The sequence below is a fragment of the Erythrobacter sanguineus genome (genome assembly GCF_900143235.1).
GTDB lineage: Bacteria > Pseudomonadota > Alphaproteobacteria > Sphingomonadales > Sphingomonadaceae > Erythrobacter > Erythrobacter sanguineus.
The window spans coordinates 110,915-164,569 of record NZ_FRDF01000008.1; the positions used below are offsets into that span (position 1 = coordinate 110,915).

The 53,655-nt window shown below is 63.8% G+C and carries 51 protein-coding genes and 2 pseudogenes (1 of these 53 running past the window's edge); 36 read left to right on the forward strand and 17 right to left on the reverse strand.

The window, feature by feature from the left end:
- Positions 1–357, reverse strand: partial view of an NADP-dependent malic enzyme gene (locus BUA05_RS08110; RefSeq protein ID WP_072674158.1) — the beginning only. It extends 1,917 nt beyond the left edge of the window; the window shows 357 of its 2,274 coding nt (coding positions 1–357); its start codon is at positions 355–357; its stop codon lies off the left edge, out of view.
- Positions 358–507: 150 nt separating this feature from the next.
- Here BUA05_RS08110 and mutS point away from each other — a divergent pair, with 150 nt between their 5' ends.
- Both mutS and BUA05_RS08120 read left to right on the forward strand, forming a co-directional pair.
- A complete protein-coding gene (gene mutS / locus BUA05_RS08115; RefSeq protein WP_084662537.1) occupies positions 508–3,150 on the forward strand; it encodes a DNA mismatch repair protein MutS in 2,643 nt (880 codons plus the stop codon).
- 42 nt (positions 3,151–3,192) lie between these two features.
- A complete protein-coding gene (locus BUA05_RS08120; RefSeq protein ID WP_072674159.1) occupies positions 3,193–3,657 on the forward strand; it encodes a hypothetical protein in 465 nt (154 codons plus the stop codon).
- Between the two features lie 19 nt (positions 3,658–3,676).
- Here BUA05_RS08120 and BUA05_RS08125 read toward each other — a convergent pair whose 3' ends face one another.
- The 4 genes from BUA05_RS08125 to gluQRS form a co-directional block, all read right to left on the reverse strand.
- Positions 3,677–4,546 carry a 3-hydroxyacyl-CoA dehydrogenase NAD-binding domain-containing protein gene (locus BUA05_RS08125; RefSeq protein ID WP_072674160.1) on the reverse strand — a complete coding sequence of 290 codons (870 nt, stop codon included), beginning with the start codon at positions 4,544–4,546 and terminating at the stop codon, positions 3,677–3,679.
- Between the two features lie 74 nt (positions 4,547–4,620).
- Entirely contained in the window at positions 4,621–5,196 is a 576-nt protein-coding gene (locus BUA05_RS08130; protein ID WP_072674161.1) for a cob(I)yrinic acid a,c-diamide adenosyltransferase, read from the reverse strand.
- 18 nt (positions 5,197–5,214) lie between these two features.
- On the reverse strand, positions 5,215–5,445 hold the full coding sequence (locus tag BUA05_RS08135; protein WP_072674162.1) for a hypothetical protein: 231 nt from the start codon (positions 5,443–5,445) through the stop codon (positions 5,215–5,217).
- Between the two features lie 24 nt (positions 5,446–5,469).
- Positions 5,470–6,300 carry a tRNA glutamyl-Q(34) synthetase GluQRS gene (gluQRS, locus tag BUA05_RS08140; protein WP_072674163.1) on the reverse strand — a complete coding sequence of 277 codons (831 nt, stop codon included), beginning with the start codon at positions 6,298–6,300 and terminating at the stop codon, positions 5,470–5,472.
- 155 nt (positions 6,301–6,455) lie between these two features.
- Here gluQRS and BUA05_RS08145 point away from each other — a divergent pair, with 155 nt between their 5' ends.
- A complete protein-coding gene (locus BUA05_RS08145; protein WP_072674225.1) occupies positions 6,456–7,064 on the forward strand; it encodes an HNH endonuclease in 609 nt (202 codons plus the stop codon).
- Positions 7,065–7,253: 189 nt separating this feature from the next.
- On the opposite strand, the gene BUA05_RS08150 is transcribed toward BUA05_RS08145, so the two are convergent.
- The 4 genes from BUA05_RS08150 to BUA05_RS08165 all read right to left on the reverse strand — a co-directional run bounded on the left by BUA05_RS08150 (position 7,254) and on the right by BUA05_RS08165 (position 10,719).
- Positions 7,254–8,435: an acetyl-CoA C-acyltransferase gene (locus tag BUA05_RS08150; protein WP_072674164.1), complete on the reverse strand. Its 1,182-nt coding sequence runs from the start codon at positions 8,433–8,435 to the stop codon at positions 7,254–7,256.
- A gap of 110 nt (positions 8,436–8,545) precedes the next feature.
- The gene (locus tag BUA05_RS08155) at positions 8,546–8,995 is read right to left on the reverse strand and encodes a MaoC family dehydratase (RefSeq protein ID WP_072674165.1); all 450 of its coding nucleotides are present in this window, start codon (positions 8,993–8,995) and stop codon (positions 8,546–8,548) included.
- 111 nt (positions 8,996–9,106) lie between these two features.
- On the reverse strand, positions 9,107–10,489 hold the full coding sequence (locus tag BUA05_RS08160) for a DUF5935 domain-containing protein (protein WP_072674166.1): 1,383 nt from the start codon (positions 10,487–10,489) through the stop codon (positions 9,107–9,109).
- Positions 10,486–10,719: a hypothetical protein gene (locus BUA05_RS08165; protein ID WP_072674167.1), complete on the reverse strand. Its 234-nt coding sequence runs from the start codon at positions 10,717–10,719 to the stop codon at positions 10,486–10,488. The genes BUA05_RS08160 and BUA05_RS08165 overlap by 4 nt, the downstream gene beginning before the upstream one ends.
- 92 nt (positions 10,720–10,811) lie before the next feature.
- Between BUA05_RS08165 and BUA05_RS08170 the strand changes: the two genes are divergently transcribed.
- From BUA05_RS08170 to hisN, 9 genes are all read left to right on the forward strand, one after another.
- Complete coding sequence (locus BUA05_RS08170; RefSeq protein WP_072674168.1) at positions 10,812–12,080, forward strand: TIGR04063 family PEP-CTERM/XrtA system glycosyltransferase; 1,269 nt, start codon at positions 10,812–10,814, stop codon at positions 12,078–12,080.
- 7 nt (positions 12,081–12,087) lie between these two features.
- Positions 12,088–13,053: a hypothetical protein gene (locus BUA05_RS08175; RefSeq protein ID WP_072674169.1), complete on the forward strand. Its 966-nt coding sequence runs from the start codon at positions 12,088–12,090 to the stop codon at positions 13,051–13,053.
- 275 nt (positions 13,054–13,328) lie between these two features.
- Complete coding sequence (gltB, locus tag BUA05_RS08180; protein WP_072674170.1) at positions 13,329–17,969, forward strand: glutamate synthase large subunit; 4,641 nt, start codon at positions 13,329–13,331, stop codon at positions 17,967–17,969.
- Between the two features lie 24 nt (positions 17,970–17,993).
- Complete coding sequence (locus BUA05_RS08185) at positions 17,994–19,442, forward strand: glutamate synthase subunit beta (protein ID WP_072674171.1); 1,449 nt, start codon at positions 17,994–17,996, stop codon at positions 19,440–19,442.
- A 202-nt stretch (positions 19,443–19,644) separates the two neighbouring features.
- Positions 19,645–20,694 carry an aminoglycoside phosphotransferase family protein gene (locus tag BUA05_RS08190; RefSeq protein ID WP_072674172.1) on the forward strand — a complete coding sequence of 350 codons (1,050 nt, stop codon included), beginning with the start codon at positions 19,645–19,647 and terminating at the stop codon, positions 20,692–20,694.
- Between the two features lie 4 nt (positions 20,695–20,698).
- Entirely contained in the window at positions 20,699–21,769 is a 1,071-nt protein-coding gene (locus tag BUA05_RS08195) for an Rv3169 family protein (RefSeq protein WP_072674173.1), read from the forward strand.
- 261 nt (positions 21,770–22,030) lie between these two features.
- On the forward strand, positions 22,031–23,095 hold the full coding sequence (locus BUA05_RS08200; RefSeq protein WP_072674174.1) for a phosphatase PAP2 family protein: 1,065 nt from the start codon (positions 22,031–22,033) through the stop codon (positions 23,093–23,095).
- Positions 23,096–23,221: 126 nt separating this feature from the next.
- Positions 23,222–24,157: a ribose-phosphate pyrophosphokinase gene (locus BUA05_RS08205; RefSeq protein WP_072674175.1), complete on the forward strand. Its 936-nt coding sequence runs from the start codon at positions 23,222–23,224 to the stop codon at positions 24,155–24,157.
- A 147-nt stretch (positions 24,158–24,304) separates the two neighbouring features.
- The gene (gene hisN, locus BUA05_RS08210; protein ID WP_072674176.1) at positions 24,305–25,075 is read left to right on the forward strand and encodes a histidinol-phosphatase; all 771 of its coding nucleotides are present in this window, start codon (positions 24,305–24,307) and stop codon (positions 25,073–25,075) included.
- Between the two features lie 424 nt (positions 25,076–25,499).
- Here hisN and BUA05_RS08220 read toward each other — a convergent pair whose 3' ends face one another.
- Complete coding sequence (locus BUA05_RS08220) at positions 25,500–25,949, reverse strand: transposase (RefSeq protein WP_072674177.1); 450 nt, start codon at positions 25,947–25,949, stop codon at positions 25,500–25,502.
- A 271-nt stretch (positions 25,950–26,220) separates the two neighbouring features.
- On the opposite strand from BUA05_RS08220, the gene BUA05_RS15100 reads away from it, so the two are divergent.
- Both BUA05_RS15100 and BUA05_RS08230 read left to right on the forward strand, forming a co-directional pair.
- A complete protein-coding gene (locus BUA05_RS15100; RefSeq protein ID WP_425429518.1) occupies positions 26,221–26,340 on the forward strand; it encodes a PucC family protein in 120 nt (39 codons plus the stop codon).
- Entirely contained in the window at positions 26,340–27,227 is an 888-nt protein-coding gene (locus BUA05_RS08230) for a PucC family protein (protein WP_072674178.1), read from the forward strand. The genes BUA05_RS15100 and BUA05_RS08230 overlap by 1 nt, the downstream gene beginning before the upstream one ends.
- A gap of 116 nt (positions 27,228–27,343) precedes the next feature.
- Here the strand turns inward: BUA05_RS08230 and BUA05_RS08240 are convergent, their stop codons facing one another.
- A complete protein-coding gene (locus BUA05_RS08240) occupies positions 27,344–27,499 on the reverse strand; it encodes a light-harvesting protein (protein WP_072674180.1) in 156 nt (51 codons plus the stop codon).
- 486 nt (positions 27,500–27,985) lie between these two features.
- Between BUA05_RS08240 and BUA05_RS08250 the strand changes: the two are divergent.
- The 7 genes and pseudogenes from BUA05_RS08250 to BUA05_RS08280 form a co-directional block, all read left to right on the forward strand.
- Positions 27,986–28,141 (forward strand): annotated as a pseudogene (locus BUA05_RS08250) (transposase); the annotation flags it as partial.
- A 117-nt stretch (positions 28,142–28,258) separates the two neighbouring features.
- Positions 28,259–28,780, forward strand: coding sequence for a DUF2853 family protein (locus BUA05_RS08255; protein WP_072674182.1), 522 nt, complete (start codon positions 28,259–28,261; stop codon positions 28,778–28,780).
- Between the two features lie 256 nt (positions 28,781–29,036).
- Positions 29,037–29,279, forward strand: coding sequence for a DUF1963 domain-containing protein (locus BUA05_RS08260; RefSeq protein WP_084662539.1), 243 nt, complete (start codon positions 29,037–29,039; stop codon positions 29,277–29,279).
- Between the two features lie 201 nt (positions 29,280–29,480).
- A pseudogene (locus BUA05_RS08265) lies at positions 29,481–29,699 on the forward strand (GIY-YIG nuclease family protein); the annotation flags it as partial.
- A 546-nt stretch (positions 29,700–30,245) separates the two neighbouring features.
- On the forward strand, positions 30,246–30,449 hold the full coding sequence (rpmI, locus tag BUA05_RS08270; RefSeq protein ID WP_054119415.1) for a 50S ribosomal protein L35: 204 nt from the start codon (positions 30,246–30,248) through the stop codon (positions 30,447–30,449).
- A gap of 47 nt (positions 30,450–30,496) precedes the next feature.
- Positions 30,497–30,856 (forward strand): 50S ribosomal protein L20, encoded by a 360-nt coding sequence (rplT, locus tag BUA05_RS08275; RefSeq protein ID WP_072674184.1) that lies wholly within the window; start codon positions 30,497–30,499, stop codon positions 30,854–30,856.
- A gap of 220 nt (positions 30,857–31,076) precedes the next feature.
- Complete coding sequence (locus tag BUA05_RS08280; RefSeq protein WP_245790136.1) at positions 31,077–31,910, forward strand: helix-turn-helix domain-containing protein; 834 nt, start codon at positions 31,077–31,079, stop codon at positions 31,908–31,910.
- 39 nt (positions 31,911–31,949) lie between these two features.
- Here BUA05_RS08280 and BUA05_RS08285 read toward each other — a convergent pair whose 3' ends face one another.
- A complete protein-coding gene (locus tag BUA05_RS08285; protein WP_072674186.1) occupies positions 31,950–32,831 on the reverse strand; it encodes an SH3 domain-containing protein in 882 nt (293 codons plus the stop codon).
- Positions 32,832–33,158: 327 nt separating this feature from the next.
- Between BUA05_RS08285 and BUA05_RS08290 the strand changes: the two genes are divergently transcribed.
- The 8 genes from BUA05_RS08290 to BUA05_RS08325 all read left to right on the forward strand — a co-directional run bounded on the left by BUA05_RS08290 (position 33,159) and on the right by BUA05_RS08325 (position 42,171).
- A complete protein-coding gene (locus BUA05_RS08290; RefSeq protein WP_072674187.1) occupies positions 33,159–33,659 on the forward strand; it encodes a helix-turn-helix domain-containing protein in 501 nt (166 codons plus the stop codon).
- A 99-nt stretch (positions 33,660–33,758) separates the two neighbouring features.
- Positions 33,759–34,859: a phenylalanine--tRNA ligase subunit alpha gene (pheS, locus tag BUA05_RS08295; protein WP_072674188.1), complete on the forward strand. Its 1,101-nt coding sequence runs from the start codon at positions 33,759–33,761 to the stop codon at positions 34,857–34,859.
- Entirely contained in the window at positions 34,856–37,243 is a 2,388-nt protein-coding gene (gene pheT, locus BUA05_RS08300; protein WP_072674189.1) for a phenylalanine--tRNA ligase subunit beta, read from the forward strand. The genes pheS and pheT overlap by 4 nt, the downstream gene beginning before the upstream one ends.
- A 20-nt stretch (positions 37,244–37,263) precedes the next feature.
- Complete coding sequence (locus tag BUA05_RS08305; protein ID WP_072674190.1) at positions 37,264–38,784, forward strand: peptide chain release factor 3; 1,521 nt, start codon at positions 37,264–37,266, stop codon at positions 38,782–38,784.
- 52 nt (positions 38,785–38,836) lie between these two features.
- Positions 38,837–39,706, forward strand: a complete 870-nt coding sequence (locus tag BUA05_RS08310; RefSeq protein WP_072674227.1) for an alpha/beta fold hydrolase — start codon at positions 38,837–38,839, stop codon at positions 39,704–39,706.
- Positions 39,707–39,715: 9 nt separating this feature from the next.
- Positions 39,716–40,279 (forward strand): pyridoxamine 5'-phosphate oxidase family protein, encoded by a 564-nt coding sequence (locus tag BUA05_RS08315; RefSeq protein WP_072674191.1) that lies wholly within the window; start codon positions 39,716–39,718, stop codon positions 40,277–40,279.
- Positions 40,280–40,461: 182 nt separating this feature from the next.
- On the forward strand, positions 40,462–40,800 hold the full coding sequence (locus BUA05_RS08320; protein WP_072674192.1) for a P-II family nitrogen regulator: 339 nt from the start codon (positions 40,462–40,464) through the stop codon (positions 40,798–40,800).
- Positions 40,801–40,812: 12 nt separating this feature from the next.
- A complete protein-coding gene (locus BUA05_RS08325; protein WP_086616531.1) occupies positions 40,813–42,171 on the forward strand; it encodes an ammonium transporter in 1,359 nt (452 codons plus the stop codon).
- Positions 42,172–42,535: 364 nt separating this feature from the next.
- Here the strand turns inward: BUA05_RS08325 and BUA05_RS08330 are convergent, their stop codons facing one another.
- The 4 genes from BUA05_RS08330 to BUA05_RS08345 are packed head-to-tail and all read right to left on the reverse strand — an operon-like array spanning position 42,536 to position 45,984.
- Complete coding sequence (locus BUA05_RS08330; protein WP_072674193.1) at positions 42,536–44,125, reverse strand: GMC family oxidoreductase; 1,590 nt, start codon at positions 44,123–44,125, stop codon at positions 42,536–42,538.
- Positions 44,126–44,147: 22 nt separating this feature from the next.
- Positions 44,148–45,122: a sterol desaturase family protein gene (locus BUA05_RS08335; protein ID WP_072674194.1), complete on the reverse strand. Its 975-nt coding sequence runs from the start codon at positions 45,120–45,122 to the stop codon at positions 44,148–44,150.
- Complete coding sequence (locus BUA05_RS08340; protein ID WP_072674195.1) at positions 45,115–45,543, reverse strand: hypothetical protein; 429 nt, start codon at positions 45,541–45,543, stop codon at positions 45,115–45,117. Before BUA05_RS08340 ends, BUA05_RS08335 begins: the two co-directional genes overlap by 8 nt.
- A gap of 9 nt (positions 45,544–45,552) precedes the next feature.
- Positions 45,553–45,984 (reverse strand): TIGR01244 family sulfur transferase, encoded by a 432-nt coding sequence (locus tag BUA05_RS08345; RefSeq protein WP_072674196.1) that lies wholly within the window; start codon positions 45,982–45,984, stop codon positions 45,553–45,555.
- A 277-nt stretch (positions 45,985–46,261) separates the two neighbouring features.
- On the opposite strand from BUA05_RS08345, the gene BUA05_RS15025 reads away from it, so the two are divergent.
- From BUA05_RS15025 to BUA05_RS08380, 7 genes are all read left to right on the forward strand, one after another.
- Positions 46,262–47,008 carry a cold-shock protein gene (locus BUA05_RS15025; protein WP_072674197.1) on the forward strand — a complete coding sequence of 249 codons (747 nt, stop codon included), beginning with the start codon at positions 46,262–46,264 and terminating at the stop codon, positions 47,006–47,008.
- A 127-nt stretch (positions 47,009–47,135) separates the two neighbouring features.
- Entirely contained in the window at positions 47,136–48,335 is a 1,200-nt protein-coding gene (locus BUA05_RS08355; RefSeq protein WP_072674198.1) for an aspartate aminotransferase family protein, read from the forward strand.
- Positions 48,332–49,282 (forward strand): ornithine carbamoyltransferase, encoded by a 951-nt coding sequence (gene argF, locus BUA05_RS08360; RefSeq protein ID WP_072674199.1) that lies wholly within the window; start codon positions 48,332–48,334, stop codon positions 49,280–49,282. Before BUA05_RS08355 ends, argF begins: the two co-directional genes overlap by 4 nt.
- A 66-nt stretch (positions 49,283–49,348) precedes the next feature.
- Positions 49,349–50,239, forward strand: a complete 891-nt coding sequence (hslO, locus tag BUA05_RS08365; RefSeq protein ID WP_072674200.1) for an Hsp33 family molecular chaperone HslO — start codon at positions 49,349–49,351, stop codon at positions 50,237–50,239.
- Positions 50,240–50,313: 74 nt separating this feature from the next.
- Entirely contained in the window at positions 50,314–50,745 is a 432-nt protein-coding gene (locus BUA05_RS08370; RefSeq protein ID WP_245790137.1) for a hypothetical protein, read from the forward strand.
- A gap of 44 nt (positions 50,746–50,789) precedes the next feature.
- Positions 50,790–51,488, forward strand: coding sequence for a 7-cyano-7-deazaguanine synthase QueC (gene queC, locus BUA05_RS08375; protein WP_072674201.1), 699 nt, complete (start codon positions 50,790–50,792; stop codon positions 51,486–51,488).
- A 51-nt stretch (positions 51,489–51,539) separates the two neighbouring features.
- A complete protein-coding gene (locus BUA05_RS08380; RefSeq protein WP_072674230.1) occupies positions 51,540–53,180 on the forward strand; it encodes an MFS transporter in 1,641 nt (546 codons plus the stop codon).
- 208 nt (positions 53,181–53,388) lie between these two features.
- Here the strand turns inward: BUA05_RS08380 and BUA05_RS08385 are convergent.
- Positions 53,389–53,655, reverse strand: a 267-nt coding sequence (locus tag BUA05_RS08385) for a transposase domain-containing protein (protein WP_143150279.1), incomplete at its 5' end; no start/stop codon positions are given.

Sequence of the window (53,655 nt, forward strand, 5' to 3'; positions counted from 1 at the left end):
TTCGATGTCGATCGAATCCACATCGGCAAAGCGTTTGAACAGCACCGCCTTGCCTTCCATCACCGGCTTCGATGCCAGCGCGCCGAGATTGCCCAGCCCGAGGATCGCGGTGCCGTTGGAAATCACCGCGACCAGATTCGCCTTGGCTGTGTAACGGGCCGCCAGCGAGGCATCGGCAGCAATCGCTTCAACCGGGGCGGCAACGCCGGGGGAATAGGCCAGGCTGAGATCGCGCTGCGAGGTCATCGGCTTGGTCGCGACGATTTCCAGCTTACCCGGACGGATCGTCTCGTGATAGAACAATGCCTCGCGGGTGGTGAAGCCGCCCCTGTTCTGATTGGCGTTTTCCTCGGCCATTATGCCTGTTCCCTTTTGCCTTGATCCGGTCGTCAGCGGCTGGTCTTAGACGCGCCGATGGCCAAGCGATAGGCCACAAATGGCCCGAGTCGGGGGAAAGCCGTAAGGGCAGTCATTCCGAATCGCTCAAGGTGTGGCTAGTCCGGCAGGATGGCCGCGCGCGACGATCCCAAACCCACCCCGATGATGGCGCAATATCTCGCGCTGCGGGCCGAGGCGGGCGATGCCTTGCTGTTCTACCGGATGGGCGATTTCTTCGAGCTGTTCTTCGACGATGCGCGGGCCGCCGCGCAGATCCTCGATATCGCGCTGACAACGCGCGGAGAACATAATGGTGAGCCGATCCCGATGTGCGGGGTGCCGGTGCATTCGGCGGAAGGCTATCTCGCGCGGCTGATAAAGGCCGGATGCCGGGTGGCGATTGCCGAGCAGATCGAAACGCCCGACGAGGCGAAGGCGCGCGCCAAGCGTGAAGGCACGCCATCGTCCAAGGCATTGGTGGCGCGTGCGATTGTGCGGCTGGTGACGGCCGGCACGCTGACCGAGGAAGCCCTGCTGAACCCGCGCCGCGCCAATGTGCTGGTGGCGCTGGCCGAACTGCGCGGCAGCATCGGGATCGCTGCCTGCGATGTTTCGACCGGCGCGATGGTGCTGGAGGAATGCGAGGCCGGGATGCTGGGCGCGGTGCTGGCGCGGATCACCCCCAGCGAAGTGGTGGTGCCCGAAGACTGGGCAGATGGCCCGGAAGGGGCGATTTCCCGCCCGCGAAGCACCTTTGCCAGCGATGGCGGGGCCGACCGGCTGCGCGCCATCCATGGTGTGGCGACGCTCGACGCCTTCGGCGATTTCTCCCGCGCGATGCTCAGCGCAGCCGGGGGCCTGATCGCCTATCTCGACCATGTCGGGCGCGGTTCGCTCCCGCTGCTGCTGCCCCCGGTGCTGCGCGAGGCGCGCAGCGGCATGGCGATGGACGAGGCGACGCGGGCAAGCCTCGAAATCCTCGAATCATCGCAAGGCGGGCGCGCAGGCAGCCTGATCGGCGCGGTGGACCGCTGCGTCACAGGTGCCGGATCGCGGCTGCTGGCAGAAGACCTGTCCGCGCCGCTGCTCGATGCCGGGCAGATCGAGCGACGGCTCGCGCTGGTGCAGTTCTGGCAGGGCCGTCCGATTGAACGCGCGCAATTGCGCGATGCCTTGCGCGCCATCCCCGATCTGGGCCGTGCGCTGGGACGGGTGGTGGCAGGCAGAGGCTCGCCGCGCGATCTCGGCCAGTTGCGCGATGGCCTGAACGAAGCGATGCGGCTGCACCAGTGGCTCAGCGGTGCGCCCGATCGGCCCGATCTGCTCGATGATGTGCTGGCCCGCCTGACCGGCCACGGTGCGCTGACCGATCTGCTTGCCCGCGCGCTGGTGCCCTCGCCCCCGACCGAACGCGCGGGCGGCGGCTATATTGCCGATGGATATGACGCCGCGCTTGATGAACTGCGCGTCACATCGGGCGATGCCCGCCGCGCGATTGCGGCGATGGAGGCGCGCTATCGTGACGAAACCGGGATCGCGACGCTCAAGATCCGGCACAATGGCGTGCTCGGCTATTTCATCGAGGTGCCCGCGCGCCATGCCGACCGGCTGATGGTGCCCGAAAGCAGTTTCACCCATCGCCAGACGATGAAGGACGCGGTGCGGTTCAACTCGCTGAAGCTGCACGGGGAAGCCGCCCGTATCGCCGAGGCAGGAGGCCATGCACTCGCCGCCGAGGAAGCCCATTTCGAGGAGTTGGTGGGCGAAGTCGTCGCGGCGAGGGAAACCATTGCCGCGACCGCCGCCGCGCTTGCCCGGATCGATGTCGCCGCCGCCAATGCCGAACGGGCGGCCGAAGGCGACTGGTGCCGCCCGGAGATCGCCGAGGATGCGGGCCTTGCCATCACCGGCGGGCGGCATCCGGTGGTCGAGGCAGCGCTGGCCAAGGCGGGCGAGCGGTTTGTGGCCAATGATTGCACACTTGGCCCGGATAACCGGTTGTGGCTGATCGGCGGCCCGAACATGGGCGGCAAATCGACCTTCCTGCGCCAGAACGCATTGGTCGTGCTGCTGGCGCAGGCGGGGTGTTTCGTCCCGGCCCAAGCGGCGCGGATCGGGCTGGTCGATCGCCTGTTCAGCCGGGTCGGCGCGGCGGATAATCTGGCGCGCGGGCGTTCGACCTTCATGGTCGAAATGGTCGAAACCGCCGCAATCCTTGCCCAGGCCAGCAATCGCAGCTTCGTGATTCTCGATGAAGTCGGGCGCGGAACCTCGACCTATGACGGCTTGGCGCTCGCCTGGGCCGTGGCCGAGGCGGTGCATGGCGCTATTCGCTGCCGCTGCCTGTTCGCCACCCATTATCATGAACTCGCGCGGCTGGCGGAGACCTGCGAGGCCTTGTCGCTGCACCATGTCCGCGCGCGCGAATGGCAGGGCGATCTGGTGCTGCTGCACGAACTGGCCGAAGGGCCGGCGGATCGTTCCTATGGCCTCGCGGTCGCGCGGCTGGCCGGGGTGCCCGCGCCCGTGGTCGAACGGGCGAAGGCGGTGCTTGAAAAGCTTGAGGCGACCCGCGAGGCAACCGGCGGGATTGCCGCCGGGCTGGGCGATCTGCCGCTGTTCGCCGCCCTGCGCCCCGAGCCTGCGCCGCCCTCCCCCGAGCAGCAATTGGCACAGGCCCTGCACGCCGCCGATCTTGATGCGCTGACCCCGCGAGAGGCGCTGGACCTGCTGTATGAATGGAAGCGCGCCCTGCCCACCAAGCCGCGCTGATTTCCACCAAAGTTTAACCAGATCCGCGCTATCCCTCGGCGCATGTCGAAAACCCTGTTCGCAAACAGCAAGACCGCAATCGCCTTTGCCGGAATAACCATCATCGGCGCGGTGGTGATGATCGGTCCGCAGGATGGCGGCGGCGTGCTTGACCGCGCGATCGATACCTATGGAACGCAGCGCGAAACCATTGTCGAGGAGGCGCGCAGCGTCTCCGAGGAACGCAGCGAGGACGTCACGCTTGCGCCGCTTGATCCCGACAGCGGCTGGGGCGGCACGCCAGCCCCGGTGTTCGGCGAGTTTGCGCCCGAGGTTGACCCTGACGAGCCGCCCGTCGCGGCCCAGCCTTCGCAAGGTCCGCCTGCGGACACGCGCGGGCCCACGCCCGGCATCCGGATCGGCGGCCCGGTTGTCGCCCATTCGCCGGGGATTCTCGTCCCGCGTGAACAGGCTGAGCAAGCCGTCCCGGTCATCACGTCGCGGGCGCTGATGGTAGAGCCGGAATAAGCCGCGGCCCGCCCCCGCCTCAGCGGGTCGGCACCGGCGCTTCGCCCGTGTAATCGTAGAAACCGCGCCCGGTCTTGCGCCCCAGCCACCCGGCCTCGACATATTTCACCAGCAGCGGTGCGGGGCGATACTTGCTGTCACGGGTGGTCCGGTAAAGCACCGTGATAATGTCGAGACAGGTATCCAGCCCGACGAAATCAGCGAGCTGCAACGGCCCCATCGGGTGATTGAGGCCGAGCCGGCAGCCCTTGTCGATATCCTCGATCCCCGCGGTCGATTGCCCCAGCACGAACACGGCTTCGTTGATCATCGGCAGGAGGATGCGGTTGACCACAAAGCCGGGTTCGTCCTGACTCAGCACCACTTCCTTGCCCAGCCCGCGCGCAAATTCTGTGACGCTGTCGGTGGTTGTCTGCGCGGTCGCGAGGCCGGGGATGACTTCGATCAGGCCCATGACAGGCACCGGATTGAAGAAATGCAGGCCAATGAAGCGCGCCGGATCAGGCGAATGATTGGCCATGCGGGTGATCGGGATCGATGAAGTGTTCGACGCCATGATCGCGCCTGCGTTCAGCACCTTGCCTGCGCTTTCGAAGATCGCGTTCTTGATTTCCTCGCGCTCGGTCGCGGCTTCGACGATCAGGTCGGCTTCGGCGAAAGGCGCATAATCGGCCACCGGAGTGATGCGGGCGAGCAGGGCTTCGGCCTCCCCCGCCTCGATCTTGCCGCGCCCCATCAGCTTGACCAGCGCCTTTTCGACATTGGCCTTGCCCGCTTCGGCCCGGGCCAGATCAACATCGGCGAGCATTACGGTCATGCCATGGGCGGCAACTGTCTGGGCAATGCCGGTTCCCATCTGACCGGCGCCAATTACGGCGATGTTGCGCATCAGGTATTCCTTCGCAAGTGCAGCAAGAGCGCCGCCCTAGCGGGGAAGATCACGCCTGACTAGCGGGCATCTTGTTACCGGTTGGCGCCCGGAACCCACTTCACATCGGTGCGGCCATCATCATTGGCGACGCGGGCAAGCACGAACAGCAGATCGGACAGGCGATTGATATAGGCAAGCGCCGCCGGATTGACGGGGACTTCGGCGGCCAGCATCACCATCGCGCGTTCCGCCGCGCGGGTGGTGGCGCGGGCCACATGGACGCGCGCCGCAGCCTCGCTGCCGCCGGGCAGGACAAAACTGGTGAGCGGTTCAAGCCGTTCGTTGAGCGCATCGATCTGCGCTTCGATCCATCCGGCCTGCGCAGCAACGATCCGCAGCACCATTTCGGACGGGGTGAAATCATCATCCTGCGCCGGGGTGGCAAGATCCGCGCCCAGATCGAACAGATCATTCTGCACCCGGGTCAGCAGCGCGCGCTGGCCTGCATCGCCGATGGCGCAGATAGCGAGGCCGATGGCGCTGTTGGCCTCGTCAACCAGCCCCATCGCATCGATGCGGGCCGAATGTTTCGGGCAGCGCGAGCCATCGACAAGGCCCGTCGTACCGTCATCGCCGGTGCGGGTGTAGATCCTGTTGAGCTTGACCATCAGGGAAGACGCAGGGCTTCAGCGGGCAACGGCAAGGATGATCGCCACGACCACGATTGCCATCGCCTGATACTTGATGCGCGCAAACATCGCCTTGTTCTGGGCAAGCTGCATGTCGGTCGCGGTTTCAGCCTCGCCCGTTTCAAGGTCGATCCGGGTCGTCTTGAGAAAGGCGACGATCCCCTTGATCAACGAGAACGCGACAAGGCCCATCAGGACCAGCAGAACGGCGATGAGGAAATAGGTCATGGCCCCTAAATGGATGGTCAGCCGTCAAGTTCCAAGCCGCAAATGCTGCAAGCGCAATTGTTCGGCAAGCATCCGGCCATTTTCGCCTGCCAGCCGCCGCTCTGCCAGCGCAGGCGAACTGCGCCGCTTGGCGAGTTTCTGGCCGGTATCATCCATCAGCAGCGCATGATGGTGCCAGCGCGGCACGGGCAGATCGAGCAGCGCCTGCAAGGTGCGATGGACGTGGGAGGCGGCGAACAGATCGGCTCCGCGCGTCACCAGTGTCACACCATCGGCGGCATCATCAAGCGTGACCGCGAGGTGATAGCTGGCGGGCAGGTCTTTCCGCACCAGCACCACATCGCCCAGCCCCGACAGGTCGACCGGGATGGGTCCGGCAAGGTCATCCTCCCACACCAGCGGCCCGGTTGCCGCCAGCGCCCTGCCCGCATCGAGCCGCCATGCCGCTGGCAGCGCGGGATCGGGCGGGATGCGTTTGCAGGTGCCGGGGTAGATCAGGCGCTCTGCCCCGGATGCCGCCCCCGCAGCTTCAATCTGCTTGCGGGTGCAGGTGCATGGATACAGCAATCCGCGCGCCTTCAGCGCTGCGGCGGCGGCAACATAGGTGGCAAGACGGGTCGATTGCGCGGCGGTCTCTTCCCATTCCAGCCCCAGCCATGCCAGATCGCGGCGGAATTCATCGGCCAGTTCGCGGCGTGACCGCGGGCCGTCGATATCCTCGATCCGCAGCAGGAACCGCCCGCCGCCGGCCTTCGCCAGATCATGCGCGATGATCGCCGACAGCGCATGGCCAAGATGCAACGGCCCGTTGGGGCTCGGCGCGAAGCGGGTGACGAGCGGGCGGTCTTCCGTCATGGCGGGAGGCCATGCCACAGGACTTATCCTCGCGCTATCCACAGCCGCTCCACAGGCCCCCAACAGCTTGGCCCTGTGGATAGCCAGGTTGTAACGGGTTTGACTCTTTGCCCTGCCACGTCAGGATGGCAGCAATCAGGGAGGAACGCAGCACGGTGTTCAAAGCCGAACTGATCGAGAAAGCAGCCCGGTTCCGCGGCGTCGATGAAGATCCGACGCGCAACCTTTCGGCCTGTCCGGCGCTGGTGCTCAACGCCGATTATACCCCGCTGTCCTATTACCCGCTCAGCCTGTGGCCGTGGCAGACCGCGATCAAGGCGGTGTTCCTCGACCGGGTGGATATCGTCGCCAGTTATGATCGCGAGGTGCATTCGCCCAGCCTCGACATGAAAATCCCCAGCGTGATCGCGCTCAGGCAATATGTGAAGCAGAGCGAATTTCCCGCCTTCACCCGTTTCAACCTGTTCCTGCGCGACCGTTTCCAGTGCCAATATTGCGGCAGCGGCGAACACCTGACCTTCGATCACGTGATCCCGCGCCGGCTGGGCGGGCGCACCACGTGGGAAAACATCATCACCGCCTGCGCGCCGTGCAACATGAAAAAGGGCGGGCGGACACCGAAACAGGCCGGGATGCCGGTGCACCAGTCCCCGATCCGCCCGACCAGCTGGCAGTTGCAGCAGTACGGCAAGCTGTTCCCGCCGGGCTACCTGCACGAGACATGGCGCGACTGGCTGTATTGGGACATCGAGCTGGAGGCCTGACCGCTTCGGCTGGACGAAAACGGCGCAGGAGTTGCCCCCCGCGCCGCCCGTGTTTCAGTGGTGGTCTACCGGCTTCAGGTAACGCAAGCGCAGGCTGGCGACCCCGCCTCAAGCAGCGAAGCGGTAGGCAGCCAATCCCGCCTCAAGCAGCGCAGCGGTAGGCCTCCCAAGACTCCCTCCGCTCCCCGCTCAGAACACCTCGAACAGGCCTGCTGCGCCCATGCCGCCGCCGACGCACATGGTCACGACGACATATTTCGCGCCGCGACGCTTGCCTTCGATCAGCGCGTGGCCGGTGCAACGTGCGCCGGTCATGCCATAGGGGTGGCCGATCGAGATCGAGCCGCCGTTGACGTTGAGGATGTCGTTATCGATGCCCAGCTTGTCGCGGCAGTACAGCACCTGCACCGCGAAGGCCTCGTTGAGTTCCCACAAGCCGATGTCGTCCATCTTGAGGCCGGTTGCTTTAAGCAGCTTGGGGATGGCGAAGACCGGGCCAATGCCCATTTCGTCAGGCTCGGTGCCCGCCACCGCCATGCCGACATAGCGGCCGAGCGGCTGAAGGCCCTTCTGTTCGGCGAGCTTGGCTTCCATCAGCACGCTGGCCGAGGAACCATCCGACAACTGTGAGGCGTTGCCAGCGGTGATGCACATCCCCGGGCCCATGACGGGCTGGAGCGATTGCAGGCCTTCGAGTGTGGTCGAGGGGCGGTTGCCTTCATCCTTGGCAAGCGTGATTTCCTGATGGCTGACTTCGCCGGTTGCCTTGTCCTTCACCGCCATGGTGGTGGTGACCGGGACGATTTCGGCATCGAAACGCCCGGCTTCCTGCGCGGCCGCTGTGCGCATCTGCGATTGCAGGGCGTATTCGTCCTGCGCCTCGCGGCCGATATTGTAACGCTTGGCCACGGTTTCTGCCGTGCCGAGCATCGGCATGTACACGTCCTTGTGCATCGCGATCAGCGAACGATCGGGCGCAACGCGCATTTCCGGCGTCTGCACCATCGAGATCGAATCCTGACCCCCGCCGACGACGATATCCATATTGTCGACGATGATCTGCTTGGCCGCGGTGGCGATGGCCATCAGGCCGGACGAACACTGGCGGTCGATGGTCTGGCCCGAAACGCCCACCGGACAACCGGCGCGCAGCGCGACCTGGCGGGCGATGTTGCCCGCCTGCGTGCCCTGGGTGAGGACTGCGCCCCACACCACATCGTCGATGGTGCCGGCATCGATGCCCGCACGCTCAATGGCGGGGGCAAGGCTGTAGGCGCCGAGCGTGGCGCCCGGCGTGGCGTTGAAGGCGCCCTTGTAAGCGCGCCCGATCGGCGTGCGGGCGGTGGAGACGATAACGGCGTCACGTGCCATGGGGGTATCCTTAATTAAGAGGGAGCGAGCCTCCGTGCAGGCGGGGGCCTCGTTAGGGGGGGCGCTGACCCGATTGCGGTTCCCGCCTTCGCGGGAACTCACCGATCAGTTTAGACGAAGAACAGCGTCATCCATTCGCAGATCAGGGCGGGCTTGTCCTCGCCTTCGATCTCGATCGTGATCTCGACCGTCTGCTGCCACTGGCCGGGGCGCTTTTCCGCCATTTCCAGCAGCTTCCAGTGGCCGCGGATACGCTTGCCGGAACGGACTGGGGCGATGAAGCGGGTCTTGTTGCCGCCGTAGTTGACCGCCATCTTGATCCCGTCAACGCGCGGCATATCGCTGTTGGCGCTGAGGTAGGGGATCATCGACAGGGTGAGAAAGCCGTGGGCGATGGTGCCGCCGAACGGGGTCATCTTCGCGGCTTCTTCGTTGACGTGGATGAACTGGTGGTCACCGGTCGCCTCGGCGAACTGGTTGATGCGTTCCTGGCTCATTTCGGCCCATTCGCTGGTGCCGATATTCTCGCCGACCTTGGCGGCCAATTCCTGCGGGGTCATGGGTTTCCTCCTCTGATTCGCGCCGGCGCAATCCCATGCCGCCGCGCGCATTTTCCGGAGGCTTCATGGCGCATCATCGGAGGCAGCGCAACGCCCCTGCCTGCCGGGCCGTCATGCCGCTACGGCACCGCGCATCTTGCCGCCGATGGCCGCGCGCCGCCTTTCATTGCGCTCGTGCTGGCGCTGCGCCGAATCGATCCGCGCGCAATAGGAATTGAGTCCGATCTGCAGCCCCACCAGCATCAGCATCACCGGCTGGTAGCCAATCCCCTGGAACAGCGCGCCGACAAGATAGATCAGCGCGCCCATCTGCAGCGCGGCGGCAAAGGGCGCAATCCATACCTCATCTTCGCCCTGCGCCCCCTTCCAGCGGCGATAGATCCGCTCCATCTGCCACAGGCCCAGCGCGTGCAGCGAGAGCCAGATCGCAAGCCCCGGCCAGCCCTGTTCGCCGAGCAACTCGAACACCGATGAATGGAACGCACGGCCTTCGTCGACCACTTGCTTGTATGTCACGCTGGTGCTGTTGCCGGACACTTCCTTGACCTGCATGACATAGGCAAAGCGATTGGCGCGAAAGGAATCGAACCCGCCGCCCAGCGGCTTTTCGGCGACGTAATCAAGCGTCCATTGCCACACGGCCATCCTGGTCGAGGCGCTTTCGTCGCCGCCCGGTTCTGCAATCGTCGCCATGCGATCATAATAGCTCTGCGGCAGGAACGGCAGCGCCACGAGGCCCAGCATTCCAGCCCCGGCGATGAACAGCAACCGCTTGCGGGTGTAGCGCAGCAGCAGCACGCCGAGCGCGGCGATGCAGAGCAGGCCGGTCCGCGCCTCGGTGCCGATCGGCACCAGCAGGCAGGCGAAGGTCAGCGCTGCGGCAAAGGCGGTCACCATCCAGTGCGGCTTTAAGATCGTCCCGTGGCGGGTGAACCACCAGATCATCGGGATCAACCCGATCGCGACCGTCGCCAAAGTCGAACTTTCATAGATCCCGCTATTGTCATCGACGAAGAAGTTGAGGCTATCATACCCGCCCCCGCCCAGCACGGTTTTCATCCCGGCACCGATCACGATGGTGGCAATCGCCAGAACCAGCATCAGCGCCAGAGCCTCGATCCGGACGCGGGTGGTGAGGGTGAAGGGCAGGAAAATCGCGAACAGCAGCGCCTTCCACACCCATTCCCACTTGGTCGCGGCGTCCTCGGGAAAATCGGCATTCCCGGTGCTCCACCAGCAATAGACCAGCAGCGCCAGCAGCAAGCCCTGCCGGATCGAAAAGCGCCCGCCTTCCTTGCGGTCGAGCACCAGCCAGCCGCCGAAGGCAGCGGCAAAGGCGATCAGCGAAACCGGCAGGGTGGTGATCAGCGAATAGCCGATGCGCTGGGGCGCGAGGATATCGATATAGACATAGAGCAGCACCCACAGAAACGGGCGCTTCAGCCCGAGCAGCAGGACGTAGAAGATAAAGGCGAGGAAGATCAGATCCATCATCCGGGATGGGTGTCCCCGATGTCAGCTGTGCCTTGCGCGTCCCTGTCCTTGCCGAGTGCCTGCCGCGCTGCACTTCGCCGTGCTTCGATGGCGGCCAGACGGTTGCGTTCCTGCTCGGATTTCATCCCCTCCAGCAGCGGATCGGCATCCAGATCATCGCGCAGCACGAGCCGCAGCAGCGCGATGGCCATGAGGGCATGGCCGAGAGCAAGCGCGAAATAATCGATCATCGAAAGCGAAGCTCCAAAACGGGCCGTAAAGGCAGCTTTACCGTGCGCCGGTTGACGCCACGTTAAGCACACCTGCGTTAGGCGCCTGCCCCATGACCCGCGTGCTCCACGTCCTCGACCACTCGCTGCCGCTCCACAGCGGCTACACCTTTCGCACCCGCGCCATTCTGAAGGCGCAAGCGGGGCTGGGTCTGGAGGTGCGCGGGATCACCGGGCAGCGCCACAATCTGGAAGCGGCGGATGGCGGCTCACCCGAAGAAGCCGACGGGCTGATCTTCCACCGCACGCCCGGCCTGCCCGAAGGCCCGCCGCCGTTTCGCGAGCTGGGCGAGATTTCCGCGCTGGACAGCGCCATTCACGCGCTCGCGCAGGAATGGCGGCCCGATATCATCCACGCCCATTCGCCCGCGCTGTGCGGCGCGGCGGCGCAGCGGGCTGCGCGCGCGCTCGGTGTGCCCTTCGTCTATGAAATCCGCGCCTTCTGGGAAGATGCCGCAGTCGGCAACCTCACCGGCACCGAGGGCAGCCTCAAATACCGCCTGACCCGCGCGCTGGAAACGCGGGTGGCGCGGGCGGCGGATGCGTTGTTCACCATCTGCCACGGGCTCAAGAATGATCTGATCGCGCGCAGCATTGCCCCTGACCGGATCGGAATCATGCCCAACGGGGTCGATCTCGACCTGTTCGGCGAACCCGGGCTGCGCGACGATGCGCTGGCGGCAGAACTGGGACTGGCGCCGGATGGGCCGGTAATCGGCTATATCGGCAGCTTCTACGCCTATGAAGGCGTCGATGATCTGATCGCCGCCATGCCGATCCTACGGCAATCGCACCCCGATGCGCGGCTGCTGCTGGTCGGTGCTGGCCCGATGGCCGATGCATGGCGCGCGGCGGCTGCCGCTCTGCCCGAACCTGACGCGGTGATCTTCACCGGCCGCGTGCCGCACACCGAGGTCGAACGGTATTATTCGCTGGTCGATGTGCTCGCCTATCCACGCAAAGGGCAGCGCCTCACCGACCTCGTCACCCCGCTGAAGCCGCTGGAAGCCATGGCCCAGCGCCGGCTGGTCGCGGCATCGAGTGTCGGCGGCCACCGCGAACTCATCACCGACGGCGAAACCGGCACGCTGTTCGCGCCCGACGATCCCGCCGCCTGCGCCGCGGCGCTCGCCCGGATGCTCGATGCGCGCGGGGCATGGGAAGCGATCAAGGATCGCGCTGTCGCCCATGTCCGCACCCGCCACGACTGGGCCGCGAATGCGCGCCATTATCTGTCTGTTTACCATCTTTTGCTAGCCGGAGATCGCCCCAATCCCGCCGCTGATCGCGCGGGGTCAGGGTTTGAACGAAAGGCGGGATAACAGGCGCATGATGGGCCGGAGGAACCACAAGACGGATCGCCGCACGCAGGGCAAGCCGCAGCGCCGGACGCGAACGCCACTGGTCGCCCACCGCGCGTTCGCACCGCTGCTGGGTGTTTGGGGTGCAGCGCTGGGCGGACTGGTGACAGTGGTTCTGCCACAAGCCACGGTGCTGGCTGGCGCGGCGAACCTCGGTCTGGGTGCGCTCGGCGGACTCGGTCGGTTTGCGCTTGCAGGCGCAGCCGCGCTGGTGCTGGGCGGCACCTTGTTCGTGGGCGCCCGCACGCTGACCCGCAAGGCCCGACGCACGGATGATACGCCTTCGATCGCGGCAATGGCGATGCGCCATGTGCGCATGATCGATCCGATGAAGGAACTGGGCAGCAGCAGTCTCGACGAACCGGTCGAATGCATGCCCTTTGCCCTCGGAGGCAAAGCGCCCGAACCAGAGGCCGAACCGCAGGCGGGCACGATCCCCGCGCATCAGGCCGACGATATGCCCCCGCCGCGCGAGCTCGACCTCGCGCAGTTCGCTGTCATGCCCGGCCGCAATGCCGTGTGGGTCGTGGACGAGACCACCCCTGCGGCGCCGGCCCGTCCCACGCCCGAACCGGTGCCCGAACCCCTATCTGCATCGGCACCCTCCCCGGTCGCCATCCCTGCCGCATCCCGTCCCGCCGGTCGTCCTGCCAGCCGCCCCGCCAGTCACTCGGCCATCGAACACCTGCGTGCGGTGCCGCCGGGCGAACTCAGCCTGATCCAGATGGTCGAACGCTTTGCCGCCGCACTGCACGAACATCAGGCCGCCGCCGAGCGGCGCGCGGATCATAATGGCCCCGCCGATCGCGACGCGGCCCTCGCACAGGCGCTCAAGGCGCTTGCCTCGTTCAGCCCCGAGGGGCACGGCGAGCCTGAAACCGCGCCGCTGCGCGATGCTCTGGCACGTTTGCAGGAACTGCGCGGCGCGGCCTGAAACCCGCGCCAATCACGCAAATCCTGCAACCCGCACAGGCAATTGATGCCTTGCACGCAATCTAACGATAGTCAGGCTAGGCCGCCGAGAAATATTGCTTCGCGCAAACCCATTGCCAAATCCGCTTCCTGTCGGCATGAGGGGGCCGAAACCGGGCATGATCGGCCGCCCGCGGCCAGACGTGCCCTATTGACCTGCCGGTAAGCGCGCGTCGCCTGTGAGCATCAATGCCCGCAAAGCGCGCCTGTCGGCATCTGACAGATCGGACTTTTGCCATGGGATACCCCGTCTCCCAGGGTCTTTATGACCCCCGTAACGAACATGACGCCTGCGGTGTGGGCATGGTTGCGCACATCAAGGGCGCAAAAAGCCATGGAATCGTGCGCCAGGCGCTCGAGATTCTCGAAAAGCTCGATCATCGCGGCGCGGTGGGCGCGGATCCGTTGCTGGGCGATGGCGCAGGGCTGCTGATCCAGATTCCCGATCCGCTGATCCGCCGCTGGGCGGAGGGGCGCGGCCATGATCTGCCCGATTCCGGCGATTATGCGGTGGCGATGTGTTTCCTGCCGCAGGACGAGGCCGCGCGCCAGTTCGTCAAGGCGCGGATGGAAACCTTCACCGCCAAGGAAGGCCAGCGCTTCGTCGGCTGGCGCGACGTGCCGACCACGCAGATCGGATTGGGGGCCGCCGTGATCGCCTCGATGCCGGTGATCGAAATGGCGGTGATCGCCCGCGGCGCGAATTGCGCCGATCAGGACGCCTTCGAACGCAAGCTGCTGGTGATCCGCAAGCAGGTGCAGAACCCGCTGGCGCAACTTGCCGAACGGCACGACCTGCCCGGCCTTGTCGAAACCTACCTGCCAAGCTTTTCGAGCCGCACGATCGTGTACAAGGGCCTGCTGCTGGCGACGCAGGTGGACAGTTTCTACGATGATCTGCGCGATCCCGAATGCGTTTCGGCGCTGGGCCTGGTCCATCAGCGGTTTTCGACCAACACCTTCCCCAGCTGGCGGCTGGCCCACCCGTTCCGCCTGATCGCGCATAATGGCGAGATCAACACGGTGCGCGGCAACGTCAACTGGATGAACGCCCGCCGCCGCACGATGGAAAGCGAGTTGCTCGGCCCCGATCTCGACAAGATGTGGCCGATCATCCCGCACGGCCAATCGGACACGGCGTGCCTCGACAACGCTTTGGAACTGCTGATCGCGGGCGGATACAGCCTTGCCCATGCGATGATGATCCTGATCCCCGAAGCCTGGGCGGGCAATCCGCTGATGGATCCCGACCGGCGCGCCTTTTACGAATATTACGCCGCGCTGATGGAGCCGTGGGACGGTCCGGCGGCGGTGTGCTTTACCGATGGCCGCCAGATCGGCGCCACGCTGGATCGCAACGGGCTCAGGCCTGCGCGCTACTGCGTCACCAAGGATGATATCGTCTGTCTCGCTTCGGAAAGCGGTGTGCTGCCGTTTGCCGAGGAAGACATCGTGCGCAAGTGGCGGCTGCAACCGGGCAAGATGCTACTGATCGACCTCGAACAGGGCCGCATCATCGAGGATGACGAGCTGAAGGCCGATCTCGCCAAGGCCGAGCCCTATGCCCAGTGGCTCGAACAGGCGCAGTACAAGCTTGAAGACATCACCGACATCATCCCCGAACTCAGCGCGATCCCGGCTGAGGAAAGCACGCTGCTCGAACGCCAGCAGGCATTCGGCTACACGCAGGAAGATATCGGCCGCTTCCTTGAGCCGATGGCGGTGCAGGGGGATGATCCGATCGGTTCGATGGGCACCGATACGCCGATTGCGGTGCTATCCGACCGTTCGCGCCTGCTCTACGACTATTTCAAGCAGAACTTCGCGCAGGTCACCAACCCGCCGATCGATCCGATCCGCGAAGAACTGGTGATGAGCCTGACCAGCATGATCGGCCCGCGCCCCAACCTGCTGGGCCATGATGCCGGCACGCACAAGCGGCTGGAGGTCGATCAGCCGATCCTCACCAACGAGGATCTCGCCAAGATCCGTTCCGTGCAGGAAGCGCTGGACGGCGCGTTCCGCTGCGCCACCATCGACATCACCTGGGATGCCGCCACCGGCGCGGAAGGCATCGCGCTGGCGATCAAGGAAATGTGCTGGGCCGCGACCGAGGCGGTGCTGCAGGATCACAACATTCTGATCCTGTCAGACCGTGCGCAAAGCGAAACCCGCGTGCCGATGCCCGCGCTGCTGGCGACGGCGGCGGTGCATCACCATCTGGTGCGGCAAGGTCTGCGAATGCAGACCGGCCTTGTGGTCGAAACCGGCGAAGCGCGCGAAGTGCACCATTTCTGCGTGCTCGCAGGCTATGGCGCGGAAGCGATCAACCCCTATCTGGCGTTCGAGACGCTGGAAGCGCTGCGCGCCAAGCGCCACACGGATCTGACGCCGGAAAAGGTGCAGCAGAACTATATCAAGGGCGTGGGCAAGGGCATCCGCAAGGTCATGTCCAAGATGGGCATTTCGACCTACCAGTCCTATTGCGGCGCGCAGATCTTCGACGCGGTTGGCCTCTCCAGCGCCTTTGTCGACAAGTTCTTCACCGGCACCGCCACCACCATCGAAGGCATCGATCTGGCCGAAGTCGCCGAGGAAGCCTTGCTCCGCCACGGCCAGGCTTACGGCGACAACCCGATCTATGACGGGATGCTGGATGTTGGCGGGATCTACCAGTATCGCCTGCGCGGCGAGCAACACGCCTGGACCCCGCAGAACGTGGCGCAATTGCAGCACGCGGTGCGCGGCAATGATCCCAAGAACTATGCCGAATTTGCCGCCAGCATCAACGAACAGTCCGAACGGCTGCTGACCATCCGCGGCCTGCTCGAATTCCGCAAGGCCGACCAGCCGATCCCGCTGGAAGAGGTCGAACCGGCGGCGGAAATCGTCAAGCGGTTCTCGACCGGCGCGATGAGCCTCGGTTCGATCAGCCACGAAGCCCATTCGACCATGGCGATCGCGATGAACCGCATCGGCGGGCGTTCGAACACCGGCGAAGGCGGGGAGGAGCCGTTCCGCTTCACCCCGATGGACAATGGCGATTCGATGCGCAGCCGGATCAAGCAGGTGGCGTCGGGCCGGTTCGGGGTGACCACCGAATATCTGGTCAATTCGGACGACATCCAGATCAAGATGGCGCAAGGCGCCAAGCCCGGCGAAGGGGGGCAGTTGCCCGGCCACAAGGTCGACAAGCGCATCGGCGCGGTGCGGCATTCGACGCCCGGCGTCGGCCTGATTTCACCACCCCCGCACCACGACATTTACTCCATCGAAGACTTGGCGCAGCTGATCCACGATCTCAAGAACGTGAACCGGCAGGCGCGGATTTCGGTCAAGCTGGTGTCGGAAGTCGGCGTCGGCACGGTCGCGGCGGGCGTGTCGAAGGCACGCGCGGATCACGTGACGATTGCAGGCTATGACGGCGGTACGGGCGCATCGCCGCTGACCAGCCTGACGCACGCGGGCAGCCCGTGGGAAATCGGGCTGGCGGAAACGCAGCAGACGCTGCTGCTCAACGATCTGCGTTCGCGGATCGCAGTGCAGGTCGATGGCGGCTTGCGCACCGGACGCGATGTCGCGATCGGCGCGCTGCTGGGCGCAGACGAGTTCGGCTTTGCCACCGCGCCGCTGATCGCTGCCGGCTGCATCATGATGCGCAAGTGCCACCTCAACACCTGCCCCGTCGGCGTTGCGACGCAGGACCCGGTGCTGCGCGCGCGCTTTACCGGACAGCCCGAACACGTGGTCAACTACATGTTCTTCGTCGCCGAGGAACTGCGCCAGATCATGGCCGAAATGGGCTTCCGCAGCGTCGAGGAAATGGTCGGCCGCGTCGACCGGCTCGACACCCGGCGGATGGAGCGGCACTGGAAGGCGCGCGGCATTGACCTGTCGCGCATTCTCCACCGGGTCGAGCTGAAGGACGGCGCAGCGCTCCACAATACCGCCACGCAGGATCACGGGCTGGAAGCGGCGATGGATAATGGCCTGATCGCCGAGTGTCGCGGCGCGATCGACACCGGGCAGCCGGTGCAGATTGCCCTGCCGATCCGCAATGTCCACCGCACCGTGGGCGCGATGCTGTCGGGCGAAATCGCCAAGGTGCACGGCCATGAAGGCCTGCCGACCGATTGCATCCGCATCAACCTCACGGGCGTGGCCGGGCAGAGCTTCGGCGCGTGGCTGGCCCACGGGGTGACGCTTGATCTGGTCGGCGATGCCAATGACTATGTCGGCAAGGGGCTTTCGGGCGGCCGCATCATCGTGCGCCAGCCCGAAGGTGCGCCGCGCGATGCGCAGGACAACATCATCGTCGGCAACACCGTGCTGTATGGGGCCATCGCGGGCGAGGCGTACTTCAATGGCGTTGCGGGCGAACGGTTCGCGGTGCGCAATTCGGGCGCCATTGCGGTGGTCGAAGGCACCGGCGATCACGGCTGCGAATACATGACCGGCGGTGTTGTGGTGGTGCTGGGCAAGACCGGGCGCAACTTTGCCGCCGGGATGAGCGGCGGGGTCGCCTATGTCTATGATCCCGATGGCACGTTCTCCAACCTCGTCAATCACGCGCAAGTCGATCTGCTGCCGATTGCGGCGGGTGCGGACGCCGATGAAGGCACTGGACGACCCAGCCAGCGTCCGCGTTCGGTCAATGATTTCGGCATGGGCGACATGCTGCGGCATGATGCCGAACGGCTGCGCATTCTGGTCGAACGCCACCAGCTCCACACCGGCAGCACGCTGGCAGGGTCACTGCTGGCCGACTGGGACGCGGCGCTGACCCGCTTCGTCAAGGTGATGCCGCGCGATTACGCTGCCGCGCTGAAACGGCTGGAAGCGGAACGGATCGAAGCGGCAAGCGTCGCAGCGGAATAAGCATTCAGGAACGAGACGAACACCATGGGCAAGGATACCGGATTTCTCGAGCTGGACCGCCGCGAGCGGGACTATCTCGATCCGAAAGAGCGGCTGCAGAACTACCGCGAATTCGTCATCCAGCCGGATGATGCGACGCTGGGCGCGCAGGCTTCGCGCTGCATGGATTGCGGCATTCCCTATTGTCACAACGGCTGCCCGGTGAACAACCTGATCCCGGACTGGAATCACCTCGTCTACGAGGCGGACTGGAAGCGTGCGCTCGACATGCTCCATTCCACCAACAACTTCCCCGAATTCACCGGCCGCATCTGCCCCGCCCCGTGCGAGGCGGCGTGCACATTGAACATCATCGATCAGCCGGTGACCATCAAGTCGATCGAATGCGCCATCATTGATCGCGGGTGGAAGGAAGGCTGGGTAACGCCGCAGGTGCCCGCAAGGAAGTCCGGCAAGTCGGTCGCCATCATCGGCTCGGGCCCGGCGGGGCTGGCCTGCGCGCAGCAGCTCGCGCGCGCCGGACACAGCGTGACCGTGTTCGAGAAGTCCGACCGCATCGGCGGGTTGCTGCGTTACGGCATCCCCGACTTCAAGATGGAAAAGCACCTCATCAACCGCCGCGCCCAGCAGATGGAAGCCGAAGGGGTGACGTTCAAGACGTCCAAGGAAGTGGGCGTCGATGTCTCGTTCAAGTCCTTGCAGGAAAACTTCGATGCAGTGGTGCTCGCCGGCGGCGCGGAAGACGCGCGCCCGCTGGCAATCCCCGGCGCGGAGATGACCGGTGTGCGCATGGCGATGGAATTCCTGACCCAGCAGAACAAGCGCGTTGCGGGCGACGAGGAATTGCGCGCCGCCCCGCGCGGGAGCCTGCTCGCCACTGGCAAGCATGTGGTGGTGCTGGGCGGCGGCGATACCGGCAGCGACTGTGTCGGCACCTCGAACCGGCAGGGCGCGAAAAGCGTCACCCAGCTCGAAATCATGCCCAAGCCGCCGGAAAAGGAAGACAAGGCGCTGACCTGGCCCGAATGGCCGATGAAGCTGCGCACCTCGTCCAGCCACCAGGAAGGCGTGGAGCGCGACTGGGCGGTGCTGGCCAAGCGCGTGATCGGCGATGGCGAAGCGGTGACAGGCCTCGAATGCGTTCGGGTCGAATGGGTCGCCGGAGAAAACGGGCGCCAGATGCAGGAAGTCGAAGGCAGCACCTTCACGATTCCCGCCGATCTGATCCTGCTGGCGATGGGCTTTGTCGGGCCGAAAAAGGCCGGGCTGCTCGAACAGGCCGGGGTCGATCTGACGGCACGCGGCAATGTCGATGCCGACACTGAAAGCTATGCCACCAACGTTCCGGGCGTGTTTGCCTGCGGCGATATGCGGCGCGGGCAGAGCCTTGTCGTCTGGGCGATCCGCGAAGGCCGTCAGGCCGCACGCGCGGTGGACGAGGCACTGATGGGGGCAAGCGAACTGCCGCGTTGAACACGGGGGCAGGCTTTACCGCCGCGCCCCGACAAGCGGAGATTCGTCCGGCGATCCCATTCCAGCCGCTGATCTTGCCGGTTCGCGCCCGGCACAAGCTCAGTCTTGCCCTGCGCTCGTGTCGCGGCGCTCTGCATGCCGGGCCAAAAGGCCATTGCCGCCTGCCGCCGGGCTGCCTATCGCAGGCATGGGAGAGAACAGAATGAGCGCATTTCCAGCGCATCCCGACGATATCACCGCCGATTGGTGGAACGCCACGCTTGGCCGTGTGCCGGACCGGTGGCGGTGGGAGCCGATTGGCACCGGGCAGGTGGGCGACAGCGTGCGCTTCACGCTCGATTTTGCGGGTGAGGCCAGGCCAGTAACGCTGGCGGGCAAGTTTGCTGCTGCTGATCCGAACAGCCGCGGCACGGCGGCAATGCTGGGCCTCTACACCAAGGAAGTGCGCTTCTACCGCGAACTCGCGCCGCAATTGCCAATCCGCACACCCAATACGCTGTTCGCCGAGATCGCCGAGGACGGGGCAAGCTTTTTCCTGCTGTTCGAGGATCTGGGGCCGGCGCGGGGCGGCAATCAGATCGCCGGATGTTCGCTCGGTGATGCGCGCGCTGTGGTGCAGCAGGCGGCCGCCTTGCACGGCCCCAGCTGGCACAATCCCGCCATGCTCGATCAGGACTGGCTCCAGCCCGATCCCGCCGCCGCGGCCAAGGTCAGGACGCTGTACCCGCAGGCCCAGGCAATCTTCCGTGAACGCTATCGCGATGTGCTTGAGCCAGAATACATGGCGCTGTGCGAGGCGCTGGCAGAAATCACCGCAACCACCGACCGCGCAGTGCAGCGGACCAGCCTCGTCCACGGTGATTTCCGCCTCGATAATGTGCTGTTCGATATCAAGGGCGGGGCAGAACCGGTCGCGGTGCTGGACTGGCAGACGCTGACGATCGGCAACGGGCTGACCGATATCGGCTATTTCCTCGGTTGCGGGATCGGCGATGCGCTGCGCCGCGAACACGAACGCGAACTGCTCGATCTTTACTGCGCCGAAATGACCCTGCGCGGCGTTCCGATCAGCCGAGACACGATCTGGCAGGACTATGTGCTGGGGGCGCTGCACGGCGTTTCCACCGCGGTGTTCAGCAGCGCCTTCGTTGTGCGGACGCCCCGCGGCGACGCCAATTTCCTGTCAATGGCGCGCGGGGCCTGCGCGCTGTGCCTTGCGCATGGCAGCCTCGAACTGATGAAGAAGGGATGATGCGATGGTCTTGAGCCGGGGGGATGATTACCCGATCCACCAGACGCCCGATCCGGTTGCCTTTTCGGGCACTGATCGCAATTTCTACGATCGCTATTTCTTCAACGGCTATGCGCCGGACGGGAGCAGCTTCTTTGCCGCTGCTTTCGGCGTCTACCCCCATCTGGATGTCGCAGACGCGCATTTTTGCATAGTGCGGGACGGGGTGCAGCACTGCCTGCACGCCAGCCGCAAGCTGGGGATGGAGCGGATGGAGCTGGCCTGCGGGCCAATCCGGATCGAAGTGGTCGAACCCTTGCAAAGCCTGCGCCTGATCATCGATGGCGAAGGGATCGCCGCCGACATCACCTTCACCGGCCGCGCCTTCCCCATTGCCGAGCCGCGCTTCATCTGGCGCGTTGGCCCGCGTACGGTGATGGATTACACCCGGATGACCCAGAACGGGCATTATCAGGGCTGGATCGCGGTTGACGGCGTGCGCGAGACGCTTGGCGAAGGCAGCATGGGCACACGCGACCGGAGCTGGGGTGTCCGCCCGATCGGTGCGGCAGACCCGCAGTCTGGCAAGGCCGTGCCGCAGTTCTTCTGGCAATGGACCCCGATCAACCTGCCGCAGCGCAGCGTTTTCTATCACCTGAACGCCCATGCCGATGGCACCGCGTGGAACACCCGAGCGGTGATCGCACCTGTTGGCAGCGGGGCGGTGGATTTCACCGAAAGCCACCAGCCGCGCATGACCACCAACCTTGCGCCCAGCACGCGCTGGCCTGCTGCCAGCGAGCTTGCCATCGGCGATGAGCGGTTCCGGATCGAACCGATCAGCCGGTTCCAGATGCGCGGCCTGGGCTACACCTCCCCGCGCTGGGGCCATGGTCTCGATCACGGCGAGCTTGAGGTCGAGCGCGAGACGATTGACCTTGCCCGGATCGATCCGGCACGCCCCGATAATCTGCACGTGCAGATGCTGTGCCGCGTGGAGGGGCCGAACAGCGAGACCGGCATGGGCGTGTTCGAACAGCTTGCCATTGGTGATTATGCACCGCTGGGCCTGACGGGGCTGGCAGGCCGCGACTGAGACGCATCGGGCGGGAGCGCCTTGCCGGGCCGAAGGCATGGGAATTTCCTTTGGCAGATGGTCATTTCTCCGCCATGGAAGTGTCATAGGCAGGCCTGATTCCGCACCCGCAGACATCAGTAAAATTGCTGTAGCAGCGCTGAAGCGGTTCATCCGATGGCACCGGGTAAACCGCTCAAGGCTTCTGATTTGACGCGCTTTGCGAGTCGCCGGGTGATTCCATTCGGCTCGAAAGCGGCTTGGTAGAAAACACTCTGCGCGATGGATCTTCAGCCCCTGACGAAATCGAAAGAGGCAAAGCCGCTCATCGCTTCGCCACGCGTTGACTTGCTCTTTATCGCCCCATTTCCGGAATTGATGCTGGCGCTTGGCTTCCTGTTGACAGCAACGCTGCTGGCGTGGGGCCTCAATCTGGATTTTCTGATCCCCTCGGGCAGCGCGCTTGAATTTACCGGGATGAGCTATGCCGTGCCGCTATCGCTTATCTGTGTGCTCGGCCTGTTTCTGATGATGACGAAGCAGACCATGCTGCTGGTCTATTATTCCACAGCGGGGCTGGCTTACGGCATCATATTGATAACGCACTTCAACATTAAAATGTGGATGAGCCTGATCAATCCCGCTTTGTGGGACAATTTTTACTGGAACACTGATCAAATGGTCCGGCCTTTGATTGATGTGTCATTTGCCGTGCACAACCTGATCGAGATCATCTTGCCGGTAGGGGAACATCTCTACCTGTTTGCCTTTCTGGCAATGTTCGCAGGCAGCATCATCGTGCATTCGATGCAGCGGCTGATCGTGTTTCGCAAAGTCATCTTTACCGCGATGCTGGTCCATGTGCTCGGCGCGCTAAGCTATCTTGTGATGCCTGCTGTCGGGCCGTTCCTGTACGAACCGGGCGTCAACCTGCTCGAATCCGCGCGGCAGGAACACATGTATAATGGTTACAAGGCGCTGATTGCAGGCGGCCGGCCGTGGATCGCAAGCCACGGAAGCCAGTTCATGTTCGCCGCGGTGGCCGCCATGCCTTCGCTGCATGTCGCCTCGTCTGCTGTTTTCGTCTACTATGCTTGGAAGCATGCGCGCTGGCTCGCGGTGCTGTACCTGCCCCTGTTCACTTTTATCATTTTCGCCGCCGTGGCGACGCGCTGGCACTATTGGATCGATGTGGTCGCGGGGCTGGCGCTGACGGCGCTGGCGATCGCCGTGACCGAAGCGCTGTTCCGTCCGATAGAGGCATATGACACGACGCGGCGCGACAGACGCGACGCCGAGGCGGATAGAGCGGCTTGTGATCCGATGACATCGGAACATCCGCTCTGACGGCCGACCTGCCGCGATCATCTGCTTTTGCCGAGAGCTGACGACAACCACGCCACTGTCTGTTGCATTCCCATGACGCTGGGCTAGGCGGGGAGCGTCACGCGCCAACCGGGGATTCGCGAAGTCATGAAGATCATGTCCGGCAATTCGAACCTGCCGCTCGCCCGGGCCATTGCGGCCTATCTTGAAATCCCGCTGACCGATGCCAGCGTGCGCCGGTTCGCCGACGAGGAAGTGTTCGTCGAAATCCACGAGAACGTGCGCGGCGAAGACGTGTTCGTTGTCCAGCCGACCAGCTTTCCGGCCAATGACAACCTGATGGAACTGCTGATCTGCATCGATGCGCTGCGCCGCGCCTCGGCCAAGCGGATTACCGCGGTGGTGCCCTATTTCGGCTATGCGCGGCAGGATCGCAAACCCGGCCCGCGCACGCCGATCTCGGCCAAGCTGGTGGCGAACCTTATCACCGAGGCCGGGGCCGACCGGATGCTGGCGGTGGATCTGCACGCCGGACAGATTCAGGGATTTTTCGATATCCCGACCGATAATCTTTATGCGGCCCCCGTCATGGCCGCGGATATTCAGGCGCGGTATGGCGATCAGGATCTGATGGTCGTCTCGCCCGATGTCGGCGGCGTCGTGCGCGCCCGCGCGCTGGCCAAGCGGCTCGATAATGCGCCGCTCGCCATCGTCGACAAGCGCCGTGACCGGCCCGGCGAAAGCGAAGTCATGAACATCATCGGTGATGTGTCGGGGCGCCACTGCATCCTGATCGATGACATCATCGATTCGGGCGGCACCCTGTGCAACGCGGCCGAAGCGCTGCTGGCGAACGGCGCGAAGTCGGTTGCCGCCTATATCACCCACGGCGTGTTGTCGGGCGGCGCGGTGGCGCGCATCAACGGCTCTGCGCTCAAGGAACTGGTGATCACCGATTCGATCCGCCCGACCGAGGCCGCCGAACAGTCCGACCGCATCCGCGTGCTGACCATGGCGCCGCTGGTGGGCGAGGCGATCCGGCGGATTGCGGATGAAAGCAGCGTGAGCAGCCTGTTTGATTGATTCCTTGTTTTCCGCACGCCCTCCGGCGTGCGAAATCCTCGCTCACGCGACCTGCGGTCGCATCGCTGCGGGCGCCCATGCAGGTGTGCTTTGCACGCCTTCGGCTCCGGGCTTGCGGCCCTGCGGGCCGTTTTCTAGTGCCAGACCATGACTGATTCTGACCTCGCCCTTGCTCTGCGCCTTGCCGATCTCGCCGGAGCCGCGATACGCCCCTTGTTCCGGGGCCAATGGAACCATGAACGCAAGGCCGATCGCAGCTTCGTTACCGAGGCCGACCGTGCCGCCGAAGCCGCAATGCGCCGCCTGATCGAGGCCGAATTCCCGCGCGACGGCATCATCGGCGAGGAATATGGCACCCGCAACGAAGGCGCAGGCCGCCAATGGGTAATCGATCCGATAGACGGCACCACCAGCTTCATCGCCGGACGCCCGATCTTCGGCACGCTGATCGCGCTGCTGCAGGATGGCTGGCCGGTGCTGGGCATCATCGACCAACCGATTGCGGGCGAACGCTGGGTGGGCCGCATCGGCGAGCCGACGCTGTTCAACGGCAAGCCCGCCACGGCGCGGCCCTTGAAGGAGCTCACCGACGCGGTTCTCGCCACCACCAGCCCGCACCTGTTCACCAATGAAGAAGCCGACGCCTTCATGAGCGTCGCCAAACAGGTCGCGGAAAAAAAGATCATCTACGGCGGCGACTGCTACAATTACGGCCTTGTCGCATCGGGCCATATCGACGTGGTGATCGAGGCCGGGCTGAAGCTGTATGACTACGCCGCACTGGTCCCCGTGGTCGAAGGCGCAGGCGGCATGATGGCCGACTGGCAGGGCAATCCGCTGGATGCAGGCAGCGACGGCACAGTGATCGCACTGGGCGATCCGGCGCGGCTGGAGGATGTGCTGGAGGCGATGGGGTAGCGGAGCGGTCAGCTATCGGCTTTTTTCTGCCGGAAGCTGCCGTTCGGCTAGCGACCCTGTGTGGACGGCCTGTTTGCGCGGCTCTGCATGGCCGCTGGCCCTGATGCCATTCGCGCGGGTCAGGTCCCTCCCAATTGCACGCACTCGAAGTGCCGGGGTCGAACGGGTTCTCCTGCTCCGGCGGTTTCAACCGGCTTGTTGCGTCAGTTCAGTCTGCCCTCTCCAACTGGTGTAGCGCCCTCGGGCGCGATCTCTCAGGCGGCCGCCGACTTCGGTTCCCGGTAAGGCTCGCCGGTTGTCAACATCGCCCAGATGATCCGGGCGTTCTTGTTTGCGAGCGCAACAGCGGCAACCTTGGGCTTCTTGCGCTCCGGAAGCTGCGGCACCCATGGCCGCTTGGTGCTGCCCTGCCTCGCTCGCCGCACTACTGCCATGGCACCGACCACGAGCAGCGCGCGCAGGTAAGGGTGCCAGCCTTGGTAATGCTGCCAAGCCGCTCCTTGCCGCCGCTCGAGTTCTGGCGGGGTGTGAGACCGATCCATGCCGACAGGCTTCGCCCGCCCCCGAAGGTCGAAGGGTCGGGCACGCAGGCAACGATCGCGCTGGCCAGCAACGTGCCGATGCCGGGGATCTTCATGAGCCGGCGGTCCGCCTCGGTCTTGCGGGCATCGGCGAGAGTGCGCCGGTCATTGTCGAGGATCTGCTCCTTCACCATCTCGAGCTGGGTGCACAGCACCCCAAGGCAGGCCCGGGCCTCGTCGGGCAAGCGCGCATCATCCTGATCGGCGATGACCGCGATCAGCCGGTCCAGTCCCCCGCGCCCGATGGCTGCGGTGATGCCGAACTCGGCCATGTGCGCGCGCAGGGCATTCATGCTGCCGTTGGCTGACGCTAGGTGCAAATTATTCAAGGTCGGAAGCCCGGTAGTGAATCAGTTCGACAAAAAGCTGATGTCGCTCTGGATGGGCTGAGGCAAGCGGCTGCTGCCGTTTGCCGATGCGGCCAGTGACGATCTGCCGCTGTCTCGCCTGCTCAGGCTTTCGCTCATCCAGTTTTCGGTCGGAATATCGCTGACCCTTCTGGTCGGCACGCTCAACCGCGTGATGATCGTCGAGCTTGAAGTGGCCTCGACGATTGTTGGCGTAATGCTCGCCCTCCCGCTGTTGGTTGCCCCGTTTCGTGCGCTTATCGGCTTCCGTTCCGACACGCATCGTTCGGCGCTGGGCTGGCGCGCGAGGACCAGCAGGCCAATGTTGTCGGGCTGATGTATGTCAGCCTGCTGCTGGGATCGATTGTCTCCGCGCTGGTGTTCGGCGTCTTTCTCACCGATTTCTCCCCCGGGCGACTGATTCAGGTGATCCAGGGTTGCGCCGTGGTCACCGTGTTCCTGAACCTTGTCGCCACATGGAAGCAGGAGGCACTCAATTCGAGCCCGCCGCCAACCGATCCGGCGGCCATGGCCGGTACGTTCCGCCAGAGCTGGGACAACTTCATCGTCCAGCGTCAGGCGCTGCGCCGCATGATCGTGATCGGGATCGGGACGCTGGCCTTCACCATGTCGGATGCGCTGCTCGAGCCCTATGGCGCTCAGGCGCTCGGCCTCGGGGTGGGCATGACAACGCGGCTGACCGCGATTCTGGCGGGAGGCAGCCTGGTGGGCTTCACGATCGCATCGCAGATCCTCAGCCGCGGCAGCGATCCGGTCAGGCTTGCGGGGGCGGGCGCACTGATGGGCCTGCCCGGCTTTGCGATGATCATTGCCGCAGCGCCGATACAATCAGCCTCGCTGTTTTCGGTCGGCGTCCTGCTGATCGGATCATGGTGCCGCTGGTCCAGCGTGCGCAGGAACGGGCCGGGTTGCTGCGGCGCGTCTGAGCAATTGTGCCAATGCGCCTGCGGGCGCGCCGGTTGCGCGTTTTCTGGTCGGCTTCGGCTTCCGGCTGAGCCCGTGTCTGCGGCACATAAAGAAAGACCCGGCGCTTGCGGCCGGGTCTTCCGTGTTGGGTGGTCCACACCGCCCTTGCGGGCTGGATGGAATGTGCAAGCCTCAGGCCCCTGCGGGCCTGACGTCCTTATTCAACCGGTGCTGCAGCAGCCTCGGCAGGAGCAGCGGCACCCTGGAAGAAGTCGCTCATCCAGGTGGTGTTGGTGAGAACGGAGTAATGGACGCCGAGCGACGTCAGCACCAGAACGAGGAACATGATCGGAATGATCACATTCGGGCTGACATAGAGGAAAATCCGACCTTCTTTCATCGTCTGGCCTCCCTTACTTGAGCCACGGCGTCAAAATGAACGCCAGTATGTGAGCTGCGACGGCGATGCCGAAGTAAATCCGCGTCCCCCATTTCAGCCCGTCGTTGATTTCTAGGGCCTGCGCTTCCGTCAGCCCGGTGGGGTAAACTTTTGTGTCATCACCTGCCATGTGGCGAACCTCCTTGATCGGTTACGGCATTCGCGGAAACTCGGTAATGACCCCAGCCTTGTTCCCTTGGGATGCAATTAGCGTGGTTGTGGAATTCTCCATGAACCGCATCAAGAAATTGCGAATACGGCCATAGGCATCGAGTCGGGTGAGCGGCCTGATGCAAATTGAATGTTGCATTTTACAGCACAAACGTCAACGTTGTTTAACATATTTTAATGTCAAGAAAAGTTGCCAACGATCATGCTCTCCCAAGGGGTGCTGGTCGAACCGGCGATGGTCTCACGGGACGACCGGGAGTGGACGAGCGCCTGTCGGCGTTACGTTTTCATCAATCATCATGCGCTGCGCCAGACTAAGGCCGATGCTGTCGGCCCGCGGCGTGAAACAAAGGCAGATCTCCACCCGATTGTGTTGGAAAACTCGGCCTTGCAATGGCACTAAAGTATCGATTCAGTGTCTCTGCCAGCAAGCGGAGATGATCGGATGATGGGCGAACGGACGGTGGCGCAGGAGGCGCCGTTCTACAGCTTCAACCTGGAGCGGCATGTGCCGGCGGATCACCTGCTGCGCTCGGTCGACCGGTTCGTTGACCTGTCGGACATTCGCGAACATCTGCGCCCTTTCTACAGTTCGACCGGATGGCGATACAGAAGCAAGGTGGAGGTGCGAGAAAAATTTGGGCTTGCACCCAACCTCTGTTAGAACAGCGCCGGGATCGGCAACAATAGGCTCCTGACCGGAGCAAGGAAGGTCTATATGTCCAATGAAGCCCCTGCCATCGACTGGGCGGATGACGTCAAGCGGTATGTTCCCAGTGCCGATAACGGCGCGATCGCCGGGATCGTGCACCATTCTATGGTAGCGCTCAAAACCCGCGACGCGTCGCTCGTGTCGTTCGGCAATCCGGCCGAGACGCGCCGCGTGCGCGAAAGTTTCTGCAAGAAGACGCTCGGCCTGACCGATCCTGACGCCGCGCTCGACTCCGCCATCGCCGCAGTTGGCCAGCGGATGAGCGACTCCACCTCGCCCCACCGGGTGACGGCATATTACCTTCTTGCCGACCATTTCGACAGGCTGGGACAGTTCCGCGCGGCAGCGACGCCATCGGCCGAAGCGGCCCGGCCTCTGGCGCCATGGGCGGCGACCATGTTTGACGGTCCCCCCCCGGGCACGGCCATCGGCGGCCCCAGCACCGATCTCAGGTTTTGGACCTTGGTTGGTCTGGGCGGCGGGGCGCTGGCGCTGTTTGCAGCGATTGCCAGTACTGCTGGTGGCTGACGCTTTGATCGCAAATCGTCGTCGGCTCCGACAGCGGCCGCAACGGCAGAACGGCCGCACCGGCCGCTCCTGACCTCATGGCTCTAAGAGAGTGCCAACCCACGGGCCGCGTTGTGTTTGCCCGGCCTGCGGCGCCGCTCGCGAACCCGCAGACCAGGCGGAGCGTGGGTAGCCGCGCGCCCTGACCGGCCCGGGCGAGGATGCGGCGGCGCCGTGCGGGTGGCAGTCCTGCTCACGCGCGGCCAAGCGCTGAACGGTGGCCAATCTCGAGCCACGGTTGCGAAATCTCGGATGCGACAAGCCCCACAAGCTCGGCGGGCAAATCGACACGGTCTATGGCGATCCGCTGAAAAAAGGGCACATCCTGCTGTTCCAGCTTGCCTCAGACGCAGCGACTGGGTGGATCTGTGGCGACCTTGGGCCAGTCTATGTCTCGATCGATGCTGCAGACATGGAAGCTGGGAACTTTGACAGGGTCAGAGCTTGGCTGGAGGCGTGACGGGCGGTTCGCTAAGCAGACATTCCGGAATCCACCCACGAGCGGCCATAAACGACGCCCCGGCTCGATCCCGGAAGCGGCTTGGCAGCTTTGCCCCGGTCCTGAAAAATTGCTGCCGTTCAGCAATCGACCCCGGAACGGACTTTACCGTCATCCCAGCGAAAGCTGGGATCGCTCTCGCCCTCGTGCTAGCTCACGGCAATCGGCGGCTGGGTCTACATCATGACCAACAAACGCGGCGGCGTTCTGTATATCGGCGTCACCGCCGACCTGCCCGCCCGGATCTTGCAACACAAGCAAGGCAAGGGTTCCGCCTTCTGCCGTCGTTATGGCCTTGACCGACTGCTCTACGCGGAGCCTCATGCCGAGATCGCGGACGCCATCGCCCGAGAAAAAGCGATGAAGGCATGGAAGCGCGCATGAAAGATCGAGCAGATTGAAAAGAGCAACCCTGAATGGGGTGACCTTTTCGAGCAGATCAACTGACCGCCAGCGATCCTAGCTTTCGCTGGGATGACGAAAAGGGCAGGTCACCACCCGATCCCGGCCATTGGTCCCGTTCGGGACGTTTCCCGTTAGCTGCCACCCGTCAGCCCGGTGCGGCCCTGCCGCCGCTACGCTGCGCCCACGCGGGGCTTTCCTACTAGGGCAGGCGCTGCCAGTCTGGTGCGATGACGATGCGTCTTCATCTCCATGGCGCGAACCTGCGGCCCTTGCTGCCCGCCGGGCCGGCGAGTGGGCTGGCGGGGGCCACTTTTCTGTTTCTGGACAGTGTAACATGTGTCTCCAACAGACAGGAAACGGGCGCGCTTTGTGAATATGCGGGGCGGGGCGCGGCGCAGCCTTTGCTTGCAAAGCGGGCGGATTTCGTTATTCGCGCGCACTTCACTGACACGAATCAATCAGCCAGCCTGGCGACAAGGGCTGCCATGGCCGGTTCCGACGTGTCTCACCCAGGAGATGAAAATGCCCAAGCTGAAGACCAAGAGCGGTGTGAAGAAACGCTTCAAAATCACCGCCACCGGCAAGGTCAAGCACGGCGTCGCTGGCAAGCGTCACCGCCTGATCAGCCACAATGCGAAGTATATCCGCCAGAATCGCGGCACTTCTGTGCTGTCGGCCCATGATACGCCGACGATCAAGAAGTGGGCGCCTTACGGCCTCGATTGATGCGGGCGGCCATCGGCCCCGCGATCTCAAGATAAGGATATACTGATATGCCACGCATCAAACGCGGTGTTACCACCCGCGCCAAGCACAAGCGGTTGCTCGAACAAGCCAAGGGCTATCGCGGCCGCCGCAAGAACACCATCCGCGTCGCCCGTCAGGCGGTCGAAAAGGCCGGCCAGTACGCCTACCGCGACCGCAAGATCAAAAAGCGCACCTTCCGCGGATTGTGGATCCAGCGCATCAACGCCGCCGTTCGCACGGAAGGCCTGACCTATTCGCAGTTCATGCACGGCATCAAGCTGGCGGGCATCGAGCTCGACCGCAAGGCCATGGCCGATCTCGCCATGAATGAAGGCGGCGCCTTCAAGGCGGTGATCCAGCAGGCGAAAGCGGCCCTGCCGGCATAAGCCTTGGGCCACGCCGAGGCCGGAAACACGAAACAAGGCGGGCCCTGCGGGGCTCGCCTTGTTTCGTCGGATTTGTAGGAATTCGTCAGAAAACTTGTAGAATCGCGCCACTTGCGCCAGAGTGACAAGCATGGGGGATGAGCGACATCACAGCGCTGTGGGCGCCGCTTCTGCGCCTTTGCCATACCGGCTTGCCGCGGAATTCCGCGAACCGCCCATCATGTTCGAAGGCTGCTTCACGAGCTTCTATCACGTCTCGCTCGATATGGACCAGCCGGGCATGGTGGTGCACGATCAGCTTCAGCCCGAATGGGCCAATATCCGCTTCTTCTGCGGCGGCACCCCGGAGGCCGCGATCGGCGAGCAACGCGTTACAGGTGCGCAATTCGTCGGCACCGGGCCAAGCTCGCTGCCCTGCCACTTTACCATCGGCCCGGTGCGCATGTGGGGGATAGGATTCCTGCCGCTCGGCTGGACGCGCTTCTTTGGCGAGGACGCCGGTGCCTGCGCCAATCTCGTGTGTGACGGCGCGGCGCATCCCGCCTTCGCGCGCTTTGCCGGGCTGAGCGACACCCTGTGCGATCCCGAAGCCGGGATCGAGGAGCAATATGCCGCGCTGGTCGCCGCCATGGCCCGGCTGATGCGCCCGACCCGCGACGATGCGCGCATCCAGCGCGTTCACGGCGCGCTGGTGGCGTCGGAGCATGCCTCGGTGCATGATCTGGCCGATGCCTGCGCGATGAGCATCCGCACGCTGGAGCGGGTGTGCATGCGGTATTTCGGGTTCTCGCCCAAGCTGCTGATGCGGCGCCAGCGGTTCATGCGCAGCCTGACCAGCTTCATGCTCCACCGCGGCAGCCGCTGGACCGAGGCGATGGATGATCACTATCACGATCAGGCCCAGTTCACCCGCGAGTTCCGCGAGTTCATGACCATGAACCCGAGTGAATATGCCGCGCTCGACCACCCCATCCTTGCTTCCTTTATGGAGGCGCGCGCGCGGGTGTGGGGGAGCGCAGCCCAGACCCTTGACCCGCCACTGGATCACAGCTGACCAGGGCGGATCAGGCCATCCGACCCGCAGTTGCCGGCGCTATTGCAGATCCTCGACCGAGACCCAGCCGGTCGTCCCGAAATTGTCCTGCACTTCGATAAACAGGCCATCGCGCTTGCCGGTGGGGGATAATTGCGTGCCAGCCCTGAGATTGCGCACCGCCTTGCCCGCCGCCGAAGGCGCATCGCGCATCACCGTGGCGACGGCGGCGACAGCATCGGGCTCGTCACCGGCGACGCCTGCCGCCTCGGCCGCACCGAGCATCAGTTCACGCTGGCCGACGATCTGGTTGAAGGCGAGGACAAAGGCCTCGGTCAGCATCTTGCCGTTCTCGCTGCCCTGATAGCCCGAGGCATCGGCAGCGGCCCCGGCCCAGCCATAGGAGGCATTGCCAAAATCGATCGACGACTTCTTGACCACGCCCTGCCCGGCCGCAACGGTCAGACCATTGGCCGGGCTGATCACGCGCAGCCCCGCCGCCACGGTCTTGTTCTTGCCGCCCAGCCCGCCGAACATCCCCAGCAGTGCGCCGCCGCCCGGCACCCCGCCAAGCAGCGAGCCTGCCGCGCCGCTCCGCAGCAGGGCCTCGGTCGCCGCGCCCTTGGCCAGTTCAAGGCTCTGGTCGACCTCTTCGGCAGTTCCGGCCAGCGCGGTCACCAGAAAGCGAGCGGGAACCTGATCATTGGGGTTGTCGACCGTAAAGCAGCCCGATTCCACCGCCAGCGTATTGATCAGCGCGCGCGGTGAGCCAAGCCCCCACTCGGCCCATCCCGCCTGTTCGCCATCGACCAGTGCGATCGAACCGATAGTTTGCTCGCAGCGGACAAGCTCGGGCTCATTATCGTCCTTCGCGGCGTGAGCCGGGTTGGCTGCCATCATCAGAACCGCGACGGCAGTGGCGGCTTTTGCACGACGAAACATGAAATTCTCCCCCCATCACCTGAACGGGGGATTGTAAGCGGGCCGGTAAACGGGGCATTGTAAGGAAACGACCGCGTTTCAGGGGGGGGGGGGGGAACCAGCGGCCCATGCACGCCGCTTCAGGCAGTTCGGTGAATTTGCGCTTTGCCCTGCCGGCAGAGCCGCTGCGGCCGTTTGTCACGACCTATTACTGCACCGATGCGGTCTGCTCCCCGCGCGAGTTGTGGCTGGAGGACTATCTCCACCCGGAATGGGGCAACTTGCGGTTTCTTTCACAGACCGAGGCGCATTCGGTGATCGGGCCGGGCGAATTGCAGCGCTGCCCCATTGTTCCGCGCGCTGGTAGCCAGCGACAGCGACTATGCCAGCGAACTTGCGCTGATCGAGACCCACATGGCCGCCGTGTTTGCCGCGGCCCAGCCCGTCGATCCGGCGATCACGGCATTGACAGCAGCGCTGCTCGATCCCCAGCTGGTCTCGGTCGCCGAACTGGTCGACCGGCTGGGAATGAATATCCGTTCGCTTGAACGGCTGTCGCGCCGCGCCTTCGGTTTCTCGCCCAAGCTGCTAATCCGCCGCCAGCGGTTCCTGCGCAGCCTTGCGCGCTTCATGCTCGATCCGTCGCTCAAATGGCTCGGCACGCTCGATTATCACTATCATGACCAGTCGCATTTCGTGCGCGACTTCCGGCGCTTCATGGGGATGGCGCCGTCCGCCTATGCGAGGCTCGACAAGCCCTTCATGATCGCTGCTGCGCGCGCGCGGATGACGATCGCCGGGGAAGCGATGCAGGGCCTTCATCGTCCGGCGGGCGGCAAGCCTGCCTAGGCTGCCATCTGGCACACCGCGCCACAGGTGCTTTGCAAAAGCCGCGATTTGCCGCTAGCGGACGCGCGCGCACAATTCGCCAGCCCGATACGACAGGTCATGACCGAACTTGATACCCAGAAACAGGCCGCGCTCGCCGCGATTGCCGATGCCGCCAGCCTCGACGCGCTTGAGGAGCAGCGGCTTGCCGCGCTCGGCAAGAAGGGGTGGGTCAGCCTTGCCCTGAAGACGCTTGGGCAAATGAACCCGGAGGAACGCACTGCCGCCGCGCCCGCGATCCAGAGCGCGCGCGCCGAGATTGCCGATGCGATCGAGACGAAGAAGGCGGCGCTCGAAACCGCCGCGCTCGAAGCGCAGCTGGCGCGCGAGACGATCGACCTGACCCTGCCCACGCAAGCAGCGCCAAGGGGATCGGTGCATCCGGTGAGCCAGGTGATGGATGAACTGGCGGAAATCTTCGCCGACCTCGGCTTTGCAGTCGCCACCGGGCCGGAGATCGATGACGACTGGCACAATTTCACCGCGCTCAACATGGATGAAACCCACCCCGCGCGGGCGATGCACGATACGTTCTATTTCCCCGATCAGACCTCTGAGGGTCGTGAAATATTGCTGCGCACGCACACCTCGCCGGTGCAGATCCGTTCGATGCTGGCGCAAGGCGCGCCGATCAGGCTGATCGCGCCGGGCCGGGTCTACCGGTCGGACAGCGATGCCACCCACACGCCGATGTTCCATCAGGTCGAAGGGCTGGTGGTCGACAAGGATATCCACCTCGGCCACCTGAAATGGACGCTCGAAACCTTTTTCAAGGCCTTCTTCGAGCGCGAGGATATCGTGCTGCGCCTGCGGCCGTCCTATTTCCCGTTCACCGAACCCAGCGTCGAGGTCGATGTGGGTTACTCCACCGAAGGGGGCCGCAGGGTCGTCGGCGGGCATGGCGATGCGCCGGGTCATGCGTGGATGGAACTGGGCGGCAGCGGGATGGTGAACTGCCGCGTGCTCGAATTCGCCGGGATCGATCCGGACGAATATCAGGGCTTTGCCTTCGGCCTCGGGATCGACCGGATCGCGATGCTCAAATACGGGATGAATGATCTGCGCGCCTTCTTCGATGGCGACCCGCGCTGGCTGGCGCATTACGGGTTCAGCCCGTTCGATCAGCCGACACTGTCAGCCGGTGTGGGAGCGCGCGCATGAAGTTCTCGCTCATCTGGCTCAAGGATCACCTTGAGACCACCGCCACCGTGGCCGAAATCTGCGATGCGCTGAACGCCATCGGGCTGGAGGTCGAGGGCGTCGAAGACCCGGCGGAACGGCTCGCAGGGTTCCGCGTGGCCCATGTGCTGACCGCCGCGCGCCATCCCGATGCCGACAAGTTGCAAGTGCTCACCGTCGATACCGGAGAGGGTGATCCGTTGCAGGTCGTGTGCGGCGCGCCCAATGCCCGCGCGGGAATGAAGGGCGTGCTGGGGCTGCCCGGCGCGACCGTGCCCGCCAATGGCATGGTGCTGAAGAAGAGCGCGATTCGCGGGGTCGAATCCAACGGCATGATGTGTTCGGTGCGCGAGCTGGAACTGGGCGAGGATCACGACGGGATCATCGAACTGCCCGATGACGCGCCGGTGGGCACAAGCTTTGCCGATTACCACGGCGCATCGCCAGTGATCGAAGTTTCGGTGACGCCAAACCGCCCCGATTGCATGGGGGTCTACGGCATCGCCCGCGATCTCGCGGCCAAGGGGCTGGGAACGCTGAAGCCGATTGCCATGCCTGCGTTTAGCGCGGCAGGTGACTGTCCGGTGGCAATACGCACTGATGATTCGGCAGGCTGCCCGGCGTTCTATGGCCGCGTGATTACCGGCGTGACCAATGGTGCTTCGCCCGACTGGCTGCAACAGCGGCTGACGAGTGCAGGCCAGCGGTCGATCTCGCTGCTGGTTGATCTGACGAATTACCTGATGCTCGGCTTTGGCCGACCGGCGCACGTTTATGACCTTGCCAAGCTGCAAGGCGCTGTGGTGGCACGGCGCGCGAAGGATGGCGAGCAGGTGCTGGCGCTCAACGAGAAGACCTACACGCTCGACCCCGAAATGGTCGTGATCGCGGACGACAATCAGGTTCACGACATCGCCGGGATCATGGGCGGCGAGGATTCGGGTGTGTCGGAAACGACCACGGACGTCTTGCTTGAAATCGCCTATTTCGATCCTGCACGCATCGGCGCAACCGGGCGCAAGCTGGGGCTGGCATCAGACGCGCGCACGCGGTTTGAACGCGGTGTCGATCCGGAATTTCTGGACACTGGCCTCGATCTGCTGACCGGGCTGATCGTCGAATTGGCAGGCGGCACTGCCAGCGAAGCGGTGCGCGCCGGTTCGCCGCCGAGCAATGCCAAGGTGATCGCGTTCGATCCCGGTCTGACACTCCGCCTCGGCGGGGTGGAAGTGGGCGAGGAGGAGCAGAAAAGCATCCTCGAAAGCCTCGGCTTCACGGTCGGCCAAGGTTGGCAGATCACCTGTCCGCTGCGCCGCCTCGACATCGAGGGCCCAGCCGATCTGGTCGAGGAAGTGGTGCGCATCTACGGGCTGGACAAGGTCGCGAGTGTCCCCCTGCCGCGCGCCGAGGGCGTCGCTCGCCCGACCGCGACCCCGCAGCAGAAGCTCGAACGGTCCTTGCGCCGTGCCGCCGCCGCGAGCGGTTTGCATGAGGCGGTGACGTGGTCCTTCCTGCCCGAATGGGCGGCGGAGCATTTCGCGTCCGACCAGCCGCTGTGGGTGCTCGCCAACCCGATCAGCGAGGACATGAAGGCGATGCGTCCCTCGCTGCTGCCGGGCCTGCTGATGGCGGCCAAGCGCGATGCAGATCGCGGTGCGGATACGACCCGCCTGTTCGAGATCGGGCGGCGCTATTTCCGCAGCGGCAATGGCCTCAGCGACGAAAAGCCGACGCTGGGCACCGTGCTCGCTGGCGACAAGGCCGAGCGGGGCTGGCAGTCGGGCAAGGCCAAGGTGTTTGACGCCTATGACGCCAAGGCGCTGGCGCTCGAACTGCTCGAAGCAGCAGGGGCGCCAGTCACCAATCTGATGGTGATGGGAGACGCGGGCGCGCAGTTCCATCCGGGCCAGTCGGGCACCTTGCGGCTCGGCCCCAAGGTGGTGCTGGCGCGGTTCGGCATGGTGCATCCGGCGACGCTCAAGGCATTCGACGTCGACGGGCCGATTGCTGCCGCCGAACTGTTCCTCGATGCCATCCCGGCGAAAAAGAGCGCCGCTTTCGCCCGCCCCGGTTTCACTCCGCCCGCGCTGCAGGCGGTAACCCGCGATTTCGCCTTCCTCGTGCCGGAAACGCTGGCGGCGGGCGATCTGGTGCGCGCCGTGCAGGGTGCGGACAAGGCCGTGATCAGCAGCGTTCGCGTATTCGATGTCTTCGCTGGCGCAGGCGTGCCGGAAGGCAAGAAGTCGGTCGCCATCGAAGTCACGATGCAACCGGGCGAGACCAGCTTCAAGGATGCCGATCTGAAGACGCTGGCTGAAAAGATCGTCGCTGCCGCCGGCAAGTTGGGGGCCGAGTTGCGCGGCTGATGCCGTAGCAGGAAAACACCATGTCCAATCGCCGCACCTTCGCGATCATCTCGCACCCTGACGCTGGCAAGACCACGCTTACCGAAAAGCTGCTGCTGCAAGGCGGCGCGATTCACCTTGCGGGCGAGGTCAAGGCGCGCGGGGCAGCGCGGCGGGCGCGCAGCGACTGGATGAAAATCGAACAGCAGCGCGGGATCTCGGTCACGTCGAGCGTGATGACGTTTGAACGCGACGGGATCACCTTCAATCTGCTCGACACGCCGGGGCACGAGGATTTTTCGGAAGACACTTACCGCACGCTGACCGCGGTCGATTCGGCGGTGATGGTGATCGACGCGGCAAAAGGCATCGAGCCGCAGACCCGCAAGCTGTTCGAAGTGTGCCGCTTGCGTTCTGTGCCGATCATCACCTTCGTCAACAAGGTCGACCGCGAAGGGCGCGATCCGTTCGAGACGCTGGACGAGGTCGCCGATATGCTCGCGCTCGATGTCAGCCCGCAGATGTGGCCGATTGGCATGGGCGGGGAATTCGAGGGTATCCTCGATTTCGCGACCGAAACCGTCAGCCGTCCCGAAGGCCCCAGCCGCGAATTCCTCGGCAAGCGCGATGCCGATGCTGCTATCCCCGAACGCTTCGCCGACGAGATCGAACTGGCGCGCGGCGGTTATCCCGAATTCGACCTTGAGGCCTTCAGACACGGCGATCTGACGCCGGTCTATTTCGGATCCGCACTCAAGAACTTCGGCGTCACCGAGCTGATCGACGCCATCGCTCGCTACGCACCGCCGCCCCGTCCGCAGCCTGCGGGCGAAGAGCAGATCAGCCCGGACCGCGACGAGGTCACCGGCTTCATCTTCAAGGTGCAGGCCAACATGGACCCCAACCACCGCGATCGCATTGCCTTCATGCGGCAGGTCTCGGGCACCTTCAAACGCGGCATGAAGCTGACGCCATCAGGGCTGGGCAAGCCAATTGCGGTGCATTCGCCGATCCTGTTCTTCGCACAAGACCGTGAACTCGCTGACACGGCTGAGGCGGGCGACATCATCGGCATTCCGAACCACGGCACGCTGCGGGTGGGCGATACTCTGTCGGAACGCAATCAGGTGCGCTTTACCGGCCTGCCCAATTTCGCGCCGGAAATTCTGCGCCGGGTGCAATTGCGCGATCCGACCAAGACCAAGCAACTGAGAAAGGCGCTCGACGATCTTTCAGAAGAGGGCGTGATTCAGGTGTTCTACCCGGACATCGGCGCGCAACACATCGTCGGCGTGGTCGGCCAGTTGCAGCTTGAGGTGCTGATTTCGCGGCTGGAGGCGGAATACAAGGTCGAAGCCGCGCTCGAACCTTCGCCCTTTGCCACCGCGCGCTGGATCAAGGGCGATGCCAAGGCGCTGGAGGAATTCGCCAGCTTCAACCGCGCCAACCTCGCCCGCGACCGCGATGGCGACTTCGTGTTCATGGCCAAAAGCCCGTGGGACGTGAGTTATCAGGTCGAAAAGAACCCTGAGCTGACCTTTTCGGCCACGAAGGAGCGGTGAGGGAGGAACGGTAGGCTTGCGGGAAAACCGGCTTCGCGGCATGGCACAGACCATGCACGACACCGGCCCCACTTCGCAGACCTTCATCTCGCAGCGCCTTCGCCTCAATTACGAGGATTGGGGCGGGCGCGGAAAGCCGCCGCTGGTGCTGGTGCATGGCGGGCGCGATCATGCGCGGTCGTGGGACTGGACCGCCAAGGCGCTGCGCGAAGATTACCACGTCATCGCAATGGACCACCGCGGTCACGGGGATAGCGACTGGGTGTCGGACGGCGTCTATTCCGCCGCCGACATGGTCTATGACCTCGCACAGCTCGTCCACCAGCTCGGCGTCGGGCCGGTGCGGATGGTGGCGCATTCGATGGGCGGCAATGTGGCGCTGCGCTATGCGGGTGCCTTTCCGGACATGGTGACAAAGCTGGTGGCGATCGAGGGCCTCGGACCCTCGCCCGAATGGCGCGAGAAGCAGCGCGCCGTGCCTTACCCCGAACGTCTCGCCGAATGGATCGGGAAGAAGCGCAAGGCTGCGGGACGGACCCCGCGCAAATACGAGAGCATCGAGGCAGCCTTTGCGCGGATGATCGAGGAGAACGCCTACCTCACCGAGGAACAGGCGCGCCACCTCACCGTCAATGGGGTCAATCGCAACGAGGACGGCACCTATAGCTGGAAGTTCGACCCGCACCTCAACGTCTGGCCGGTGGAGGATATCGGTGATGAATTCGTCGAGGCGCTGTGGGGTGCAATCACTTGTCCGACACTGCTGCTCTATGGCGCAGACAGCTGGGCCTCCAATCCGGCCAAGGACGGACGCATCGCCCATTTCAAGACGGCTGAGGTGATCGAGTTCGAGAAGGCGGGCCACTGGCTCCACCACGACCAGTTCGATCGCTTCATCGCCACCTTGCGCAATTTTTTCTGAGCGCGGACGATGTCGGAATTCTTCGATAACCTGAACGAAGATCACATGGCGATGATTGCGGCCCAGCCGGTGTTCTTTGTCGCCACTGCAGCCGCCGAAGGGCGGATCAATCTCAGTCCCAAGGGCTATGACGCGGTGCGGGTGCTGGGGCCGGGCCGCATGGCGTGGCTGGATCTGGGCGGATCGGGGAACGAGACCCATGCCCATCTCGCGGCAGATGGCCGGATCACGCTGATGTTCTGCAATTTCCGCCAGCCCGCGCTGATTCTGAGGGTCTATGGCCGGGGCACACCAGTGCTGCCGCAGGATGCAGGGTGGCAGGAACTGGCTGCACATTTCACGCTGCTGCCCGGCACGCGCCAGATCTTCGATATCGCGGTCGAAAGCGTGCAGACCAGCTGCGGCTGGGGCGTGCCGCTGATGACGCTGGAGGCCGAGCGCGAAACGCTGGTGAAATACCACCGCCAGGCTGATCCCGAGACATGGCAGACCAAGACCTCGGCGCGCACCAGCAGTATTGATGGCCTGCCGACCCGGGCGAGCGATCGTTACATCTCCGGCGAGAGCGACTGAGCTGCGCTCAACGCGCCGACGCTGCCTAAATTCTAATCATTTGATTAAAGCCTAGGCAGATATTTCTCCGCAATTGCGAAATCTCACCGGATTATCGCTGCGGCAACCGCGTTGCGCAAATATGGCACGCTCGTTGCAACAATCGGTCCAGCCGGAATGATCCGGTGCAACAGGGGCCACAGATGAAGTTCATCATCGCCATCATTAAACCGTTCAAGCTCGACACTGTGCGCGAAGCTTTGAGCGGCATCGGCATCGCCGGGATGACCGTGACCGAAGTCAAGGGCTTTGGTCGCCAGAAGGGTCAGACCGAGATTTATCGCGGAGCCGAATATTCGACCAACATGCTCCCCAAGGTGAAGCTTGAAATCGCCACCAGCGACGACATCGCCGTCCAGGTGGTCGAGGCCATTCAGCAAACGGCCAGCACCGGCGCGATCGGTGATGGCAAGATTTTCGTATTCGACCTCGCGTCCGCCACCCGCATCCGCACCGGCGAGTCCGGCGAAACCGCGCTTTAAAGGGGCCAAGCAATGAAGCGTATTTTCCTCAATGCTGCGGCGCTGGCGATGGGAGCGGTTCTGCTTGCCGCACCCGGACTCGCCGCGCCGGTAGCTGTAGCTGCTGAAGTCGTGACCGAAGCAGTCGAAGCCGTTCCCAATCCCGGCAACAACGCCTGGATGATGACGGCGACCGTGCTGGTCATGCTGATGATCCTGCCCGGCCTCGCGTTGTTCTATGGCGGTCTGACCCGGTCGAAGAACATGCTGTCGACCATGACGCAGATCGGCGCGACCGCCTGTCTCGCCATGCTGATATGGGTGATGTGGGGTTACAGCCTCGCGTTTGGCGATACCACTTATGAAGGCACGCTCGGACTGTTTGTCAGCGGGGGCAGCTACTTCCTGTCCGGCACTGATGCCAGCAGCACGGCCGCGACCTTCACTGATGAAGTCATCAGCAAATATGTCTTCATCAGCTTCCAGATGACCTTTGCCGCGATCACCGCTGCGCTGATCCTTGGCGCAACGGCGGAACGGATGAAGTTCAGCGCGGTCATGGCCTTCGTGCCGATCTGGCTGACGATCGTCTATTTCCCGATCGCACACATGGTGTGGGCTGGAGGCGGTCTGCTGTTCGAGGACGGCGCGCTCGATTTCGCCGGCGGCACCGTGGTGCACATCAATGCCGGGATTTCCGGTCTGGTGCTGGCCTATCTGCTCGGCAAGCGTCGCGGCTATCCATCGGAGCCGATGCCCCCGCACAGCCTGGTGATGACGATGATCGGCACCGGCTTGCTGTGGGTGGGCTGGTTCGGGTTCAACGCCGGTTCCGCGCTGGAAGCTGATGGTTCTGCCGGTCTCGCCATGATCAACACCTTCGTCGCCACGGCGGCCGGCGCCTTGACCTGGATGGTGATCGAGCGGGCTGCGGGCCACAAGGGTTCGGCGCTGGGTTTCTGCTCGGGCGTAATTGCCGGTCTGGTGGCTGTCACCCCGGCGGCGGGCAATAGCGGCCCGTTTGGCGCGATCCTGCTCGGCATTATCGCTTCAGCGGTCTGCTACGTCTTCGTGGCCAAGGTGAAGGCGAAGTTCGGCTATGACGACTCGCTCGACGCCTTCGGCATCCACGGCGTGGGCGGCATCGTCGGCGCGATTGGTACGGCGGTGGTCTACCAGCCCTTCCTCGGCGGCCCCGGCGACGGTTCGACGCCGCTCGGCGAACAGCTGTGGATCCAGACCTTCAGCGTCCTCGTCACCATCGCCTGGGCCGGAATCGGCACCCTGATTGCAGGCTTCATCGTCAAGACGATCATTGGCCTCAGGGTCGATGAAGAAGCCGAAGTCAACGGGCTCGACATCTCCGAACACGGGGAGCGCGCCTATAACTAGACACGGGAGCATCGCGCAATCAGTGGGCAACGGTTTTCGCCCTTCGCGATGCGACCAGCAAGAATTCCCAGTTTGGCGGGGGGAGGCCTCTCTCCCTCTCTTCTCCCCCCGCCTCACCTTGTTCCTCCTGCGAACGAACAAACTGAACATGGCCGGAGTGGTGAAAACCCTCCGGCCTTTTTTTGTTGCGATCCCGTCTCCGCGGGGTTCTCCTCGGCGTTTACTTGTTTGGCCTCAAGCACCGGCGCGCGCATCCGCGCGCTTGGCTTTCCTCCAGGGGCCCGGCCCTTCGGGCCACCCTTTCGGGCGCGCGGTCGCGCTTGCGGCCCTATGGGCAGTTTGGGCTATTCAGTGAGGTTAGGAATTATCCCCGCTCGGCTGCCATCACGAAATCCGCGCACCGCTCGCCGATCATGATGCTGGGGGCATTGGTGTTGCCGCTGACAATCTTGGGCATCACGCTGGCATCGGCGACCCACAGGCCTTCCAGCCCCCGCAGGCGCAGCGACGGATCGACCACCGCTTCGGCATCGCTCCCCATGCGGCAGGTACCGACCGGGTGATAGACCGTGTCGGCGCGAGTGCGGATCAAAGCATCCAGCGCGGCATCATCATCAAGATCGACGGCATGGCGATCCCTGGGGCCGAAGGCCTGCAGCGCGGGGGCATCGGCAATCCGGTGCGACAGCCGCACACCGCCGCGCAGCACCGCGATGTCGCGCTCATCATCGAGGAAATTGGGATCGATCACCGGCGCCGAGGCCGCATCGGCCGAGCCGAGCCGCACTGTCCCGCGGCTTTCCGGACGCAGCACGCAGGCATGGAGCGAGAACCCATGCGCCTTGACCTTCTCGCGCCCGTGATCCTCCAGCACGGCGGGCACGAAATGCCACTGCACGTCAGGTGCCGGGCTATCGGGCATTACCGTCCAGAATCCCCCCGCCTCTGCATAGGGCGTGGTCATTACCCCGCTGCGCTTGCGCCGATGTTCGATCATCGCGGCAACCATCCGCAAGCTCCCCTTCAGAGTGCTGCCGATCGGCACGTCGCTGGTCGTCTCCCAGCCGGAGACATAGTCGATATGATCCTGCAGGTTGCCGCCAACTGCGGGCCTGTCGAGGACGACATTGATCCCGTGCGCTTTCAGGTGATCGGCCGGACCGATGCCGGAAAGCATCAGGATCTGCGGGGAATTGAATGCGCCGGCGGAAAGCACCACCCCGCGCCGGGCGATCAGGGTTTCAGTCTTGCCGCCGCGCCGCATCTGGACGCCGGTGACACGCCCGGATTCGATGATCAGCTTCTCGACGAGGCATTCGGTGCGCACCGTGAAATTGCCCTGCTCGCGGATCGGCTCGACATAGGCGCGCGCCGCCGACCAACGCTCGCCTTTGCGCTGGGTGACCTGATAGAGCCCGAAACCCTCCTGCTGCGCGCCGTTGAAATCGGCGTTGGTGCGCAATTGCAGTTCTGCCGCTGCCTCGACAAACGCATGGCTGGCAGGATTCGCCGCGGTCTGATCGGATACGAATAACGGGCCACCCGCGCCGTGCCACTCATCGCCGCCGCGTTCGTTCGCCTCGGCGCGCTTGAAGTAGGGCAGCACATCGTCATAGGCCCAGCCGGCACAACCCGATGCAGCCCAGTTGTCGTAATCCCAGCGGTTACCGCGGATATAGACCATTGCGTTGATTGCCGAGGAGCCGCCCAGCCCGCGCCCGCGCGGCTGATATCCGGTGCGCCCGTTCAAGCCTTTCTGCGGCACTGTGTCGTACCGGTAGTTCGACTTTTCCGGGATGAAGGGCATGAAGCCCGGGGTCTTGATCCAGACATTGTCGTTGCGCCCGCCCGCTTCGAGCAGGCAGACCCGGCGGGTGCCATCAACCGCAAGGCGACCGGCAACTGCGCTGCCGGCACTGCCACCGCCGATGACGATGTAGTCGAAGCTTTCCATGTTCTCTCCCTTTGGGGGGAGACTAGGCAGCTTCGTGGCCTGCTGCAATCCGGTTTCGATCCGCCACTGACATGCCGCTGGTCGCATCCTGTGCGCCGGTGCGCGCCTGCCACCTTGCGCGGATCATGTCCGAAGTTTCGCGGCTACCATCGTGGCTCCAGCCGGGTTCGCGCAAAAGGTAGGACAGCTTGTGTCGCCACGGCGCGCGCCAGATATCGGCGATCATCCCGATCCATTCATGGAACACCGCCCATAACAGGTTGAAACTGCCGAGCTGCTTGATGATGCCGTAACGAATCGCCTCATCGTCGCGCTCGGCCTCGAAAGTGCCGAACATCCGGTCCCAGATGATGAACACGCCCGCATAGTTGCGGTCCAGATAGCGCGGATTGGTGGCGTGATGGACGCGGTGATGGCTGGGCGTGTTCATCACCGCCTCGAACCAGCGCGGCATGCGCTTGATCGCTTCGGTATGGATCCAGAACTGGTAAATGAGGTTAAAACCGCCACAGATCGCAATCATCGCCGGATGGAAGCCCAGCAGCACCAGCGGGACGGCGAACAGAAACCCGAAGGTGAACATGCCGGTCCACGTCTGCCGAAGGGCAGTCGAGAGATTGTAATGCTGGCTCGAATGGTGGTTCACGTGGGCCGCCCACATCCAGCGGATGCGATGCCCGGCGCGGTGGACCCAATAATATTTGAGGTCGTCGAGCACGAAGCAGACCGGCCACGCCCACCACACGGCCCACCATGCGCTGTTGCCATCCGGGCCGAAATCGAAAAGGCGGTATTCGTAGGCGGCAAGGAACGCCGCAACCGCGAACCCGCCGAGCAACGCGCCCGCGACAGTTGAACCGAGCCCGAAGGCGAGGCTGACGAGGGTGTCTTGCGGTTCGTAAGCTTCGGGTGCGCGCAGCCTGGCCCAGACCATTTCGGCCAGCACTGCCACGACAAACAGCGGCACGGCATATTCGGTGGGCGAGAAATCAGGCATGGTGGGGCTCGTCTAGCCGATTGATTGCCTCGGCCCAAGCCTCGGCAGCAGGAAGGTCGAGCGACACCGTACCGAATCGCGCTTCGCCACAATCGACCACGAGCGCTTCCGGGCCAAGGTTGGTCAATAACCGCGCTTGCGCAGCGGGGCCAAGAATGCGCCCGGCAAAACGATTGCCATGGCGCTTGATCAGCATGATGCGCCCTTCGGCATCGCGTGCAATGGCAGCCTGGCCCTCGCGATCGAGGTCTATCGCGACTGGCGCGAAACCGTCAGCCACCTCTGCGGCAACGCGATGCACATCCGCGTCAGTCGCAAGTCGGGGCGTCCCGCCCAGTCCGAGCCATCGCGCCAGCCCGGCAAGCGCAAGAATCGCTATCAGCGAGCCGCCGAATTGCAGCAGCAGCGGATTGAGCGCCATTGGTGCGCTCTATCGACTGGCAAGCATGTCGATCATCGGCCGGATCGGGCTGATGTCATAGCCGGCCTGCATCGCCGTGCGGGCGATCTCGTCAGGATCACCGCCCTGCTTGGCCTCGGCCAGCGCCCACAGGAAGGTCGAACGGGTGCCCGATCGGCAATAGGCGAGAATCGGGCCTTCAGCCTGTTCCAGCGCGGCGATCATGGCATCCACCTGCGGTTCGCTGAAGCCCGCATGGCCAATCGGGATTTCAACATAATTGAGCCCGGCCGCCGCCGCAGCTGCGCCGATCTCGTCACCCTGCGGTGCGCCCGGGTCTTCGCCGTCAGGCCGATTATTCACGATCACCGCAACGCCCGAGGCCGCCGCAGCCGCGACATCCTCCAGCGCAAGTTGCGGGCTTACCGATATATTTTCGGTGAGTTTGCGGAATCCGCTCATGTCCAGTTCCTGCTTTGCGGGGTCTAGTCTACCGCGGTTTCATGCCCAAGAGTGACGGAACGCACAAGCATTCCCGGCCCGCTAAATTGCCCAGGCTTTTGCGATTGCCGATGCATCCCTGTAAAATCGTTCGCAAAGCAACTCGTTGTGCGCTATGGGTAGGACGGAAAGTGCGCTCCAGTTCATTAAGCTCGGAGCGTCTGTGTCCGGTGCGGCTCACTGTCCACGCCACCGGCACACTGGAGGACGGGCAGTGTGGCAAGGTACGTTCTGATTTATGGGTTACGATAGGGGACGCCGGCGCGGCCGCGACAAGCGCGACGGTTTCGGCGAAGATGGTTTCGATCCGTTCGGCGGCGGGAATGACGGTTTTTCGCCTCCGCGTGAATTCGGCGGCGGCGATCGTTTCGGCGGCGGCGGTGATCGCTTTGGCGGCGGCGGCGGTGCGCCGCGCGGCGCTCCCGGTGGCGGCGGCCCGCGTGGCCCAGGCGGCCCTGGTGGCGGTGCCGGCGGCGGCGGTTTCACCCGGATGCCCGCGCAGGTGGTCGGTACCGGCAAAGGAATCGTCAAGTTCTTCAACAGCCAGAAGGGCTTTGGCTTTGTCCAGCAGGAAGGCGGGGGCGAGGACGTTTTCGTGCACATCAGCGCGGTCGAACGTGCTGGCCTGGAAGGTCTGGCCGAAGGACAGGAGCTGCAGTTCAATCTGGTCGATCGCGGCGGCAAGGTGTCGGCGCAGGATCTCCAGATCGTCGGCGATGTGATCGCAGCGCCGGAAAAACCGGCAGCGCCGCAGCGCGAGCTGACCGGTGAGCGAACCAAGGGAACGGTCAAGTTCTTCAATGCGATGAAGGGCTTCGGCTTCCTCGTTCGCGATGATGGCCAGCCCGATGCCTTCGTCCACATCAGTGCGGTAGAACGGTCAGGCCTTTCTGCCATCAACGAAGGCGAACGTTACGAATTCGATCTCGAAGTCGACCGGCGGGGCAAGCATTCCGCGGTTAACCTCATTCCGGTCGAGGACTGACAAAGTCTTCCGGTTGCCCCGGTTTGACGCCGGAAGCAGGTAAGATTATCGGATTGCAGATGGCGGCTCTGGTTCGGGGCCGCCATTTGCTTTTGGCTCTACCCGCTCACCATTCAGGAAATTGCCGATGTCGATCACCCCGCTCATGCCCGTCTATCCGCGTTGCGGCGTGCGGCCAGTGCGCGGCGAGCACTGTCATCTGATCGACGAAGACGGCACACGTTATCTTGATTTCGCCAGCGGAATCGCGGTCAACCTGCTCGGCCATTCGCACGAAGGCCTGATCGGGGCAATCCAGCGGCAGGCCGGGACGCTGATGCATGTTTCCAACCTCTACGGCAGCCCGCAGGGCGAAAAGCTGGCGCAGATGCTCGTCGATCATACCTTTGGGGATACGGTATTCTTCACCAATTCCGGGGCCGAGGCGGTCGAGACGGCGATCAAGTGTGCACGCGCCTACCACCAGAATGCGGGTGATGCGGGCGATGCCAGCCGGTTTGAGCTGATAACCTTCCACAACGCCTTCCACGGCCGCACGATGGCAACCATCAGCGCGTCCAACCAGACCAAGATGCATCATGGCTTCTCGCCGCTGCTCGACGGGTTCAAATACGCGCCGTTCGACGATCTTGAGGCCGCCAGAGCATTGATTGGCCCGCACACGGCGGGCTTTCTGGTGGAACCGATTCAGGGCGAAGGCGGCATTCGTCCGGCCTCGCAGGAATTCATGTCCGGATTGCGCGCGCTGGCTGATGAGCACGACCTGATGCTGGCGCTTGATGAGGTGCAATGCGGGGTGGCGCGCACCGGCACGCTCTATGCGTATGAGCAATACGGGATCGAGCCTGATATTCTTGCGACCGCCAAGGGCATCGGTGGCGGTTTTCCGCTGGGTGCCTGCATCGCCACGGAAAAGGCCGCGCGCGGCATGACCTTCGGCACCCACGGATCGACCTATGGCGGCAACCCTCTGGCGATGGCGGCGGGAACGGCCGTGATGGAAGCGGTCGCGAACGACGAATTCCTCAGCCAGGTGCGCGAGAAGGGGGAGCGCCTGCGCAAGGGTTTCGAACAGTTCATCGGCAACTATCCCGAACTGTTCGAACTGGTGCGCGGTATGGGATTGATGCTCGGCCTCAAGATGAAGGTCGAAAGCCGCCCGTTCTTCGTCCACCTGCGCGATAATCATCAGCTTCTGACCGTGGCAGCGGGCGACAACACCATCCGGATTATCCCGCCACTGGTGATCGGCGACGCCGAGATTGACGAGTTCTTCGACAAGCTCTCAGCCGGCGCAGCGAGCTTCAAGGTGACCGAACCCGCATGACCGGCGCAACCACGCCGATTCGCCATTTCCTCGATCTCGGGGATGCCGGGGCCGACGATATCGCAGCGATGATCAATGATGCGATCGACCGCAAGGCCGCGCGCACCGGGCTTCCCAGGGGCGCGGCGGATGCAGATGCCCCGCTCGCGGGCCGCGTGCTGGCACTGGTGTTCGAGAAGAATTCGACCCGCACCCGCGTCAGCTTCGACATCGCCATGCGACAGCTTGGGGGCAGCGTGCTGATCCTCGATTCAGGCTCGAGCCAGCTGGGACGCGGAGAGAGTATCGCGGATACTGCGCGCGTGCTGAGCCGGATGGTGGATGGCATCATGCTCCGGACCGACGATCACGCCAAGATCGAGGAAATGGCGCACCACGCCACGGTGCCGGTGATCAACGGGCTGACCGACAGGTCGCACCCATGCCAGATCGTCGCTGACCTGCTGACCATGATCGAACATGGAAAGGCCCTGCCGGGACTGGAGATCGCCTGGTTCGGGGATGGCAACAATGTGCTGCATTCGATTCTGGAGGCGGCAGGGCTGTTCAAGTTCAACGTCCGGATCGCCACGCCAGCCGGTTATGAGCCTGATCCATCTTTCGTCGCGCTCGCCCGGAACGGGGGAGCGCAGGTCACGCTGACGCAGGACGCCAGTGCTGCTGCGCGCGGCGCCGATGTAATCGTTACCGACACGTGGATTTCGATGGGGCAGGCGGATGGAGCGGCGAAGCGGGCGGCAATGGCGCCGTATCAGGTTAATGCCGCTCTGATGGCCGAGGCCAAGGCCGACGCGATTTTCCTCCATTGCCTTCCCGCCCATGTTGGCGAGGAAGTCAGCGAGAACGTTTTCGAAGGCCCGCAATCGGTGGTTTTCGACGAGGCGGAGAACCGCATCCACGCCCAGAAATCAGTGCTGTTGTGGAGCTTGGGCCTGCTGGGATCCTGAGCCGGTCAACCGCCTGCTTGCGGCTGGGCCTTCCGCCCGACATGAACAGTCCCCATATGGCCGCGCATGGCTGACATAAACGAAACCTTTGCCGACCGACTCATGGGGCTCACCTTGCCCGGACGCAGCGCACGGGGGCGCGTCGTCAGGCTTGAGAACGTGCTTGAGGAAGTCCTTTCGGCGCACGATTATCCCGCGCCTATCGCTCACCTGCTAGGCGAGGCCCTGGTGCTGGGCGCGTTGATGGGCGGGCTGCTGAAGGGGGAGCAGGCGCAGATGACCATGCAGGCCCAGACCAGTGGCGGGATCGTCAACCTGCTGGTCTGCGATTATCGCGCTGGTGCGGTGCGCGGCTATGCCGATTTCGACGGCGAGCGGCTCGCTTCACTCGGCGCCAATCCGTCGCTCAAGGCATTATTCGGGGAAGGGTATCTCGCGATCACCTTCGAAACCGAAGGCCGCCAGCGTTATCAGGGTATTGTTCCGCTCGAGGGAGATTGCCTTGCAGAAGCCTGCGAGACTTACTTCAGCCAGTCTGAGCAGATACCCACACTGATCAGAGTAGCGAGCCGCGCGGGGGCCAAGGGCCACGCGGCTGCCGGACTATTGGTGCAACATCTCGCCGATGGCGAGGAAGGTCGCGAACGGCTCCATGTGCGAATGGATCATCCCGACTGGGAACACGTCGCAATCATGGCTGGTTCGATCAGTCACGAGGAGTTGCTCGACCCGGCATTGTCGCTCGAAGCAATAGCCTGGCGCCTGTTCCACGAAGAGGACGAGGTGCGCGTGCAGGCAGGTGCCGTACTAACCCGTGGTTGCCGATGCAGCGCCGAGCATTACACTTCGATTATCGGGCGCTTCCCGCCAGATGAACAGCAGGCAATGCGCAACCCTGATGGCATAATCGTGGTCGACTGCGCCTTCTGTTCGCGGCTGTTTGAGTTGGCCGTTTAGAAGCTGGTCGAAAACATCGGCCTGTGCAGCAGCACTGTGCCAAATTTTCCAAGCCAACCCGCAAAAATGCGGGCATGAAGGTATTCGCTATGCAGGCTTCTATCAGCCATTTCCGGACGATCAGCTTGTGCTTACTGCTGGCTGCAGGCTTCACATGGCTTGCAGTTCCGGGCCTTGCGCAAGGCGCCGGGCTCGCGATGCTGGGTACCTTGGCCAAAGGCGAGTGGACGATCAAGTATCGCGACGGCTCGCCTGATCGCAAGATCTGCGTGCGCTCGGGGCAGGAACTGATCCAGATCAAGCACGACGAGACCGGATGCAGCCAGTTCATTGTCGAAGACGGCGTATCCAGAGTATCGGTGCAATATACCTGTCCGGGCAATGGATACGGAAGAACCAGCATTCGCCGTGAAACGGCGGCGCTGGTGCAACTGGAAACGCAGGGCATCCATGCCGGACTACCCTTCCAGTTTCAGGCAGAGGCGCGTCGCACCGGTTCGTGTTGATGGCTGATGATTGCCTTTGGCTGCGGTCGTGATAGGGGCGCGCCATGAACGCCGCTTACCCTCTCTCGCCAGCGCCGATCGCAGTCGTGCTGCTTTCGGGCGGCCTTGATTCAATGGTCACGGCCGCCCTGGCCAAGGAACAGGGTTTCGCGGTCCATGCCTTGAGCGTGGACTATGGGCAACGGCACCGGCTCGAACTGGAATCTGCAAGGCGAATCGCAAAACAGTTGGACGTTGCCAACCACACCGAGATCAAGCTTGATCTGAGAGCGTTTGGCGGTTCTGCGCTTACCGATGCGATCGATGTTCCGAAGGACGGCTTAGGCGAGAACATTCCGATAACCTATGTCCCGGCACGCAATCTCGTGTTTCTCGCGCTGACGACAGCGTGCGCGGAAGCGGCTGGCGCGCACGATGTGTTCATCGGCGTGAATGCACTCGATTATTCGGGCTATCCCGATTGCCGGCCGGAATTCATTGCGAGCTTTGCCGAGACGGCGCGGCTCGGCACCAAGGCAGGGGTTGAGGGCGCACCATTCACGATCCATGCGCCTCTTCAGCACATGACCAAGGCCGATATTGCCTGCGAATGTGCCCGGCTTGAGCTTGATCCGGTGTGGAGCTGGTCGTGCTACGACCCCACACCTGAAGGTATGGCCTGCGGCCTGTGCGATTCATGTCGCTTGCGGAAAAAGGGTTTTGCTGAAGCAGGCATAATCGATAGCACCAGATACAATGCCTAGAACATGGCGCCGCACCTGCGGACCGCTAGCACACGAAACAGGGGATCATTCTTGAACGAGGAAGCAGGCACGGCCGTGAGCCGCGAGGACGCGCCAGTACCTGCCTATAGCTGGTACGCTCTCAGCGTTCTGGTGCTGGTTTATGTGCTGAATTTCATTGATCGCCAGATCCTCTCGATCCTGGCGAATGACATCAAGGCCGATCTTGGCGTCGATGATGCCTATCTCGGGTTCCTCTATGGTACCGCCTTCGCGATTTTCTACGCCTTGTTCGGCATTCCGCTCGGGCGTCTGGCGGACAGCTGGAAACGCGTGCGATTGATGACCCTCGGGCTGGCTCTTTGGTCGGCCATGACCGCATTCTCCGGCTTTGCGCGCGACGCCGGAACTCTTTCCGTGGCCCGGATCGGTGTCGGGGTAGGCGAAGCCACGGCGAGCCCCTCTGCCTATTCTCTGATTTCCGACTGGTTTCCGGCAAGGCTACGGGCAACAGCCCTCGCCATCTACAGTTCCGGCCTCTACATCGGCGGCGGAGTTTCTTTAGCGATTGGCGGCGTCATAGTTGACGGCTGGAAGAAGCTTTTCCCGGCAGGCGATCCGATGTTCGGGCTCGTAGGATGGCAGGCGGCCTTCATCGCTGTTGGATTGCCGGGGCTGCTGCTGGCTGTTTGGGTCGCAACACTCCGGGAGCCTGTGCGTGGGGCGATCGATGGGCTCACGACACCCGAAGATCCGCATCCGTTCCGCGGTTTTGTCCAGGAACTGTACACGATCATTCCGGGCTTCACCTTCTTCGGAGCCGCCGCACGGGGTTGGAAAAGCCTTCTGCTCAATGTCGTTGTGCTGTGTGGGGCGCTGTTCGCAGCGCATCTCATCACCGAGCTGCTTGCGTCTGGTGAAGGGGTGATTGTCGCCGGGATTGGAAGCTCACTCGGCGTAGCCTTGATCCCGATTACAGACCAGTGGCTATTGCTCGCAGTTGGCTATTATGCGGTTTTCTGCTGGGCTAGCGCACTTCGCGTGCGTGATTATCCGACGTTTGCGCTCACTTGGGGCTCCCCAGCCTTCCTGTGCACAATTCTAGGATATGGAACGGTGGCATTTATGGCCTATTCGGCCTCCTATTGGGGTGCCCCCTATGCCGAACGGACGTTCGCGGCGATTTCCAAATCCGAACTTGGGTTCTTTCTGGGTGGAGGTGGCGCCGTGGGGGGCTTTCTTGGCGTGATCCTCGGCGGTCGCATGGCGGACACGCTTTTGCAGCGCACACCTTCCGGCCGTGTCTGGGTGATCTTATTCGGCTTGTTGAGTCCGATACCCCTTGCTGTTCTTCAATATACGACATCCAGCTGGACGCTGTTTATCCTTTTGAACGTAGTCGTTGGCGCTCTTGCCGCTTCTGCTCTCGGTGCCGCGGCCGCAACCAGCCAGTCTCTTGTCCTGCCAAGAATGAGGGGGACGGCTACGGCAACCTTCTTTCTGGCCACTACGCTGGTGGGACTGGCTCTCGGGCCATATCTCGCAGGGTATGTCTCGGCGAGGAACGATGGCGATCTGTCGAAGGGCGTGCTGACAACCCTGTGGATCACACCTATCGGTTTCGCTCTTCTGCTGGCTGCGATCAGGCTGGTTCCGAAGGCGGCGGCAACCATAGTAGAGCGGGCACGAGCGGCGGGAGAAGAGATCGGCTAAGCTGTCGAGGGGGCCCATCCATCGTCTGGCGTGAGCATCCGTCCGGGGGCGTCGGTTGCCATATAAGAGGTCAGTTGATCCGACGGCCGCAGGTCGGCCGCTATTTCATTTGGGCTGCCCTGTTACCTGAGAGTTGGACCGTTCGCAGGTAGCAGCTGCGGGCCTAGGTTTCCGCTACTTGGCAACGAGTTATGGGTAAGCGGTGTTTTCAAGCCACGTGGGCGTGCGGCAGGAGCTCGTCGACGCGCGATACTGGGTGGCCATTGGCGAGGCTGGTGAGCGTTGCGGTCAGCCAGGTATGCGGGTTGATGCCGTTGAGTTTGCAGTTCTCGATGAGCGTGGCGATCACCGCCCAGTTGTCGCCGCCCTCGTCGGAGCCTGCGAACAGGGCATTCTTGCGGTTCAGGGCAAGCGGCCGGATGGCGCGCTCGACGGCGTTGTTGTCGAGATCGATGCGGCCATCGTCGAGGAAGCG

What these genes read in the sequence shown, in the direction of transcription:
- argF (WP_072674199.1), top strand. Translation starts at nt 48,332, where the DNA reads ATGACCGGCGCAACCACGCCGATTCGCCATTTCCTCGATCTCGGGGAT.
- BUA05_RS08340 (WP_072674195.1), bottom strand. Translation starts at nt 45,543, where the DNA reads ATGGCGCTCAATCCGCTGCTGCTGCAATTCGGCGGCTCGCTGATAGCG.
- BUA05_RS08240 (WP_072674180.1), bottom strand. Translation starts at nt 27,499, where the DNA reads ATGGCAGGTGATGACACAAAAGTTTACCCCACCGGGCTGACGGAAGCG.
- BUA05_RS08310 (WP_072674227.1), top strand. Translation starts at nt 38,837, where the DNA reads ATGCACGACACCGGCCCCACTTCGCAGACCTTCATCTCGCAGCGCCTT.
- BUA05_RS08205 (WP_072674175.1), top strand. Translation starts at nt 23,222, where the DNA reads ATGAAGATCATGTCCGGCAATTCGAACCTGCCGCTCGCCCGGGCCATT.
- BUA05_RS08200 (WP_072674174.1), top strand. Translation starts at nt 22,031, where the DNA reads ATGGATCTTCAGCCCCTGACGAAATCGAAAGAGGCAAAGCCGCTCATC.
- BUA05_RS08335 (WP_072674194.1), bottom strand. Translation starts at nt 45,122, where the DNA reads ATGCCTGATTTCTCGCCCACCGAATATGCCGTGCCGCTGTTTGTCGTG.
- BUA05_RS08185 (WP_072674171.1), top strand. Translation starts at nt 17,994, where the DNA reads ATGGGCAAGGATACCGGATTTCTCGAGCTGGACCGCCGCGAGCGGGAC.
- queC (WP_072674201.1), top strand. Translation starts at nt 50,790, where the DNA reads ATGAACGCCGCTTACCCTCTCTCGCCAGCGCCGATCGCAGTCGTGCTG.
- BUA05_RS08190 (WP_072674172.1), top strand. Translation starts at nt 19,645, where the DNA reads ATGAGCGCATTTCCAGCGCATCCCGACGATATCACCGCCGATTGGTGG.
- BUA05_RS08155 (WP_072674165.1), bottom strand. Translation starts at nt 8,995, where the DNA reads ATGACCCCGCAGGAATTGGCCGCCAAGGTCGGCGAGAATATCGGCACC.
- BUA05_RS15025 (WP_072674197.1), top strand. Translation starts at nt 46,262, where the DNA reads ATGGGTTACGATAGGGGACGCCGGCGCGGCCGCGACAAGCGCGACGGT.
- BUA05_RS08170 (WP_072674168.1), top strand. Translation starts at nt 10,812, where the DNA reads ATGACCCGCGTGCTCCACGTCCTCGACCACTCGCTGCCGCTCCACAGC.
- BUA05_RS08130 (WP_072674161.1), bottom strand. Translation starts at nt 5,196, where the DNA reads ATGGTCAAGCTCAACAGGATCTACACCCGCACCGGCGATGACGGTACG.
- mutS (WP_084662537.1), top strand. Translation starts at nt 508, where the DNA reads ATGGCCGCGCGCGACGATCCCAAACCCACCCCGATGATGGCGCAATAT.
- BUA05_RS08195 (WP_072674173.1), top strand. Translation starts at nt 20,699, where the DNA reads ATGGTCTTGAGCCGGGGGGATGATTACCCGATCCACCAGACGCCCGAT.
- rpmI (WP_054119415.1), top strand. Translation starts at nt 30,246, where the DNA reads ATGCCCAAGCTGAAGACCAAGAGCGGTGTGAAGAAACGCTTCAAAATC.
- BUA05_RS08345 (WP_072674196.1), bottom strand. Translation starts at nt 45,984, where the DNA reads ATGAGCGGATTCCGCAAACTCACCGAAAATATATCGGTAAGCCCGCAA.
- BUA05_RS08280 (WP_245790136.1), top strand. Translation starts at nt 31,077, where the DNA reads ATGTTCGAAGGCTGCTTCACGAGCTTCTATCACGTCTCGCTCGATATG.
- gltB (WP_072674170.1), top strand. Translation starts at nt 13,329, where the DNA reads ATGGGATACCCCGTCTCCCAGGGTCTTTATGACCCCCGTAACGAACAT.
- gluQRS (WP_072674163.1), bottom strand. Translation starts at nt 6,300, where the DNA reads ATGACGGAAGACCGCCCGCTCGTCACCCGCTTCGCGCCGAGCCCCAAC.
- BUA05_RS08135 (WP_072674162.1), bottom strand. Translation starts at nt 5,445, where the DNA reads ATGACCTATTTCCTCATCGCCGTTCTGCTGGTCCTGATGGGCCTTGTC.
- pheS (WP_072674188.1), top strand. Translation starts at nt 33,759, where the DNA reads ATGACCGAACTTGATACCCAGAAACAGGCCGCGCTCGCCGCGATTGCC.
- BUA05_RS08120 (WP_072674159.1), top strand. Translation starts at nt 3,193, where the DNA reads ATGTCGAAAACCCTGTTCGCAAACAGCAAGACCGCAATCGCCTTTGCC.
- BUA05_RS08165 (WP_072674167.1), bottom strand. Translation starts at nt 10,719, where the DNA reads ATGATCGATTATTTCGCGCTTGCTCTCGGCCATGCCCTCATGGCCATC.
- BUA05_RS08370 (WP_245790137.1), top strand. Translation starts at nt 50,314, where the DNA reads ATGAAGGTATTCGCTATGCAGGCTTCTATCAGCCATTTCCGGACGATC.
- BUA05_RS08255 (WP_072674182.1), top strand. Translation starts at nt 28,259, where the DNA reads ATGTCCAATGAAGCCCCTGCCATCGACTGGGCGGATGACGTCAAGCGG.
- BUA05_RS08315 (WP_072674191.1), top strand. Translation starts at nt 39,716, where the DNA reads ATGTCGGAATTCTTCGATAACCTGAACGAAGATCACATGGCGATGATT.
- BUA05_RS08355 (WP_072674198.1), top strand. Translation starts at nt 47,136, where the DNA reads ATGTCGATCACCCCGCTCATGCCCGTCTATCCGCGTTGCGGCGTGCGG.
- BUA05_RS08325 (WP_086616531.1), top strand. Translation starts at nt 40,813, where the DNA reads ATGAAGCGTATTTTCCTCAATGCTGCGGCGCTGGCGATGGGAGCGGTT.
- pheT (WP_072674189.1), top strand. Translation starts at nt 34,856, where the DNA reads ATGAAGTTCTCGCTCATCTGGCTCAAGGATCACCTTGAGACCACCGCC.
- BUA05_RS08320 (WP_072674192.1), top strand. Translation starts at nt 40,462, where the DNA reads ATGAAGTTCATCATCGCCATCATTAAACCGTTCAAGCTCGACACTGTG.
- hisN (WP_072674176.1), top strand. Translation starts at nt 24,305, where the DNA reads ATGACTGATTCTGACCTCGCCCTTGCTCTGCGCCTTGCCGATCTCGCC.
- BUA05_RS08220 (WP_072674177.1), bottom strand. Translation starts at nt 25,949, where the DNA reads ATGAATGCCCTGCGCGCGCACATGGCCGAGTTCGGCATCACCGCAGCC.
- BUA05_RS08150 (WP_072674164.1), bottom strand. Translation starts at nt 8,435, where the DNA reads ATGGCACGTGACGCCGTTATCGTCTCCACCGCCCGCACGCCGATCGGG.
- BUA05_RS08305 (WP_072674190.1), top strand. Translation starts at nt 37,264, where the DNA reads ATGTCCAATCGCCGCACCTTCGCGATCATCTCGCACCCTGACGCTGGC.
- rplT (WP_072674184.1), top strand. Translation starts at nt 30,497, where the DNA reads ATGCCACGCATCAAACGCGGTGTTACCACCCGCGCCAAGCACAAGCGG.
- BUA05_RS15100 (WP_425429518.1), top strand. Translation starts at nt 26,221, where the DNA reads ATGCTCGCCCTCCCGCTGTTGGTTGCCCCGTTTCGTGCGCTTATCGGC.
- BUA05_RS08125 (WP_072674160.1), bottom strand. Translation starts at nt 4,546, where the DNA reads ATGCGCAACATCGCCGTAATTGGCGCCGGTCAGATGGGAACCGGCATT.
- BUA05_RS08175 (WP_072674169.1), top strand. Translation starts at nt 12,088, where the DNA reads ATGATGGGCCGGAGGAACCACAAGACGGATCGCCGCACGCAGGGCAAG.
- BUA05_RS08160 (WP_072674166.1), bottom strand. Translation starts at nt 10,489, where the DNA reads ATGATGGATCTGATCTTCCTCGCCTTTATCTTCTACGTCCTGCTGCTC.
- hslO (WP_072674200.1), top strand. Translation starts at nt 49,349, where the DNA reads ATGGCTGACATAAACGAAACCTTTGCCGACCGACTCATGGGGCTCACC.
- BUA05_RS08230 (WP_072674178.1), top strand. Translation starts at nt 26,340, where the DNA reads ATGTATGTCAGCCTGCTGCTGGGATCGATTGTCTCCGCGCTGGTGTTC.
- BUA05_RS08330 (WP_072674193.1), bottom strand. Translation starts at nt 44,125, where the DNA reads ATGGAAAGCTTCGACTACATCGTCATCGGCGGTGGCAGTGCCGGCAGC.
- BUA05_RS08285 (WP_072674186.1), bottom strand. Translation starts at nt 32,831, where the DNA reads ATGTTTCGTCGTGCAAAAGCCGCCACTGCCGTCGCGGTTCTGATGATG.